The 56,257-nt window shown below is 56.8% G+C and carries 56 protein-coding genes and 3 pseudogenes (1 of these 59 cut by a window edge); 22 read left to right on the plus strand and 37 right to left on the minus strand.

Annotated elements, in window-relative coordinates; all coding sequences use genetic code 11:
* Positions 1-544 precede the first annotated feature (544 nt).
* Positions 545-1,435: a LysR substrate-binding domain-containing protein gene (locus tag MOV76_RS06800; protein WP_183620750.1), complete on the plus strand. Its 891-nt coding sequence runs from the start codon at positions 545-547 to the stop codon at positions 1,433-1,435.
* A 73-nt stretch (positions 1,436-1,508) separates the two neighbouring features.
* On the opposite strand, the gene MOV76_RS06805 is transcribed toward MOV76_RS06800, so the two are convergent.
* From MOV76_RS06805 to MOV76_RS06815, 3 genes are all read right to left on the minus strand, one after another.
* A complete protein-coding gene (locus tag MOV76_RS06805) occupies positions 1,509-1,892 on the minus strand; it encodes a putative quinol monooxygenase (RefSeq protein WP_183620752.1) in 384 nt (127 codons plus the stop codon).
* 205 nt (positions 1,893-2,097) lie between these two features.
* Positions 2,098-3,063, minus strand: coding sequence for an AraC family transcriptional regulator (locus MOV76_RS06810; protein ID WP_183620754.1), 966 nt, complete (start codon positions 3,061-3,063; stop codon positions 2,098-2,100).
* A gap of 169 nt (positions 3,064-3,232) precedes the next feature.
* A complete protein-coding gene (locus tag MOV76_RS06815; protein WP_168279245.1) occupies positions 3,233-4,333 on the minus strand; it encodes a heparin lyase I family protein in 1,101 nt (366 codons plus the stop codon).
* A gap of 390 nt (positions 4,334-4,723) precedes the next feature.
* On the opposite strand from MOV76_RS06815, the gene MOV76_RS06820 reads away from it, so the two are divergent.
* The gene (locus MOV76_RS06820; RefSeq protein WP_247264138.1) at positions 4,724-5,458 is read left to right on the plus strand and encodes a GGDEF domain-containing protein; all 735 of its coding nucleotides are present in this window, start codon (positions 4,724-4,726) and stop codon (positions 5,456-5,458) included.
* Between the two features lie 249 nt (positions 5,459-5,707).
* Here the strand turns inward: MOV76_RS06820 and MOV76_RS06825 are convergent, their stop codons facing one another.
* The 3 genes from MOV76_RS06825 to MOV76_RS40285 form a co-directional block, all read right to left on the minus strand.
* Positions 5,708-6,415 carry a PDZ domain-containing protein gene (locus MOV76_RS06825; protein WP_247264139.1) on the minus strand — a complete coding sequence of 236 codons (708 nt, stop codon included), beginning with the start codon at positions 6,413-6,415 and terminating at the stop codon, positions 5,708-5,710.
* Positions 6,416-6,826: 411 nt separating this feature from the next.
* Positions 6,827-7,123, minus strand: a complete 297-nt coding sequence (locus MOV76_RS06830; RefSeq protein ID WP_183620756.1) for a hypothetical protein — start codon at positions 7,121-7,123, stop codon at positions 6,827-6,829.
* A gap of 355 nt (positions 7,124-7,478) precedes the next feature.
* Positions 7,479-8,129, minus strand: a complete 651-nt coding sequence (locus tag MOV76_RS40285; protein ID WP_376775579.1) for a transposase — start codon at positions 8,127-8,129, stop codon at positions 7,479-7,481.
* A 215-nt stretch (positions 8,130-8,344) separates the two neighbouring features.
* Between MOV76_RS40285 and MOV76_RS06840 the strand changes: the two genes are divergently transcribed.
* Positions 8,345-10,510 carry an adenylate/guanylate cyclase domain-containing protein gene (locus MOV76_RS06840; protein ID WP_222285950.1) on the plus strand — a complete coding sequence of 722 codons (2,166 nt, stop codon included), beginning with the start codon at positions 8,345-8,347 and terminating at the stop codon, positions 10,508-10,510.
* 13 nt (positions 10,511-10,523) lie between these two features.
* On the opposite strand, the gene MOV76_RS06845 is transcribed toward MOV76_RS06840, so the two are convergent.
* The 7 genes and pseudogenes from MOV76_RS06845 to MOV76_RS06870 all read right to left on the minus strand — a co-directional run bounded on the left by MOV76_RS06845 (position 10,524) and on the right by MOV76_RS06870 (position 18,226).
* Positions 10,524-11,027: a YHS domain-containing (seleno)protein gene (locus MOV76_RS06845; protein WP_281410965.1), complete on the minus strand. Its 504-nt coding sequence runs from the start codon at positions 11,025-11,027 to the stop codon at positions 10,524-10,526.
* Between the two features lie 13 nt (positions 11,028-11,040).
* A complete protein-coding gene (locus MOV76_RS06850; protein ID WP_168279237.1) occupies positions 11,041-11,637 on the minus strand; it encodes an ankyrin repeat domain-containing protein in 597 nt (198 codons plus the stop codon).
* A gap of 834 nt (positions 11,638-12,471) precedes the next feature.
* Positions 12,472-13,302 (minus strand): hypothetical protein, encoded by an 831-nt coding sequence (locus MOV76_RS06855; protein ID WP_247264140.1) that lies wholly within the window; start codon positions 13,300-13,302, stop codon positions 12,472-12,474.
* Positions 13,303-13,485: 183 nt separating this feature from the next.
* Positions 13,486-13,887, minus strand: a pseudogene (locus MOV76_RS40290) (TniQ family protein); the annotation flags it as partial.
* Positions 13,884-14,966 (minus strand): ATP-binding protein, encoded by a 1,083-nt coding sequence (locus tag MOV76_RS06860; protein WP_247264141.1) that lies wholly within the window; start codon positions 14,964-14,966, stop codon positions 13,884-13,886. The pseudogene MOV76_RS40290 and the gene MOV76_RS06860, both read right to left, overlap by 4 nt.
* 10 nt (positions 14,967-14,976) lie before the next feature.
* Positions 14,977-17,271: a Mu transposase C-terminal domain-containing protein gene (locus MOV76_RS06865; RefSeq protein WP_247264142.1), complete on the minus strand. Its 2,295-nt coding sequence runs from the start codon at positions 17,269-17,271 to the stop codon at positions 14,977-14,979.
* Positions 17,272-17,383: 112 nt separating this feature from the next.
* Positions 17,384-18,226: a hypothetical protein gene (locus tag MOV76_RS06870; protein WP_247264143.1), complete on the minus strand. Its 843-nt coding sequence runs from the start codon at positions 18,224-18,226 to the stop codon at positions 17,384-17,386.
* A gap of 1,197 nt (positions 18,227-19,423) precedes the next feature.
* Here MOV76_RS06870 and MOV76_RS06875 point away from each other — a divergent pair.
* The 5 genes from MOV76_RS06875 (at position 19,424) to MOV76_RS06895 (ending at position 23,818) form a co-directional block, all read left to right on the plus strand.
* Positions 19,424-20,071 (plus strand): hypothetical protein, encoded by a 648-nt coding sequence (locus MOV76_RS06875; RefSeq protein ID WP_247264144.1) that lies wholly within the window; start codon positions 19,424-19,426, stop codon positions 20,069-20,071.
* Between the two features lie 188 nt (positions 20,072-20,259).
* Complete coding sequence (locus MOV76_RS06880; RefSeq protein ID WP_247264145.1) at positions 20,260-21,450, plus strand: hypothetical protein; 1,191 nt, start codon at positions 20,260-20,262, stop codon at positions 21,448-21,450.
* Positions 21,451-21,557: 107 nt separating this feature from the next.
* A complete protein-coding gene (locus tag MOV76_RS06885) occupies positions 21,558-22,325 on the plus strand; it encodes a metallophosphoesterase (protein ID WP_247264146.1) in 768 nt (255 codons plus the stop codon).
* A 123-nt stretch (positions 22,326-22,448) separates the two neighbouring features.
* A complete protein-coding gene (locus tag MOV76_RS06890) occupies positions 22,449-23,345 on the plus strand; it encodes an endonuclease/exonuclease/phosphatase family protein (protein WP_247264147.1) in 897 nt (298 codons plus the stop codon).
* On the plus strand, positions 23,342-23,818 hold the full coding sequence (locus MOV76_RS06895; protein WP_247264148.1) for a hypothetical protein: 477 nt from the start codon (positions 23,342-23,344) through the stop codon (positions 23,816-23,818). Before MOV76_RS06890 ends, MOV76_RS06895 begins: the two co-directional genes overlap by 4 nt.
* A 485-nt stretch (positions 23,819-24,303) precedes the next feature.
* Here MOV76_RS06895 and MOV76_RS06900 read toward each other — a convergent pair whose 3' ends face one another.
* From MOV76_RS06900 to MOV76_RS06910, 3 genes are all read right to left on the minus strand, one after another.
* On the minus strand, positions 24,304-26,244 hold the full coding sequence (locus MOV76_RS06900; RefSeq protein WP_247264149.1) for an AAA family ATPase: 1,941 nt from the start codon (positions 26,242-26,244) through the stop codon (positions 24,304-24,306).
* A 27-nt stretch (positions 26,245-26,271) separates the two neighbouring features.
* The gene (locus tag MOV76_RS06905) at positions 26,272-26,889 is read right to left on the minus strand and encodes a hypothetical protein (protein ID WP_247264150.1); all 618 of its coding nucleotides are present in this window, start codon (positions 26,887-26,889) and stop codon (positions 26,272-26,274) included.
* Between the two features lie 231 nt (positions 26,890-27,120).
* Positions 27,121-27,675 (minus strand): PIN domain-containing protein, encoded by a 555-nt coding sequence (locus MOV76_RS06910; RefSeq protein ID WP_247264151.1) that lies wholly within the window; start codon positions 27,673-27,675, stop codon positions 27,121-27,123.
* Positions 27,676-27,899: 224 nt separating this feature from the next.
* Between MOV76_RS06910 and MOV76_RS06915 the strand changes: the two genes are divergently transcribed.
* From MOV76_RS06915 to MOV76_RS40300, 5 genes and pseudogenes are all read left to right on the plus strand, one after another.
* The gene (locus MOV76_RS06915) at positions 27,900-28,094 is read left to right on the plus strand and encodes a hypothetical protein (protein ID WP_247264152.1); all 195 of its coding nucleotides are present in this window, start codon (positions 27,900-27,902) and stop codon (positions 28,092-28,094) included.
* A gap of 363 nt (positions 28,095-28,457) precedes the next feature.
* Positions 28,458-29,180 (plus strand): hypothetical protein, encoded by a 723-nt coding sequence (locus MOV76_RS06920; RefSeq protein WP_247264153.1) that lies wholly within the window; start codon positions 28,458-28,460, stop codon positions 29,178-29,180.
* A gap of 395 nt (positions 29,181-29,575) precedes the next feature.
* Entirely contained in the window at positions 29,576-29,908 is a 333-nt protein-coding gene (locus MOV76_RS06925) for a hypothetical protein (RefSeq protein WP_130729720.1), read from the plus strand.
* Between the two features lie 379 nt (positions 29,909-30,287).
* Positions 30,288-30,528, plus strand: a pseudogene (locus tag MOV76_RS40295) (PLP-dependent transferase); the annotation flags it as partial.
* Between the two features lie 63 nt (positions 30,529-30,591).
* Positions 30,592-30,789: a PLP-dependent transferase gene (locus MOV76_RS40300; RefSeq protein WP_408987986.1), complete on the plus strand. Its 198-nt coding sequence runs from the start codon at positions 30,592-30,594 to the stop codon at positions 30,787-30,789.
* Positions 30,790-30,815: 26 nt separating this feature from the next.
* On the opposite strand, the gene MOV76_RS06935 is transcribed toward MOV76_RS40300, so the two are convergent.
* The 5 genes from MOV76_RS06935 to MOV76_RS06950 form a co-directional block, all read right to left on the minus strand.
* A complete protein-coding gene (locus tag MOV76_RS06935; RefSeq protein ID WP_247264155.1) occupies positions 30,816-31,421 on the minus strand; it encodes a Tim44/TimA family putative adaptor protein in 606 nt (201 codons plus the stop codon).
* Positions 31,422-31,556: 135 nt separating this feature from the next.
* Entirely contained in the window at positions 31,557-31,862 is a 306-nt protein-coding gene (locus tag MOV76_RS06940) for a hypothetical protein (RefSeq protein WP_130729723.1), read from the minus strand.
* Positions 31,863-32,284: 422 nt separating this feature from the next.
* Positions 32,285-32,425, minus strand: coding sequence for a hypothetical protein (locus MOV76_RS06945; protein ID WP_165403395.1), 141 nt, complete (start codon positions 32,423-32,425; stop codon positions 32,285-32,287).
* 473 nt (positions 32,426-32,898) lie between these two features.
* On the minus strand, positions 32,899-33,033 hold the full coding sequence (locus MOV76_RS39835) for a hypothetical protein (RefSeq protein ID WP_258719730.1): 135 nt from the start codon (positions 33,031-33,033) through the stop codon (positions 32,899-32,901).
* A gap of 108 nt (positions 33,034-33,141) precedes the next feature.
* Positions 33,142-33,510: a DUF488 domain-containing protein gene (locus MOV76_RS06950; protein WP_247264156.1), complete on the minus strand. Its 369-nt coding sequence runs from the start codon at positions 33,508-33,510 to the stop codon at positions 33,142-33,144.
* Positions 33,511-33,650: 140 nt separating this feature from the next.
* Between MOV76_RS06950 and fsa the strand changes: the two genes are divergently transcribed.
* Complete coding sequence (gene fsa / locus MOV76_RS06955) at positions 33,651-34,307, plus strand: fructose-6-phosphate aldolase (protein WP_247264157.1); 657 nt, start codon at positions 33,651-33,653, stop codon at positions 34,305-34,307.
* Positions 34,308-34,648: 341 nt separating this feature from the next.
* The gene (locus MOV76_RS06960; RefSeq protein WP_247264158.1) at positions 34,649-35,470 is read left to right on the plus strand and encodes a universal stress protein; all 822 of its coding nucleotides are present in this window, start codon (positions 34,649-34,651) and stop codon (positions 35,468-35,470) included.
* Positions 35,471-35,675: 205 nt separating this feature from the next.
* Here MOV76_RS06960 and MOV76_RS06965 read toward each other — a convergent pair whose 3' ends face one another.
* Positions 35,676-36,296 carry a uracil-DNA glycosylase family protein gene (locus MOV76_RS06965; protein WP_408987987.1) on the minus strand — a complete coding sequence of 207 codons (621 nt, stop codon included), beginning with the start codon at positions 36,294-36,296 and terminating at the stop codon, positions 35,676-35,678.
* A gap of 531 nt (positions 36,297-36,827) precedes the next feature.
* On the opposite strand from MOV76_RS06965, the gene MOV76_RS06970 reads away from it, so the two are divergent.
* From MOV76_RS06970 to MOV76_RS06980, 3 genes are all read left to right on the plus strand, one after another.
* Positions 36,828-39,329 (plus strand): NAD-dependent epimerase/dehydratase family protein, encoded by a 2,502-nt coding sequence (locus tag MOV76_RS06970; protein WP_247264159.1) that lies wholly within the window; start codon positions 36,828-36,830, stop codon positions 39,327-39,329.
* Between the two features lie 251 nt (positions 39,330-39,580).
* On the plus strand, positions 39,581-40,006 hold the full coding sequence (locus tag MOV76_RS06975; protein ID WP_247264160.1) for a hypothetical protein: 426 nt from the start codon (positions 39,581-39,583) through the stop codon (positions 40,004-40,006).
* A gap of 290 nt (positions 40,007-40,296) precedes the next feature.
* The gene (locus MOV76_RS06980; protein ID WP_247264161.1) at positions 40,297-40,686 is read left to right on the plus strand and encodes a hypothetical protein; all 390 of its coding nucleotides are present in this window, start codon (positions 40,297-40,299) and stop codon (positions 40,684-40,686) included.
* Positions 40,687-40,881: 195 nt separating this feature from the next.
* On the opposite strand, the gene MOV76_RS06985 is transcribed toward MOV76_RS06980, so the two are convergent.
* The 11 genes and pseudogenes from MOV76_RS06985 to ctaD all read right to left on the minus strand — a co-directional run.
* A complete protein-coding gene (locus MOV76_RS06985; RefSeq protein WP_247264162.1) occupies positions 40,882-41,103 on the minus strand; it encodes a hypothetical protein in 222 nt (73 codons plus the stop codon).
* 11 nt (positions 41,104-41,114) lie between these two features.
* Positions 41,115-41,426 carry a hypothetical protein gene (locus tag MOV76_RS06990; protein WP_247264163.1) on the minus strand — a complete coding sequence of 104 codons (312 nt, stop codon included), beginning with the start codon at positions 41,424-41,426 and terminating at the stop codon, positions 41,115-41,117.
* A gap of 70 nt (positions 41,427-41,496) precedes the next feature.
* Positions 41,497-42,102, minus strand: coding sequence for a hypothetical protein (locus MOV76_RS06995; RefSeq protein WP_247264164.1), 606 nt, complete (start codon positions 42,100-42,102; stop codon positions 41,497-41,499).
* 70 nt (positions 42,103-42,172) lie between these two features.
* Positions 42,173-43,090, minus strand: a complete 918-nt coding sequence (locus MOV76_RS07000) for a DUF4238 domain-containing protein (protein ID WP_247264165.1) — start codon at positions 43,088-43,090, stop codon at positions 42,173-42,175.
* 532 nt (positions 43,091-43,622) lie between these two features.
* Positions 43,623-43,844: a hypothetical protein gene (locus MOV76_RS07005; protein WP_247264166.1), complete on the minus strand. Its 222-nt coding sequence runs from the start codon at positions 43,842-43,844 to the stop codon at positions 43,623-43,625.
* Positions 43,845-43,865: 21 nt separating this feature from the next.
* Positions 43,866-44,072 carry a hypothetical protein gene (locus tag MOV76_RS07010; protein WP_247264167.1) on the minus strand — a complete coding sequence of 69 codons (207 nt, stop codon included), beginning with the start codon at positions 44,070-44,072 and terminating at the stop codon, positions 43,866-43,868.
* Positions 44,072-44,926 (minus strand): hypothetical protein, encoded by an 855-nt coding sequence (locus MOV76_RS07015; protein WP_247264168.1) that lies wholly within the window; start codon positions 44,924-44,926, stop codon positions 44,072-44,074. The genes MOV76_RS07010 and MOV76_RS07015 overlap by 1 nt, the downstream gene beginning before the upstream one ends.
* Positions 44,927-45,035: 109 nt before the next feature.
* Complete coding sequence (locus tag MOV76_RS07020; protein ID WP_247264169.1) at positions 45,036-46,295, minus strand: MBL fold metallo-hydrolase; 1,260 nt, start codon at positions 46,293-46,295, stop codon at positions 45,036-45,038.
* Positions 46,292-46,696 carry a hypothetical protein gene (locus tag MOV76_RS07025; protein ID WP_247264170.1) on the minus strand — a complete coding sequence of 135 codons (405 nt, stop codon included), beginning with the start codon at positions 46,694-46,696 and terminating at the stop codon, positions 46,292-46,294. The genes MOV76_RS07020 and MOV76_RS07025 overlap by 4 nt, the downstream gene beginning before the upstream one ends.
* Before the next feature lie 527 nt (positions 46,697-47,223).
* On the minus strand, positions 47,224-47,793 hold the full coding sequence (locus MOV76_RS07030; RefSeq protein ID WP_247264171.1) for a hypothetical protein: 570 nt from the start codon (positions 47,791-47,793) through the stop codon (positions 47,224-47,226).
* A pseudogene (gene ctaD, locus MOV76_RS07035) lies at positions 47,733-49,298 on the minus strand (cytochrome c oxidase subunit I); the annotation flags it as partial. The pseudogene ctaD and the gene MOV76_RS07030, both read right to left, overlap by 61 nt.
* Before the next feature lie 541 nt (positions 49,299-49,839).
* On the opposite strand from ctaD, the gene MOV76_RS07040 reads away from it, so the two are divergent.
* The gene (locus MOV76_RS07040; RefSeq protein ID WP_247264173.1) at positions 49,840-50,487 is read left to right on the plus strand and encodes a BON domain-containing protein; all 648 of its coding nucleotides are present in this window, start codon (positions 49,840-49,842) and stop codon (positions 50,485-50,487) included.
* A gap of 318 nt (positions 50,488-50,805) precedes the next feature.
* On the opposite strand, the gene MOV76_RS07045 is transcribed toward MOV76_RS07040, so the two are convergent.
* The 3 genes from MOV76_RS07045 to MOV76_RS07055 form a co-directional block, all read right to left on the minus strand.
* Positions 50,806-52,350: an FAD-dependent oxidoreductase gene (locus MOV76_RS07045; protein ID WP_247264174.1), complete on the minus strand. Its 1,545-nt coding sequence runs from the start codon at positions 52,348-52,350 to the stop codon at positions 50,806-50,808.
* A gap of 488 nt (positions 52,351-52,838) precedes the next feature.
* The gene (locus tag MOV76_RS07050; protein ID WP_247264175.1) at positions 52,839-53,138 is read right to left on the minus strand and encodes an XRE family transcriptional regulator; all 300 of its coding nucleotides are present in this window, start codon (positions 53,136-53,138) and stop codon (positions 52,839-52,841) included.
* 427 nt (positions 53,139-53,565) lie between these two features.
* Positions 53,566-54,066, minus strand: a complete 501-nt coding sequence (locus MOV76_RS07055) for a PTS sugar transporter subunit IIA (protein WP_247264176.1) — start codon at positions 54,064-54,066, stop codon at positions 53,566-53,568.
* A gap of 496 nt (positions 54,067-54,562) precedes the next feature.
* Here MOV76_RS07055 and MOV76_RS07060 point away from each other — a divergent pair, with 496 nt between their 5' ends.
* The 3 genes from MOV76_RS07060 (at position 54,563) to MOV76_RS07070 (ending at position 56,243) form a co-directional block, all read left to right on the plus strand.
* Entirely contained in the window at positions 54,563-54,976 is a 414-nt protein-coding gene (locus tag MOV76_RS07060; RefSeq protein WP_247264177.1) for a DUF5602 domain-containing protein, read from the plus strand.
* The gene (locus tag MOV76_RS07065; protein WP_247264178.1) at positions 54,973-55,344 is read left to right on the plus strand and encodes a hypothetical protein; all 372 of its coding nucleotides are present in this window, start codon (positions 54,973-54,975) and stop codon (positions 55,342-55,344) included. The genes MOV76_RS07060 and MOV76_RS07065 overlap by 4 nt, the downstream gene beginning before the upstream one ends.
* Positions 55,345-55,454: 110 nt before the next feature.
* A complete protein-coding gene (locus MOV76_RS07070) occupies positions 55,455-56,243 on the plus strand; it encodes a nitrogen regulation protein NR(II) (RefSeq protein WP_247264179.1) in 789 nt (262 codons plus the stop codon).
* Between the two features lie 8 nt (positions 56,244-56,251).
* Here the strand turns inward: MOV76_RS07070 and MOV76_RS07075 are convergent, their stop codons facing one another.
* Positions 56,252-56,257: the 3' portion of a LysR family transcriptional regulator gene (locus MOV76_RS07075; RefSeq protein WP_247264180.1), read on the minus strand. 846 nt of this gene lie beyond the right edge of the window; the window shows 6 of its 852 coding nt (coding positions 847-852); the start codon falls outside the window, past its right edge; its stop codon occupies positions 56,252-56,254.

The following is a 56,257-nucleotide window of genomic DNA, read 5'->3' on the forward strand; positions in this document are numbered from 1 at the left end:
ACCGTGTGCCACCAGCGCAGCGCAGCGCCTTCGAGGCGATGCAGGACAGGTTGAAGGTCCTGCAGCGGACGGTGCGCATGGAAAGCAGCGAACAGATCATCTCGGAACGGCGCCAGCGGGCTGTCAGCCGTGGGCGTGGCGTCGAACTCTGAGACCAACCGAGGAGGGCTCCATAAGCTTAGTCTTGCTTCTTTTGCCTGTTCTTCTGAGGGCGCGACGGCAGTCAGATTGCGTCGCGCCCTCAGAAGGGCATTCGCTCCTGAACTACAAGCGGAGATTGTCCGATTGATGAGTAAATCTGGACGCGCGGCGGTAAACAGCTTGATCTGCTACCTCGGTTGTCGATTTCGCAGAAAATCACGGAGAAGGACGGGTCGTCAATCGTCGGCACTCGGCGGCTGAAACGTCACCAGCCGGATAACCGCCAATATGATCTCGAATATCCGCTTACGCATCGATATCCCTCCTTTGCGATCATATGCCGCCTCTTGCCTGGCGCCTTCAAACGAGCTTATCGTCGATCTCGAATGACTTGAGGTTATGGATGAAACGCGGACGCCTGCCACTGACGGCTTTGCGCACATTCGAGGTCGCCGGCCGTCTCGAAAACTTCACGCTGGCGGCGCAGGAGCTGTTCATCTCGCAGGCGGCGGTCAGCCGGCAGATCCGCGAGCTGGAGACGTTGCTGGGCGAGGCGCTCTTCGAGCGTCGCCATCGCGGCGTCCATCTGACCGCTTCCGGCAACAAGCTGCTGGCGATCTTGACGTTATCCTTCGACCGGATCGACGAATGCCTGGAAGAAATCCGCAGCCGACCGGCGACGGCGGCGGTGACGATCAGCGCGGAACCTTCCTTCGCGGCGTGCTGGCTCGTTTCCCGCCTGCCGGAGTTTCGGGAACTGCATCCCGAGATCGACGTGACGATCGACTCCGATCCGCGCCTCGTCGAGTTTCGCAGCGGCCGGGCCGAGATCGCCATCCGCCACAGCGCCAGCGTGACCAACTGGCCGAGGACGGAGAGCGAACATCTCGCCGATGTCAGCATGATAGCGGTGGCAGCGTCCGCCTTGCTCGAGGCCGGGCCGGCAATCAAGCGGCCGGACGACATTCTGCGCCATACGCTGCTGCATGAGGAAAATCGGGACGTGTGGTCGCGCTGGTTCGAAGCGGCTGGCATGGCCATGCCGGAAACGGCGCGAGGACCGGTCTATGCCGATGGCGGACTGGTGATGCAGGCGGTCCTGCGCGGGCAGGGCATAGCGCTGATGGACGAGATCTTCGCCGAGGATGAGATCAAAGCGGGTCGGCTGCTTCGCCTCTTCGATCTCGCCATTCCTCTCGGCGCCTACTGGCTCGTCGCGCGCCGGTTCGACCGGCTGACCCCGCCCGCCTCGCTCTTCGTTCGCTGGATCAGGTCTCGGATCGAAGTGTCTTGAAGGCGGCCGCTAAAGCGCGTCGCGTCAACCGGATTCAGGCGACGCGCTTTACGTCTTTGATTTATGCATGTCGTTATTGGGCGACATGCATTATCGGCGAAGATCGGCTATCCCTGTGGTGCGACCGGGAAGTCCAACAGTTCATTTCCCGGCCGCCGTCGCATGACGGCGCTAGGCCTCCTGAAAATAGCGACTCACCGGCGGGCGCGAGGTGGGACATAACATGATCCCATCCGCCGGTCGCCACGATGGCCTCGACATGTGCTTGGTGTTCGACCCTCGATCCCCACGTCTCTATGAGCGAGATGGACGTTGGCTCGTCAACATTCCGAAGGATGCGAATATCCTCGCAGCCGGCGGTTCCCGGAAGCTCTGACTTCACTGCTGCAAGAAGCTCCAAAAATGCCGTCAGCCTATCGGGCTTTGCCTCGAATGCGATGGTCAGTAGTATGCTCATGTCGTTTCTCCAGTGGGTTTGTCTTCTGGATCGGTTCTCTCAAACCAACGACGATGAAGCCATGCCGAGAACGACGAAAGAGCTGCTCAATCCTGCGGAATATCTAAAGCGCGTCGCGATCTTTCAGATTCCCTCCTCGTGCTTTAAGTCTTTGTTTTTACGCATGTCGTTATCGCAAAACCGCCGCACACTTTTGGGGCATGCTCTAGCGCTCTTCATGAGGTACTGCGACGTGCTCTTTGAATGACTGCACGTAGGATGTTGGGCTGAGGCCGAATTGTCGCCGGAAATCACGTGAGAAATGGGACGTGCTGGCATAGCCTGTCTCTTCCGCGGCAATGCTCACCGGCAGGTCGCCTTCAAGCAGGAGCAGCCGAGCTTTTTCCAGGCGAATTCTCTTCAAATACTGAATGGGCGAGACACCGGTAATCTCACGAAAACGATGCGCGAAATGTGATCCGCTCATCGCAACCGACTCGGCCATCGCCTGGACTGTTGTTCCGGCATCGACGTTTTCTTCGATGAAGCGGATGGCTCGCAAGACACGTGTATGTTCACGCGTGATGGAAGCCCGCAAGAGGCTGGCAGCATCCGAACGCAGCAGCCGGAATGCAATTTCCCGCAGGTATAAGGGCACGAGCATGCGTCGCTCCAGCGGATTGTCGAGACATGTGAGTAACCTGCAGAGCGGCTCGGCGAAAGTTTCTTCAACCGGACCCATGAACACCGGTGGCGGTGGTTCAAGGGTGCCGTCTCGAAGTCCTCCCAGATCGGCAAGTTCGAGCAGGGTGGGACCAAGAATACCGGGGGAAAGTTGCAGTTTCAGTGCGATGTAAGGGGTATCCGGGCTGGCTTCAACGCTTGCCTGATAATGCGTGCTTCCATGCATCAAAAGGTAGTTTTTCGGATCGTTGACTTTGATATGATTGCCTATCCGAACGGTCTTTCGCCCGGACACCGCGACTGCGATATTCATCATCGAGGAATAGCTGCGGACATAGGAGATGGGCGAGTCCGTCCGGAAAACCCATATATCGGGTGATGGGGTAACGGTCTGTCCTGCGCATGTGGCGAGCGTACGCACTTGCTCCACGAGTTTGCCGACAGAGCCGGTCTTGATTTGCACAGGCTCCGGATTGGCAAATGATGACAAGAGAATTGTCTGCTCCATTCGTTCGCTGCGAAGTTATGATCTAAATAGATTCCCAAGATCGACAAGCATTTAAAAATGTCGGGCAGAGCCGAGACTTCTTCGCCCGGCCTCCGCCTGTTGTGCATTCATCTTGACGCATGAGGGGCTGAGCGATCGCGAACTCAGGATTGAAGAAGAGCGTATCACGTCAGCGGGCCGCGCAGATTTGACCCAGACCCGCTCGCGTCGAAGCCTGGGAGAATTCGTCGAATTGGAAATGGAACGTGCCGGGTATACGCAGCCTGTAGGTTCCAAACTTGAAATATGGACCGACCAGCGGCCGGGGATCGTTCTTCCTTAGCGTGGCGCCGATATTGCCTCTGACGGACACGATTTTCTGGCCATTCGCCCAGATATCGATCTCGCCGGGACGCCGCGGTCCGTACTCGTTGTCGGTGCGTCCTGGCTTGATGCGGTAGACCATGTCGACCCAGTCCTTGCGTGGATCCGGAAGCGAGCGGTTGTCTTCCGTTTCTATGTCGATATCAGCCCTGCCGATGTATTTTCCAGGTTCCGCCACAAAGGAAAGAGCGCTGAATTGCCCTACCAGGGCGGGGTCGCCTAGTCCGAGCGCCTGCGACAACTGCTGGGAGTCGGATGGCTGCGCCTCGGGTCCCAGACTGTCCATCAGGTTCTGCTTGAAGAACTGCTGCGAAAGGTCGGGCTGCGTTTTGGTGAAGAGGTCAAGAGACTGCAGTGAATTGATCGCGTTGACCGTCCGCTCGTCGCGGTGGAGATTTCCGAGCAAGGCTTGGGCCGAAAGCGAGGCATCCGGATCGCCTTCCGCCCTTGCGACCACGCGCCGGACGTTGTTGTCCTGCACGGTAATGTGGAAGACTCCGTTGTCAAACCGCTGAGCAATCATCGGGCTGCCGTCCCCCGGCCCCTTCCACTGACCAATCACTGAACGGGCGCTCCCTGTCGATGGTACGTCGCCCGTTATCTTGAAGCTGAAACCGTACCAGACCTCGTCACCGAAAACCGGCCAGGTTTTCTTAGTGGTTCTCAACTCGGCACGCTGGCAGTCGTCTTCGCATTCGAGACCGTTGTCGCCGTCCGTCGTAACGATGTCGATGGCAGCGCTTCCGCAGCGTCCGGGTTTCTGGAACTGGTATTGACGCGACAGAATCTGTTGCGTCGTCCAATTTGCCGTATTCAGCCTGTCTGAATCGAAGCTATCCTTGAGCCCTGCTGCGCAGGCGGCACCGCCAGAAAGAGCAATGACGAATGTCAGAAATGCACCTCGCATGCTGATCCCCGGTCAACGAGCCACGGCAAATTATTATCACATGCTCGAACCGATTGAAGTTCGGACAAGAAGGCTTTTTCAGGTCGCCCCAAAGGGCGTTCGGGACTGCGGTCGCATATTGTCGTGATTGGCGGCCGTGGTCAGGGAGGTGCCCGTTGTCCTTTTGGTGATAAACGGATGGCCGACGAAGAAATACTTCCACCAGATGTTCTGACTGCGATATTGATGCGAATGTTCGAGTTTGCGCCGATAGCGATGGCGATCTCGACTAGCGACGCCGAGACGCCAAGTTCTGCGCCTGACGGGCCTAAAGTGGGATGATATTCGCGGCAGGACGCTGACGTCCAAGGGGCTACCATCAGCAGCCCGGCACGTGATCGCAGACATCGCATGCTCGCGGAGGATGGAGGCTATGTGTTGGAGGAGGTCGATATCAGGCACGCCGACGGCACGATCATTCCGACACTGATTTCCGCACAGCGCACGATTGTGGATGATGTTTCTTTCGACGTCGAAGTCCTTCTCGATGTCTCCGCGCGTGTTCGACACCAGCACGAAATCGAACTTGCGTTGCGTGCGTCTGCACGAACGGATGCCCTCTCGGGACTTCCAAACCGAGCCTGTTTCGATGAAGTGATTGCCGGGCATGTGGAGCGGATGCACGAGAGCGAAAAGCTCCTGGTGCTGGCATTCATCGATTTCAATGGGTTCAAAGCCATCAACGACACGATGGGACATGCAGCCGGCGATGAAGTGTTGAGAACAATTGCCAGTCGTCTAAGGGAGAGCTTCCGAACCAACGACTTCATCGCACGCATTGGCGGTGACGAGTTTGTTGTCCTGCTTGAGGTCGATCCAGCCCATCTGAATGATGTCGAGCCGACACTCATCGAAGCGATGGATCGCATTTTCAAACCAATTGCGATTGAAGGTGCTGTGGTCGAACTCGGTGCCGCAGTCGGGGTGACGATGCTGCAGCCGGACGACGACGTCACTTCATTCGTGAAGCGCGCCGACGGCTACATGTATCTCGCCAAGCAGACAGGCGAGCGGCTCGCACTGGTCTGGCTTGGACATCCCGGCCTTGCTCATGTTGGCGGCCGGATGGTGCGGAGTCGCCGTTAGAGCTTGACTGCGTGCAGCCATCCCTTGCGTAGCCTGGGGGCGAAGCAATTCGGTATTGAGATAACCTCCCGCCACCAATGAAGATCCTTTGGCAACCTTTCCGTGGAAGCTCGAAAGTAAGGACGTGAGTGAGGCTGCGGTCCACCGACAGCCGAACGATTTCGCGCCGATCATCGCATCGGCCACAACGTGGTGGCCGATGCGTTGCGGCAGACGGGTCACACGCCGCAGATCTTCGGTACGCTATCGCTATTCTTCGGAATCGCCGTCCGAGTCCTCACCGCCGTCATCGTCACCGTCATTGTCACCGGCACCGTCGTCGCCGTCATCCTCGGAACTGTCGTCGCTCGTCTCCTCGTCGCTGGAAGATTCTTCCTGCGTCATCGCTTCCTCGACGGTCGTCTCTTCGCTTTCATAGGAGGACTCGATTGTCTGCGTTTCCTCGGACGCATATTCGGAATAGGAGAAAGAGGTCTCCGAGGTGTCGCTCTCCCAGCTCGAAACTTCCGTGACCGAGATGGCCTCGTTGTACTCCTCAAGTGTGATGACGGCGGCGACAGCCACCGGCGCACCATCCCGAAGCACTGCAAAGGCGATATCCGATTTGCCCGCTTTCAGGTCGCGGCTGACGGCAATGTCGACGTCGACAGGTTTGTGAACCTTGTGCCCGTGAACTTCTGACAGCACATCGCCCGGCTTGATTCCCTGCTTGTCGGCGACGCCGCCCTTCTTGACCGAGAGCACCAATACGCCGTGTTCGCCCTTGGCAAGCTTGAACTTCTTTATGACCGCCTTGTTGACGGGCAACAGCAGTGCATCGAGGGCCTTGGAAATTTGAGGCGAAGGAAGCCCATGCGTCGGCGCCGCCGCAGCATAGGCGGCGGAATATCCGGTCAATGGCGATGCAATGTTGGCAATAATAAGCAATGCGCGTAGTGCATTATATGAGGTCTTCAACGCTTTTTCTCCACCCGGTGCGTGCTGGCGTGCATAGAGCGCGAGGAATAGCAGTCTACTTTTAATATATCTCTAATTTATTGGTCGAGCGTAACGTGATCCTCTCGCGCATGCGTGTTCGATAAACTGCACCGCGATTTATGATCACATAAGCATTCGAAGACGCGATTCAGTTATTGATCAACAGTCCCCGACTCCGGCCAGAGCGATGCCGATTGGGCATCATCTCACGTCGTATTGTGAGAAGGAACTCTCGCTTGGCCCAAAGTCCCGGGAACCGCCCGGTTTCCAGGTCCGGAAAGTAACCCTGATCGCCTCAAACCGAACCCTGGTGTGTCCGACGCTGCAGGACGAAAAAAGGCCGGGAAATTCCCGGCCCGCAGATGATGACGAAAGAATGATTTAGAGCTGCTATAGTTGGTAGAAATTCACGCCGACTTCGTATTCGGTGATGACCGGAACATCGCCTTTATGCTGGGGACGGATACTATGCTGGCTCGCGAATTTTTCGGCCTGCACTTTGCTCATTAGAATCCTTCGGGCACGAAGGACGTGGATCGCGGACAGATACCCGTCCCAAACCAGAGCTGAAATGACGGGGAGAGGAACATCGAGCTTTTCGGATAGCTCCACCGCGTCCATGACAGCCAATTCATCGTGGTAGGGGAGCGCGCGGCCCTTGCCGACAAATCTTTGACCGCCCGCCATAGAGTTAGACTGTTGATGCCCACCGCGTAAAAAATTATTGATTTCCCTTATTGGCTGGAAGGCAAGTCCCTATATCCTGGTTAAGTTGAAGCGGCTTGTTCGTCCGGCAACTGGTGAAGTTAATGTTCCGTCGCACCTGGAGCGTCTTACAAATTATTTGGACCACAGGTATCGTGGATCTCGCCGTAATTGTTGGCGCTGTTCACGGATGGGAAAATTACGGCCTGATCGGAGCTATAGCTCTCGGGTTCTGTGGGTTGATTATAGGTGGTTTTCTAAGCTCGCCGAGAATTTTGCTCCAAATTTTGAGTTGATTTGGATGGCAGCAATAGGGCCATCGTAGCTTTTGCCCCGGCTACGGCAAAGAGCGCATTCTTGCGATGGTTCTCTCGATGCTGTTGTTGTCGATCTCGATGCGCCCGTCAGCCAGAAATAGCTTCAGAGCCTCCCAGTATTTGGCGACGTAGACGATCCTAGCCTTGACTCGATCAACCTCACGTCGACCCCGCCGCGCAGCTACGATCTGTTCTGAAACATATCCTCGAAGGTTGTTGCCCGCTCCAACAGCTGCCGCGCCAGTCATAGAGGCAATACGATCTGCGAACTGTCCGAACTTGAATATGTCGCTGATGTCCTCGATTCTTGAGAAGTCCGCTGCGGAAACGACCATCGGACCGATCGAGGCGGCGTTGAATAGAAGGTCCGCCGTGGTCGCAGCGCCAACGGCTGATATCTCCGAGACGTCACCTCGGCTTGCTGATAACGCGCCCTCGAAGTATCTGGCGAAACCGTCGGCACTCTGTTGGCCAGGAAAACCTCGAGGCGCATCCGGGAGACGGCCGCCAATTGCTTTTGACACCGAAACCATCTTCGTCTGAAACGCGTGGCGATCGGCGATGGGCAAATCGGCTAGGTCGTCAGTGGGTGCCACTCGAAACTGATCAAGGACGGACGCGAGGCCATCCGCCCCTACAGATACCTCGGAGGCCGAGGTGAACGACGACATTGGCCGCGAGTCGACTGGCGCTCTAGTGTCTTCGATAACTCTGAACCGTTCGACGTTGAACGGTATCGAAACGACTTTCGCCTACCCACAATGAGCAAAGGTCCACGAGCAGACCATCCCCAAGTTAAGCCGCAAAAGACCGAGGCTGCGGTGCCTGCGCGCCCTCGGCCGTGGTAAGATGCCCAGCTCCCTGTATCGAAAGGGTGGACAGAGCAATGGAGAGACGTCTCGCCGCGATACTTTCCGCTGACGTGGTCGGCTATAGCCGCCTCATGGGCGCGGACGAGGCCGGAACGTTGGAACGGCTGAAAGCCTGCCGCCGGGAGCTGATCGATTCCACCATCGAGGAATACCATGGCCGGATCATCAAGCTCATGGGCGATGGCGCACTCGTCGAATTCGCCAGCGTCGTGGATGCAGTCCAATGCGCGGCCATAATCCAGCGGAGGATGTCCAGCAGAGACCAGGGGGTCTCGGACGAACAACGCATTCGGTTTCGCATCGGTGTCAATCTTGGTGACATCATCGTTGAAGGCGACGACATCTATGGCGACGGCGTCAACATAGCCGCCCGCCTACAGGGGATTGCAAAGCCTGGCGGAATTTTCATATCCGGCACCGCGTTCGACCAGGTTGCGCATAAGGTCGATGTTGGCTTCGTGGCTCTCGGCGAGCAGCGGCTGAAGAACATAGCCGACCCGGTTCGCGTCTATCGCGTTCTGATTGACCCAGCCAAGACTGGCAAGGTCGTCTTTGCCCCTCGTGCATGGTGGCGAGGTATGACGCTATTAGCGCTCACAGCGCTATTGATCGCGATCACAGCGGCGGTCATCGTATGGCAATGGCCTTATACGCACCGCCCATCGATCGCGGTGCTACCCTTCGCCAACTTGAGTGAAGATCAATCCCAGGATTATTTCGCCGATGGCATTACCGACGACCTAATTACCGATCTCGCCAGGCTTTCGAACCTTGACGTCATCTCCCAGAATTCCGTGTTTACGTACAAAGGCAAGCCCCACGTCCTGGAGGAAATACGACGTGACCTCGGCGTGCGCTTCGTCGTTGAGGGCAGCGTGCAGCGGAGCGGCGATCTGATCCGCGTCAACGCGCAACTGATCGATACCTCGAGCGGCGACCATCTGTGGGCCAATCGATTTGACCGCAGCGCGGCGGAGGTGTTTGCCGTGCAGGACGCGATGGGCAGACAGATTGCCGATGCGCTTGGTCTGAAACTGACTCGAAGCGAGACCGAGCGCATCGCCCGTCCTCCGACCACTAATCTCGAGGCATATGATTATTATCTGCGTGCCGAGCAGGCGGCCCGTACAGGACGCCGTTCCCGGATGCTCGAGGCATTGGCGCTGTTTGACAAGGCGGAGGCACTGGACGGCGGCTTTGCCGAAGCATTCGCGGCCGATGCGCATGCGACGTCCTTTGTCTGGCGCAGCACATATGACGACGTCCTCCAGAGTGCGCTGGCGCGAAAAAGAGCCTACGAGAAGGCAAGTCGCGCCCTTGCCCTCGACCCCGCACTTCCGTCACCCTACGCGGTCCTCGCCATCATGCAGGCTGTAGACCGACGTTATGAGCAGGCAATCGCCTCGGCACAAAAGGCCGTGTCGCTTGGTGCCGCCAATGCCGAAGCCCATATGGCGGTCGCATATGTTCAATTGGTCTGGGGCAATCACGCCGACGCCGCCGCGGCTGTCGAGACGGCGCTCAGGTACGACCCGAACCCCTCTGCCATCGACCGATACACAGCTGGCATGGTTTTCTATCTGCAGCACGACTACGGCAGGGCGATAGACAGTTTCAAGCGCGCTGGCTACGGCTCTCAAGGCAACGGCGAGTTTGTTACCGCACTCGCCATGGCCTATGTCCGTGTCGGTCGCATCGATGAGGCTCGTGCCACCGTGGCCGAGGCAGGACGCCTTCTCGGGGGGCGCGATTGCCTGGCGGCGTGGCGGCTCCTCAATGGCGATTTCCGGGAAGAGGATTTGGCATTTATTCTAGACGCGCTGCGCGAGGCCGGCCTGCCAGAGTGGCCATTCGGCTTCCACGGGGACGAGCAATATCGCCTGAAGGGTGCCGAGATCGCGGCCATCGTCATGGGCAAACTTCTGCGGGGAAAAACCGAGCCCACCGAAAGCCTTGCGATCATGCAGGTCCAAATGGACGGCAAGGCTGCCTTCCGCTCGGCAACCCAGATGATGACCGAGACGGTTTCTGTCAAAGGCGACCTCCTTTGCGAGCAGAGCGAAAACGCATTTGGCCAGCCCGATTGCGGTCCGGTCTACAGACATGCAACGCCGACCGACGAAACCGGCTACACTTACGTGAACTCGTCCAAGGTCTTCTATTTTTCGGCTGCCGAATAGAAGCCGTTCGCGGTCAGTGATACTGATCCAGTTCGAGATCGGCGGCGACCTTCGGCCATTTGGCATCGGCCTTGGCCACGGTGTCCGCCGGATGGGCGGCAAACCCCTCCGCGTCCGCCTTGTCATACATCAGATAAAGCTTGCCCTCGACGATCTTGAAGGCTTCAGGATCGATGTTGACAGTGACAGACCCGCCGCTCACCTCGCCCGCACAATAGCCGCCGTACTGAGGCGCGTATTTAAGCGGTTCGCTCATAAACATCTCGCGGTGTTTGTTATTGGCGAAATGCCAGGGTGTCCCCATCCATTCGTAGGAGATTTTATCCGAACCTTTCGTCGCTTTGCCTTCGGTAAAATAGGCGACCGTGTCGTACCCCATGATAGCGACACCGCCAAAGTACCCCGTATTTACTGAGTCGTTGGCCACTGCCTGCGATCCACCGACAGCCGATGCGACAGCGAGACCGATCATCACCAAATAGCGACCAGTGCAATGTGTTCTGCTTCCAGAGTGCATCTTCGCCTCCTGTTCATTCGTGAATTTCCATGCACTTCGCGTAAAATTCCTCCTCGCCGAGGACGCTGAGCGGAGGACACGTCACGCCATGCTGCTTGAACAGCCGGACGATATCGAAATTGCCCTTCCAGATGGCCCTCGCGATTGGCGCGTAGCCGTGAACCTCTACGTGGCCCACATCAGCTCCCTTAGCCAACAAGAAATCAGCAAGAGCGACGTGGTTCTCTTCACCCGCAACCATGAGCGGGGTAACACCCGCTTTATTGGACGCATCGTCGAGAATTGCTCCGTGGTCGAGGAGCAGTTTGCTGATGGGTACGCTTCCCGAATACGCAGCTGCATGAAGCGCAGTGAAGCCGCCAGAGTTCCGAGCCATGACGTCGGCATGCTTGCCGATCAGCAGCTCAACGATGGCGATCTGATTTGCGAGGGCTGCATTGATAAGTGGCGTTGACTGGTCGCGAGTGCGGCTGTCGACATCGGCACCCGCGGTAAGGGACTGCTCGACGGCGAGGGCGTCTCCCGCTGAAACGGCATCGAACAAGGGATCACCCGCGGTCGCCACTGTCGCCGATAAAAACAACGCTACCGATGCAAACAGCCGGCGCATAGCCTCACCTCGGAATTTCGATCCACAATAGCACAGCACCCTGACCTGGGGTAGTCAGTACTCAGTCGCTTCGCCGCGCGGACGCTCGCCAACTACTTCCAACGGCCATGGGATTGGACGGTTACGAAACGTCCGACATCGAGTACAGGTTACAGGATCATTTTACAGACCCGCCTACCTTGCTGAGATCGAGCGCAGGTATCTCGGCGGGGCATCTATTGCCAACGCGGAACCCCCTTTAGCTTTTCAGACGCCGAATACGTCCGCACTGTTCTTACGTCCGCCGGGTTCAAAGACATCGTCATCGCGCCTCACGACGAAGCGGTTACGAGCGGTGACGTTGATGCGATGACGCGAGTGCTGTTGAGCATCGGCCCGCTTGGCAAAATCGCTCGCGAGACCCCCTCGATCAAGGCGGCAGTCTAGCCCAAATTGCGAGAAGCACTCGCGGGTCTTGGTGATCCGTCCAGGGTTGAATTGGTCGCCTCGGTATGGATCGTAGCGGCGTGGGCATGAACCCCCCGTTGGGAAGTTCAGACCAACGCCTCGCGCGTGGCGACGACTGTCTTGGCCGGACTAGCGCCACTGAAGCGAACATAATGTCCCGACTACGGCCATCCCAACGACTTGGCCTGGCTGGCGAGCAAAACCAGCACGACGAGCAGCTGTGAGAAGGAACCTTCGCTTGACCCAAAATCCCGGGAAAAGCCCTGTTTCCGGGGCCGGAAAGTAACCCTGGTTGCCTCAAAAGGAACCCCGGCGTGTCCAACGCGGCGAGGACGCCAAAAAGGCCGGGCATAAACCCGGCCTTGCACCTGATGGCGATAGAATGAATTAGAACTGCTGCAGAAGGTAGAAGTTCGCGCCGACTTCGTGCTCGGTAATAGCCGCAGCATCGCCCTCATGCTGGCGATGGATACTATAACGGCTTGCGAAATTTTCCGCTTCCACCTTGCTCACGAGAATCTTGCGGCCAGGAAGGAGTAACGCGGGCAGGTATCCGTCCGAGATGAGGGCTGAGATGACCGGAAGAGAAACTTCAAGCTTCTCGGCTAGTTCCACTGCGCCCACGGCAGCAGAGTCATCGTAGTGCGGGAACGGAAAACGATTCCAACCCGAGATGCGCCCTTCGCAGTCGAACTGATTAACGGAGAGCAGGGCCAACGCAGCTCGGTCCCTATCGATAGGCAGACTCCCGGCGTACCAACGTTCGGTTCCTTCAGGAATCAAACCGTTTTCTTCCATCGCCTTCCGCACAACCGAGAATGGCATCTGATAGCTCCTGCTCAGAGAGACCACAGTCGTCTCACTGAGCGTAGGGAAAACCCTTGGAAATAGTTGCAAGCCCGTTGCCTCAATGGCGGCCTTCCATACCATTTCGATAATGTTCTCGAATCCAGCGTGGTCGAACAGATCAGCGTGATAGATGTTGAAATTTCCGAGACGGGTCCACGATCCGAAAACGTGAGACGTGGCGGCTTTTTTTGTCACCATCATCCTGAGAAACTCGTTGCATTCGTCTTCATTGTCGACGATCCGATCGAAACCCACATCGTAGACACGAAGCTTGCCCTCAATATTGGCGAAGGAATGGAGATCGCCAGTGACGGCCAGACCGATTCCATATGCGAGCAACGACGCCTCTTGAAGGGAAAGGCGGTTCATCCAAGTGTCCCTTGGAAGACGACTGTGCAACCTCGCCATTCCGTACTGCTGAAAACTCGAGGTGCCGACGACGTCGGATGCCTGACGAAGGGCGTCGATGCCACCGGGAAACGATCTTAACCGTGCAATGAAGTCACCCCGTCGCGGGGACCGCTCGCTGGGCAACTCAACCAGGGCCGTCCCATGTTCAGGGCAGCTCAGGACGAAATCGGGCAGCCAATGAAGTCGCGAGAATGCCCGGCAACCGCGCCGTCCCGATCCGTTAGCTTCATCCTGGGCGAGGCAATGGGGGCAAACCTTTCCCCATGCAAGCGAACGCGCCACCAACGGCTCCCCAAGGAGACGACGCGACTTTCGGCCACTCCAGGACAGGCGTCGTTGCTCGAAATTCTGGTCGTCAATGTTTGCGAGGTAGGCGAAGTAGGTGAGGTCATCCCCTTTCTCATCGCATACCCGTGCGAAATTGAAGCCGAGCATTCTTCCGAACTCCGACGCTGAGTAACCATGCATGGCAGCGATGCGGGAGCAATAGCTAGGGAGAGTCTCCCCCTCATTGAGAGGGGGGACGAGAGACAAACGTGTCATGGGCGCTGTCCAAACTTCAACTTCTTCTCCTTCTTTTTCGTCTTCCCTACCTCCTTGGTCTCGCGCCAGGCGAAGTCTTCCTCGCGCATCAGTGCTTCCTCGGGCTTGAGGTCGGCCCAATCTGCACTCGTGAAGACGTTCTCGTGCGTCCGGCATCCTGACCACTCACCGTAGAAGGCCGCGAAGTCTGCATAGGTGACGACGCCACGACGATCGAAGATGACCCGTTCACAGGCTCCGCGTACCAACTGAACAAGGGACCCCAGCTGACCGCTAGCGGCGTGCAGGGCACGTTCGTGGAAGTCGCCCGGAACGTCATTGTCCACGGCAAGCTTCGCATGTTCCTCGACCACCTTCCGGACAACCTCGCTGACAGTCTCGAGTCCCGCAGGACCGACAAGGCCTTCAAACGGGACTGACGTCCGACGGTTGGCCAACTGGGAATTGCTGAGGAAGTAAGCCAAGGGGGGAACGCCCGACAGGATCAGCCGTACTGGCCAATCCGGCATCTGGACCAACTGTTTTAGTGCATCCGCGATCTTAGCGCGTTCGATAGCGTTAGCAGTCTCAATCGTGTGCTGGGCCTCATCGATGTGCACGTAGTGCACCCGGTGGCTCTTGAGCGCCATCCGAAAATCGGCCCATGCTTCGTTTTCCTTTCGACTGGGTTTGACCGGCACCCCAAGCGTGCGAAGGCCTTCAAGAGCGAGGCTTCGAGGAGTGCAAGGCGAGGGAGCATCGAAGACGAGCAGCGGCCGAGCACCCACCTTATCTCCGTCCACATATGCGTCGAACGACATCCGGCGCATATGCTCCTCGAGGGCGCGTGACTTTCCAGCACCGGACAGACCGGTGACGGCGACGATACGGCGCTTGTCGGGCACGGTGCTTCCGTAGTGGAAGTGCGAAGCAATACTGGCCTTCATCGCCGTCAGGGCGTTTACCAGCTCTTCATCGCGCGCTAGCCCGATGTAGCGGGCCCGGAATTTGGCGACCCGGTCGTGCAGCACCAGTTCGTCGGGGTCCATCGACGCGCGCGCGCGTGCGATCGAAGCTTCGAGAAATTCGTGGTCGTTCATTCGCTTTCTCCTAATTGTCGAACTTAGTCGCGGTTTTGGTGCCGCGAGCGTGGGAAATCGGCGCGACCATGGATGCAGGGCGCGTGGTGTCTTCCGGATTCTTGGAGGGAGCACGGGGCTCTTCCGCTCTTTTGTTGGAGTAGCGGGGATCTTCCAGGTAGTTCGCGGCCTCAGTCGAAGCCGTGAAGCCCATGTCGAGGAAGAACTGCATTGGCAGGTCCAGATTCTTTGCGAAATCCTCTGAAACCGCCTCTCCGGGGCCGTGCGTGCCCAAGCGGAAGTCGATCTTCTTCTCCCACTTGAGGAAGTCCTCCTCGTTTAAGCAGGGGCTTCCAAGACCGACTTCCAGACGCGCCAGCGCGGCATTCTCCATGAGGTATGCCTTGGTCTGGCGAACAACCTCGCGGCTCAAGCGCTTTTTCTCCTTGGCTTCGCTACGCAGGGCGTTGCATGTTGCCGACCAGGCGTAGAGGCTCATCCCGGAGAATTCCTCGTGGAATACTGCAGGTACGGAAACCCAGCCGCGCTTGAGCCAGATCGAAATCTTGCCGAGATCATGACGAGAAACTCGGATCAAAACCTCAGGCTTGCGCTTGCCACGGCGAAACTGTTGGAGCGTCGGCGATTGGTAGGTGACACCCATGAACGTCACGCCGGTTTTGTGAACCTTGCGATGAACGTTGATGCCGAAGATATGGCGACGCTCGTCACCGAAGACCGGCGGGCCTACTCGGTACATTCGGGCAAGACGGTCCCAAGCCTCCCGTGGGCTTTCATCACCGAGGCCGTCGTGAGGCTCGTTGTGGTAGACGTCGACGAAGAACCGGTAGAGGATCTTCGTCGTCTCGTCGTAAGTGACGCTTGCATTAGCCTGAGCATCTGTGCCGCCCAACTCGTCGGGCGAACCCCAGGTGCGGCCAGAGAAATATCGAAAGGCTTTCGTGCTGGCGGTCTTAAAGAAACGCTCGATGGTGCCACGCGCCGACGCAGCGCCAGTGGGCGGGAAGAAAACGCCCGTTCCCAGGTCGGATAGGGTTACTCGGAAGGCCTGAGCGGTAAACCAGGTAGCCGAGTCGAAAACCAGCTGCTCGATGTGACCGTGCATGTACCAGGGGGTGATGCAGCCGAAAGCCTTCGCGAACTCCGTCTTGTCGAACGTCGTCAGTTCGAGGGTAGCGATTGCCGTCGAAACGGAGGGTGCTTCTCGATGGACACGGAAGGCAATCAGGCAACGGGTCGCCACGTCGATTGCCGCGGTCAGCACCATACGCATGCGTGGGATCCCTCGAAGCTGCTTCTGAGTCCATCCTTTCGTGACGCCGCTCAAGACGAGCAGCGTCTGCAAATCGACTTTCCACTCGTCGAACTCAACGCGCTCAAGCGGGCGGAGGGCCTCGACCCCTTCGTGGACAGGGCGGTAGAGGGCCGTCGCAGCGTCTTGGCCAAGGCGTGCGCGATCCTTGAGTGCCTGGGGCAGCTGACCAATGCGCTTCTGAAGGGTTTTGAGCGACGGAAGCCGGAGCTTACAGGCAATACCTAAGGCCTCGCGCTCCTTATTCGCGGCTTCGATCTCTTTGACCATTGCGTCCCAACAATCGATCATGTTGGGCTTGTCTTCGGAAGCATAGCTCATGACATGCTTCATGAGGATGGCTTCTTCTTCAACCGAGTAGTAGGTCCCGACCCGGCAACGGCCATTCTTGCTGACAAAGGCCATGCGATCTTGCGTGACCTCGTACTTCGCAAGCCAGCGGCGGAGAGAGCGGGGGCTCGGGATGAAGACGATGGATTCCGCTGCCTCCTGCAGGTCCTCCTTTTTCTGCTTTCGATAGTCCTTCTTTTTCGTCCTTTCGCCTTCAGCAGGGGACGGCTTGACCTTCTTCGCGTCCTCCTTGATGTCCTCAACAATGTCCGCGATCGTCTTTTCCATTTTGGCGTCTGAGCGGGAGACGTTTCGGTCTTCTTTCTCCTTCTTGAGGAAGCGCTTGCAAAAGTCCTCCTTGAACAGGGTCGTTTCTTGCTCTTCATCGCTAAGCTGCTCAGCGAATTTGCGCACGCCTTCAGCGACGACGGCATCGTCGCCGCCGTAACGGTTACGCTTGAAGATCAGCGGCAAGTTGCGGTCTTCAAGCATCTCCGAGATCTGGCGATGCGTGAAAAACTCGACGAGGTTATTATCCGTGCGCTCGAGGCGATGGCCGGCAGAGTCCGAGGAGTGCCAGCGGTACTGAATGCTGAGGCGCTCGAAGCCGTCGTTGCGGCTGAAGTGGTATTTGGAAGGCTCGTATCCGTGGACATAGTCCATCGTTATCTCTCCGTGAGATTTGAAAATTGACGGTGATGTGTGGAAACGCCGAAGGCGGGGCGACTATGCGCCCAGCGCCATCAGGACGTGTCCGTCGTGGGCGACCGTGAGATTAGACAAGCCATTTGCGGTCCTCTCCTCCTGCGGCCAGTTTGACGTAGGGTTCGTCGAACAGCTTTTTCGCGGGGTTGAGTTGCTCCAGGACGCCCTCGTAGAGCAGGTGCCAGATGGCATTCATGGCCTCGCCGAAGTCGTCGAAGCGCATAGCGACGTCGAATGCGCTCACCGCTCCGGTCAGCGTCTTAACGAACGCACGCATTTCCTCGCACCTCGCAGCGTTGTGGAAACGACGCGCGCGAAGGATGCTTTTGGCATTCCACGCGCGGGCAGGGGTCAGCTCGCGATCCGTGATGATGATGGCGTCGCTCGCAAACTCGCCGAGTACCGGCCGAATACGCTTGATCTGATCACGTAGCCCGGTCGTCCCGACTTGCTGCAACGGCTTCACAGCGAATGCCAGGTAGTTGCCCGAACGAAAGCGCGCGCGGAAGTCAAACGTGTGCTGGTGAGGCTTTCCGTCGTCATCATAGTAAGTGACGGCAGGCGGCTGGTCCTCGACGTCCACGACGAAGCGGTTCGCCATCAACATGAGGGCACAGTGCAGCTCGAGCGTGCTCGAGAAGCCAACCGAGCGACGAGTTCCGGGATCGGGAAGATAACCTCGGCTGTGTGCCTTGGTGCGCGGCGTGGGTTGCCGCGTCCCGGTCGAGTGTGCGATCGGAACGTAGAGCTTATCCTCTACGACCTCGCCATCATCCGAAACGACGGTGATCGACTCAAACGTGCCACGGCAGTTTTCATCGGGATCGAGAACTTGGACAGTTCCCCAATCGCGATCTCGAAAGAGCCCGAAGCGCTGCTCTTTCATATAGCGCAATACGGCCTTCTGGTTCATGCACTTACCTTTCCCGCGCGCATGCGCGATCCAACGTGGACCGGGGCCCGACGACGTTTACCCAAACGGACCACCTGCGAGGCAGGCGAAACCGCTACGCCGAGCGGCGTATTCGGGGCGGGAAGGTTGTGTATGCGCGCGACGTCGACGCGACGGGGTCGTCGTCGACCAACGAAGTCACGAGCTTCGCCGAGAAAGGCAACGACACGGTTCCGCTGTCATTGGTCGACGAGAGATAACGGTGTACGAAAGTCACTGTGCCCTCCAAGGCAAAACGCGTTATCGCTGACCGGTCAGACCGATCTGCGTGCTTGGCTTTCGAAGACGATCGGCTGCTAGGCAGCGGAAAGTCGCGCCAGCATGGACAACGTCCCCACAGCGCATGCGCGGGCATTGACCAAGGCACGGACGTGCACATGGAGGAGTGGAGTGAAGGCGGGGTCGCCCTTAGGGATAAGATGGTTCATTTCGTACCTTCTCCTTACACAGCATTCCGCCTCAGGCCTTGATGGCCGTTGACGCCGCATTTTTCGGGCCTCGAGTGGCTCGAAACGTCACGTGCGGTCGTGACGTATCCCTGCGTTAGCGGGGAAGGGACGGGGTACGAAAATGCTCTCCATGTCCTCGCGCACGGTGATAAGCCGCAGCAGCGGGCCGGACATGGCCTTGGGACCGAGCACAAGACTCGGGTTTTGGTGGCGAACCACCGACGTCGGTACTTTAGTGGGAGGGGTTGCAGGATTGCGATACATGAACTTGCCCTTTCAGATCTAAAAACTGGTTTCTAGTCTCAAGGGTCTTTCCCGAGGTCACAAAGCCCCGGACTGCCGGCGCTTATACTGTGAACTCGGAAAAGTCCCGTATTCGTATAAAGCCGTAGTTCATCTACGCGGTCCTCTTTTGGGACACCGTGTCCCACGACGGACCAATTACTATTTCCAGCCCGGGGCGATCAATCGCTAAATGCAGTTGCATGCCGGAAACAAATCAACATGGTTAATTTTTCGTAAAGATTTCAGCGGCAATTCGAGCGATCTTCCCGACAACTCCGCCGTGGCTAAGGGCGCGCCAATAATAGCACCCCTGACCAGCGCCTATGCTTGAAGGATGCTTGAGGAGGTCTGAGCCTCTTTCCGCCGGCGGGTTTCCAGACCATCCTCAATCTATGGATCGAGCCACGGTGCCGACGTGTATAAGATGGACTTCCCCGACTTCGTTGCCGCCTATGACAAGGCCCGCATTCAAGATATCCCCGGGCGACGAGTTCGATATCGCGGCAGCCTGCTTCTTCCCGGCTGCGATGTTGCCATATGTCTCAAGCAGCGGGGTATCGAACTTCGCCTGGACGGTACGCCGCTTGCTGAAGAACACCCGGTTACGAAAGTTCTCGCGGACCGTATGGGCAATATTCAAAAGGCTCTCTCGCGAAAACTGCGACGTAATGTTCTGGAAGCCGCGATACTCGGGCGTTGGCATCCAGACGGCGATGAGGATTGCGCCTTCGAACCTTACTTCGTTCGCTTTAGGAATGCTGATGGAGTGGTTACGACGGAGCCATATCGCTTCAAAATCTTCCTGCTTGATGGATTGAATTCTGCGTCCCGGTGCCTGGTGGACTTTGCTTCCGATGATCCGGGACCGCGTGTGAAAGCGGTGTTAGAAACTGTCACCGAGTCGCACATTCACTTTGATGAGCTGCCAAAAAGCGTCATGGGCTTCATGCCGTGTGGTATTGTCTGGTATCCGCCGCGCGGTTCCGGCTATCCTGCTCTCGTCGAGAATGCCATCGGCAAAATGGAGCGCTCGAGGCGTCGAGATTGTGCCGCCGCATCCCCGGTGCATTGAGCCCGCGGCCTTCTAAAATTGCGTGAACGGGGGGCTTGCGCAGTCCGAAAATCCGGACAACCATTATTCATCGGCTAAGATCTAGCGCCTGCAGGTCTTAGCGAAATCCTTCTCGCCACCGGCAATCCGGTCACTCGTTGAGCGCCAGTTTAACGATCGAGCCCGTTTGCTCAGAAATTGGAGTGCCCATGTTCGAAGCATCAGAGGTCTATACGCTCAAGAGTGGCTGCTTTCCCACGGACTTCGAGGTAGACGTCAAGAAGAATGGGGGCGTTGCGTATCACGGACAGCTGATGTTTTTTGGGCCTGATGCCTCTATCGAGGTCAATGGCAGAACAATTCGGGCGTTCATGAATGGGATGCAGACAGAGAATTCGCACTTTGCTGCGTTGATCAACAACTATAAGCGATCGATTTTGAAGGAGGCAGCGAAGCTGCGGAAATCTCGGTCCGACACAGTAGTCTTCACTGGCGTCTGGTACCATGTGGATTTCAACGAGCGACCCCGCTTCGAACCCTACGTCATTCACGTTGTCTCAGCGACTGGTGACGTCACCTCGTCGCGTTACGCTCTCGAGATGTTTGACTCAGACAGCCCAGGCGAGGGGTTTTATGAGTATCCTCTTTTCAAGACGCTTACAGTCGACGAAACGCTTGGCGAACTCCGCTACCACGCGGAAGCGTTGACGAAGCTGGATGATCGTTCACCCCAATCGAGTGGCTTCAAAGCACTTCAAGGCGTTATCTGGTATCCGGCTGGAGATGAGACTCAATGCGCTCCGATTGTCGTTATAAGGGCCACGGGATCGAAAGCCTATCTTGCCGAGCTGTCGGGTCGGCCAAGCGTGCCGCCCGGATCGCCCGAGGCATTCGTGCGGGTTGCCAAAGCTTGCTTCCAGGCCGCACTTGCGGACGCGGCGGCACAGGGGGCTGTGACCGAAGGACTGCAATTCTCGTATGATCATCTTCGATATCTGTCGGAGCAGGGATTTTTAGGCGCTGGGGATGCTGATGGTCGTTGGACGCTTGCGCAACTCGCATCGACTTCCTTGGGTGTGCACCAGCACAAGATCGTCGAACGAGGCCCACCAACCATGCCGATCACCTTGATGGAGATGGCAAACAGCACGGACGTCGATGGTTTCTGGATGCAGGTGCGCGGGAGTGATGGTGTTCCTTTGGAGCCACTATACTCGCGCTTCGCCGATATGCACCGAGTCGGGCAACACCGCGATCCGGACGCGCTCCTCCACCCGATTGAGGACGTCTCGGATGCCGCCCATAACTGCCGCTATTCAACGGGATGGCTACCGGTCGGCCAAGGCGGTTTGGCGATGCGCTACATGGCATTGGGCGACGTGCCGAAGCTTAGCTGGTAGCCGGGGTTGAGCATCGCCACTTATCAGTGCGTTCCATGCTGTTGCCATTGACCTCAAACAATTCGCCGGCTTCGATAGCGTCATTGGACCGCTGCAAGGACGCCAAAATGCGCATATGGATCGCTTCAGACCTGCACCTGGAATTCGAAGGCGCAAAAACCACCCTCGATCCCCCTGACGCCGACGTATTCGTTTGCGCCGGCGACGTGCTGGATAGAGGTATCGTTCCAAGCCTCGAATGGCTGGCTGAAACTGTTGCTCCGTCGATGCCCGTGGTTTTCGTCGCCGGAAACCATGAATTCTATCGGACATCATTGGTGGAGAGCATCCGAGCCGCCAAGGAAGCCGCTTTCAGGTACCCTAACGTCCATTTTCTGGAGAACGATGCTGTCGTAATCGACGGCGTTCGCTTTCTCGGTACCACGCTCTGGACCGACTTCCGGCTTCTAAGCGAGGACACAACGCTTGTGATGGACGCGGCACAGCGCGGGCTCAGGGACTACGAGAAGATTAAGTTCTCCAAGACACCTTACAAGGCGTTTAGGCCACTCCACGCTTACCGGAAGCATCAGGAGGCAAGACTTTTCCTCTCGAAGGCGCTGGCTGAACAGCATGATGGCAAGACCGTCGTGGTAAGCCATCACGCTCCATCTGTCCTGTCGATATCGGACGATGAGAAAGGAGGCGACCTCTCTGCCGCCTACGCGTCCGACCTTGCCGGTTTGATCCTTGAGCATGCGCCGACATTGTGGGTTCACGGCCATGTCCATCATAGTTGCGATTACAACGTAGGCAGCTCCAGAGTGCTGTGTAATCCCGCTGGATATCCGGGGGAATATGACGGCTTCCAGCCGCAACTGGTCGTGGAGGCATAAGTAAGCACGCAGAGAGATTCCGCGTACCAAATTAGGGACCGGCACACGTTCTGGCCTGCACTTGGATACTAGAATTTAGGAAATACACCGTATCGGACTGACCCGGTCACGGGAAAGATTTATATGAACGATGCGGCAGCATCTTATTGCATTGGTTGGTGGAACGTTCGTGCGTCTGAAGCTCTCGCCACGACGGAGGCACACGTCTCATATGTGGCGGCTGCGATCCACGAAATGAAAGAGCGTCATGCGTTGGATGTTCTATTCCTGGGCGAAGTAACGGATACCTTTATCAATGAGTTGCGGCCTCTGGTGAAGCGTGATGGCTTTCGGATGGTGCGGTCAGGCGGCAAGGTCGATTTTGGCTTGGCAGCTGCCTACAATGCCGAAACGCTAAGTCTCAACTCCTCGAGTCTCAAGAGCGTGATACACAAATACGGAAAAGACACCCGTAAGATAGCTCAGCGAGTCGACATCAAGTTGCAGGGCGGAGATTCAATCCGCTTCTATTTTCTCCACTGGCCAAGCAGGGTATACAATCCCGCAGATACCGGCCTTCGATCAGAAATGGCTGGTTATCTGCAGAATGCCATCGCGCGATACCGTGCCGCAACCACCGACAAGCTTGTAGTAGTGCTTGGCGACTTCAACGACGAACCTAATGACATGCCGATGAGAAAGTTGCTGACGACAAGGCATGTCCATATGGCCCAAAAGGAAGATTTCCTGTTTTACAATCCTTTTTGGAGGTTTCTGACAGACCCCGTCCCATACACTAGAGAAGGTCGGGATGCTCGACCACCGGGCACCTATTACTATACCGGGGGAAAAACTCATTACTGGCATATTTTGGATCAAATGCTCTTTTCATCTACATTTTTTGGAGGTTCCAGTTGGCACCTTGCTGAGGAGCGCACTATGATCTTTGAATTACCGGGGATATGCGAGATCGGTCCGAAAACCAGAACGTCGATCGACCACCTCCCGATCTTGGCCGCGATCGAAAGGGCCGGCGAATGACCTATGATTTCAAATCTTCGCTTGCAGAAGGGCTCGAATCCGGTGCCCTCGCGACTAGAAATAACGACGCCATCAACGACGTCATCGATGAGTTTGCACGACAAATTTTTGAGGGAACTGACGAGCAAGTTATCATCTGCAGAGCATTGCTCTATGACATCGGGGGTTACATCACCCATGATCCTGATGAGCCGGGAAACAACGTGCCGTCCTTCGAGGCGATTGTGGCTAGACCACCGGGCTGGGAAGAGGGTCAAGAGGATAGTGAATTCATTCTCGCCGAGCTGGCACGAGGGGAACGTGGCTTCCCGTGCACCGTGATATGCGATGGTTACGAATTTCAATGCGACGATCCGGAAGCACTGCAGGAGGCATTGGGAGAGCTGATTTCCTTGGCTTCGACTGGAGAGATCTTGAACCACTTGCGAAATCCGGGAGAGTCTGCCGTTGAGCCGAGCCGCCGACCACTTTAAGGTGGACCAAGAGGCTGTCACCGCTGACGAGAAGGAGACCGATATCCGGCTGCGTTCCACCGGGTCAGAGCACGGGGCCGTCATCGAACTGAAGATTCGGCGAGAAGGACCGGTCAGCATCGGACCTACGAGCAATTCGCGCTCAAATACATGGCAGGCGAAAACAGCCGTTCAAGTTGTCTGCTTATCACCGTCAGCTCTCCCAGGGATTGGCTGCATCCGGATGCTGGGGTCGTCCTAAGCTTCGTCGATCTTATTGCGTTCTTTGACGAGGAGGCTCTCCGGATCGAAAGGGAGTCGGCTGGCAATCTCTGGCTCACTGTCCGCGGATTTGATCTTCGGCCGTGCTTACCGACCGAGCGAGCAAAAAAGCGCGCACGATCGAATTGGGGCCTTAATGGCGGACACGGGCTAAGCGCGCCGATGTCGCGCGTCTGCTAGCCAGGGCTTGTAATGACTGTGCACAGACGAGCGCTGAGACGCACCTACCGACCGTGGCTGACACATTGAGCGGCACCGCTTGAACCGAGAACCGCTCTCACCTCATCGCCCAACAACTGCTTACGTTCCATAAGCGCCGCGGCCAAAGCTCTGACCTCATGCTCCCTCTGCCTGATCACCTCGACGGCAACCTCCACCTGTTGCGCAAGCAACGCCTCAACACGGTGCTCGAGAAGGGGATTGCGGTACCTGGCTTCAACGAGGCCTCTTGGAGTCGTGTCACCGTCCGATAGCCACGACGCTCCCATCGCCAACGGCCCTTCAACCATGGTTGCATGATGCGTTGCCAGTTGGAGGTCCGAGTGGATTGACGAGCCCGCGCCGTCGGCAAAGTCACCGAACACAACAAGCTCCGCGGCAATGCCTCCCAACAACGTAGCGATGTGCCCCAGGTAATACGATCTCGTCTGCCTGCGGGCGGGCTCGATTTCAAACAAAGCGCCTCCCAGCGCCTGGACATTGGTTTCAGGCGAGATGCTGTCTTCGATGGCCAAGGAGGTGAGGGTATCGCTCCCCAAGATCAAGCCAACGATCGCATGGCCGGCTTCGTGAACTGCGATGGCCCATTGATACTCCTTCGAGATCGGCGTTCTCCTTGGCAGGCTCGCGTCGATGTCCTCGCCGGTAATTGCCCGGTCGGCACGGCGGGCTCGGCGGCGCGCTTCCTTTGCGACCTTCTCGATCTGGGCACCTGTCATGCCCTCGGACCTCCTCGCGAAGAGCCGCACATCAAAGTCCATTGCCGTTCCGAGATGGAATTGCATGATCTGCAGGCGGGCGTACGCGTCCGGAAGCGTGATCTGGAAGTGCCGGTCCAGACGCCCGGGCCTCAAGATTGCCGGGTCGATGCGGCTGGCATTGTTGCAAGCTCCGACCACAACCACGCCCTGACCGCGATCGGCCCCATCCATGCATTCGAGCAGCGCGTTGACAACTTGGATCCAGTACGTGCTCCCGCTATCGTCCTTGTCTCGATTCCCAAAGCTATCCATCTCATCGATGAACAGGATCGAGGGTGCGGCTTTCGCTGCATCGCCAAAGCACTTCCGCATTTGCTTGAGCATGTCGCCCAGGTGGGTTCCCGCCTGCCAACGGGCTCCCGAACCCAGGATGAGGGGTACGCCGCAGGTCTTCGCCAGCGCCCTCGCAAAAATAGTCTTCCCTGTACCGGGTGGCCCGGAGAGCAAGGCTCCGCAGTCCAAGTCCCGCCAATCGATCATGCCCGCGCGGAAATCGGCAAAGTCTCTTGCCAGCTCAAAGCCCCATTCCTTGGCTGCACCGTATCCGTGAAGATCATACAGGCTTGGACCGTCCGAAGCGGGTAGCGAGGAAGGAGGGCTCTGCGGTCCCGCGTCTGACGCTCGCACTGGCTCGATTGGCAAGCGTCGAAGGATACTCAGACTGCGGCCAAGTCCGCGTCCTGGACGAAATGCGTCTCGGAGACACTCCCAGCGCTGAGAGAGAATGAATTTCGCTTCCATATCGCTCGGGGCCTCGCCGGTGAACCTGCGGACTGCGCCCTTGACGTGCCCAACGGTCGGTGCGGGGAGATGGGCCACCACGTCTGAAGCAATCTGGACACGTTCGTTGACGAATTTATCCGATGCCAACAGGAGGATCACTCTCGGGTGCCGATAGAGCTCGTCCAGTCGATCATCGAGCTTCGAACAATCGGTTTCGTGCTCGACGAGGATGATATCGGTCCCATGGCCGGGGGAGGCCCAGGGTTCTCCATCTCCGCGACATAGCGCGTTGATGGTGACAGCGTAGACGCTGAAATCTTCTGGCCGTGGGACGATCAATGCGGCAACAAAGGAGACCCCTTCGACGTCCAGGATATGTCTAAGGGCATTTCGGATTGCGCAGAAAGCAATAACGTTGGGCAAAGACCGTCGTGCGACGGCCGCGGGAATTCTGTTTCTCATGGCGCTGGTCCTGAATAGAAAGAACTGTTAGCGGCGCAGACGGCGCACGGTGGTCTCCGGGCCAATGGGGCCCTCATCCAGTTCAATTTCTATGTATCCGTGGAGCGCCAAAGCGGCGAGGCCAGCCATTGGGGAGGTCTCCTTGAACACCGTCAGACATTCTGAAACGGTTAAGGACCCATACTCCTCGAGCGCTGCCAGTAGCCTGACGCGATCACCGAGTGGCGCGCGGTGATTGCCGTAGCGAAGCAGGTCTTTGGCGTTCGCCAACCGGTGTCCGTGCTTTAGCTCGGCCACGTCGAAAATGCGAAACGTGCGATCATCTCGACGAGCAGCTTCCGCAATCGCAGTCGGGGATACTCCAGGTCTACGGTCGGGGGCGTCAATCAACACAGTGGACCCGCTGGCCGTGGTGGCGGTAAAATCGGGCACGTGGGCTTCGATGCCCACCGAAAGGGTCGTAGCCATGCACGACCAGGAGGCGATTTCGGGATCAACGTCGAGGAGGCAGGCCACATCGCGAGCGACCTGCGATCGGAAGGCCAAGCGACCAACGCATTTGACGGCTGCCTTGGGAAGGTAGACTTTGTCGACGGTCGGCTGGCTTGCTCGCCCCGTCTCGGGTTTAGACTGCGAGATACTCATCACGAACTCTCATCACAAACAGGTTGCGCATGCGCCAAAGGGCGCGCCGGCGATCAACCTATTCGTATCGAGAGATGGACGAGCGAGCTTTGCATGACCGGAAGATCTCAGAACAAAACATGAATGTCAATGGATTGCTGTATTAGATGTGCCTAACAAAGCTTAACGCTTCCTTTCCTCGGCCATTCCCAGCCTCCGGGGCCTCAGGCGCTACAGGCCCCGAAGCAGACATCACGACGCTCGAACCCGAACATTGCCCAAGTGCGAATTGGTTACGCTGTCGAGCGAGGGCCGATGCTGGGCGGCCGGCTTTATGATCCAGGCGTTGGAGACAGGATTGTAAACGCCCGGGAGGGGAAAGAACGTAGAGATCTTCTCAAAATCCCATATGTCGATAGTGGCGATGGGCAGATTGTGTGCGATCGCGATCGCGGCGATCGTCAGGTCGTTGCCGGGTCGTTTATCGCTTTCGGGGCCGACAAACCAAAGTTGTTTGAGTGCACGGCAGCTGTACATCGCGGCTTGTAGCCTCGCTACTTGGCTGTTCATGACGGGGTAAAGGAATTCGGTCTCGAGGAGACCATCCAGCCACGATCTGAGGAGCTGCGCCCGGGCCGGGTTTCTCGGGCGCAAACTGTGTATGCCTTGCTCGATTTCAACGATGACAGGATAGGGAATCGCGATCTGATCTTGCTGAGTAAGCCAGTGAGCGAGCCGAGGGTTTGGTCGCCTTTTCTGGGTGTCGCTGAGGATGTTCGTATCTACCAAGAAGGTATGGCATGACATGTCGCATGATCCTTCCGCTGCACCGCGCAGCTCGAAACAGATTCTTCTGTTTTAGTTAAAGCGTATTTAACGAGATGGCTAACTACGGGATGAGTCCGAACCGCTATGAAAATCTTGCGACCTAGGCCGGTTTAAATGATACCTACGAACGTGCTAAGATACGGCAGCAGTCTCGGGAGGCTCTTTGCCGAGTGCTGCATTAAGCGTGCGCAAAGGATTGTGGCGTGGGCGAACACCAGAATAAGTGGACCCGGGCTGAAGCCGAGAAAGGCATCAGCCAGGTTCTCGACGCGGCTAAGGAACTCGGAGTGCAACAGGTCAGCGATGGTGACGGCACATTCGAGGTCCGGTTTGTGTCGTCCGAGCGAAAGATAAGAGCCCAGGATTACCTTGCCAGAGGCGGACCTATCGACGAATGACGTTCGTCGAACGTCCGAATAACATCCAACTGTTACAAAATTAAAGAACTCGGTGCCGGTATTGCGTTCCCTGAGTACGCTCACAATTAATTCCGTTTTTTCCTGACCTGCAGCGCTGAACATTCATCCAGCGGCGTCTTCGCCGTCTCCAAAGTAAATTGTACTCGGAGAAACCCCAAAGGTACGTCCTTGGCCTTCGGTCCGCCTAGGGTCTGGAGCACGCGGTCGGAAGCCGCGCAACAACAACTGCTGATGCTTTCCTGCGCGATTTTTTGGTTGTCGGGCCATCGTTTCCGGACAATCATAGTTAAATCGACAGCGCAAAACGCGCGGAATTTCCATTCACGAAGAAGTAAAAGCGGAATGAAAACCAGAAAAACTCTCGTCCTCAGTGCAGGCCATCTGTCGGTGCGTACATCGCGCTTTCTGTCGCGCACCAAGGCCGTCGACTGGCCCGTACCCGGAGGGCAATACAGCGACATGGGATTCTTTTTTCATGTTGTTGACGAGAATGGCGTTGGACCCGACTTCGTTCCGAGGGACCTCTTTGATGTTCTGGAATATGCCAGAAATGGCGGTTTCACCTACGTCCTCATGGAGGCCGGGGCCGGCGTCTGTCCAGAATTGACTTTCTACGGGCGGCACGGCATCGCGAGCGAGCTTGAAGCCAATCATCTTTATAAGCGAAGCACCCAACGGGAGCTGGATGCCAAGAAGGCGCAGGAGGCGTTCGAAGCTCTAGGCGCATCGGCCGAGTTTAGCGCCTCCGACGGAGATCTCAGCTCGCGGATAAACGCTGTTGTTGCCGGCCTTCTCGAGCACGTCTCGAGCAACATGGACAACTCAATGTCGCTGCTACAGGAAGACGTGCAACATCTTGCTGACTTGGCGGCCTTATCCACCGCAATTCCTAATCGGGCACCGGAGGACTATCCCGAAAGCCGATCAGCATTACAGCTCGCACAACAGCGGGTTTCCGAGTTGACAGGCGCATTGGAGCTTTCCGACGAAGGCGAAGAGGCACGAGTATACGAAGCTTTAGGCGAGGCGAATTACCGATTGGATTTGGCACTTGCTGAGATGTGAGGGGCGGGATCGCGTTGAGTGGCTCCTGAGTCAACTGAAGCTCGTTAGGTCTGCCCCTGGCCGGGCCGGCACTCGCCCCTAATCATCTATTCTCTGCCGTCGTCTGCGGGCCACTATCCAAAACCACCGGCAAGGCCGACGAGATCGATGCCCTCGTCAACACCAATAGAATTGGAGACAATGGACAAGCAAATTCGTTTGCTTACCAGGCATGACGGCATCAAACTGCGTGGTGACATCAAGAGGCGCACGACTAAAAAGCATTCGCATTCGTGCCGCAGACTTGGACGCGATGTCGCGTTGGCTTTTGAACTCATCAGCACGACCGGCGGATCTGGCCCAGCGACGAGGACTAGCCGGCGACCATAACACAGCGAAGCAAAAGGAGATGAGCCATGTCAACGTTGTCCTCGCACGATTTCGATACTGCCGTGCTTTCTCCATCTGTTCCTGCTAAGCACTACTCAAGGTTAATAAAGTTCAACGACGAGATTGCCGAGCACGAGCCACACCAGGCCTCGACCACGGTGGATATCTATTCGGATGATAACAACGAGTGGTACTGCCAAGTTTGCCGCGGGGGACAAAAGACCCAGGCGATGGGCCCTTACACCAAGCGACAGGCAGAGCGCGTTCAAGACGCTCGCAGGACTAGGATAGCAACAAAGGGCACCGCTTGGCTGGTGTTTGAGAAAACCGAAGAGGGCGAAAGTGTCGAGAGCGGCTGAGTGGCAGTGTCAGTCAAGGCCTCGCCTATTGGGCCGCTGGGGAATTACCCGAGTACTCGGGTAAACGATACCTTGCCGTCCACTGAGAACTCTAATAACGCGTCGGCTCCCGGATAGCGGCATTTTGCAGACCTCATGCTTTCCGACGCGTTCCTTGCCCAAGCGCCTACAGGTTACGCTTCGTCTCAAAAAGTAGGCCTGCTTCGAAAAAATCTTGTATTCTTGCTGTCGAAAGTTATGGCCATTGGAAGAGCGGGCATCCGAAGAGCGTGGAAAGATCGCCCTCGGACATGCCTCGCAACGAAGCGTTTGGCATTCAAATACGGGTGGTCTTTCGAACTGCCGGCGACAACAAAATTCAAACGTATGGGAACGAGAGATGGCAAGAGCGAAGTCAGATCGGACAATCGCGGTTGCCAATGGCATTGCGGCAGACAAAGCGTTTGGCGCGGTCGCGCCCCCTCTTTACCTATCCAGCAATTTCGCCTTTTCGAAATTTGAGCAGTCGCAGGATTATGAATATTCTCGAACCTCCAATCCGACGCGCGATGTTCTAGCTGATACCCTTGCTAAGCTGGAGGGCGGTTCAGGCGCTGTGGTCACACCCACGGGGATGTCGGCGATCCATCTTCCTCTTAGTCGCGTGCCGGCCGGTGGCCTCGTGGTCGCACCACATGATTGTTATGGCGGAACTTGCCAAATCGTTGGGAGGCGTCGAAAGCCTCGTTGCGCATCCGTCAACAATGACACATGCGGGGATGAGCGTCGAAACACGGAGACTGGCAGGCATCACGGATGGATTGTTGAGAATGTCCATTGGGCTGGAGGCTAAAGACGACCTGATTGACGACCTTACGCAGAGCCTGTCACTGATTGCCTAGAGGCTAGACCTCAACGTCGCGTGGTTTCAGGCAGTCGACAGCACCTGCCACGGCTGGTCAGGATTGGAAAGTTGCCTCGAGAATGTCCAGGTGTGATGAACCTGAACGACCTTCTTCGGGTCCCCGTCAATGATCGTATTCTCGCTCGATCGGGTAAAATGGACCACTTCGGGGGAGAACAGCACTGTCACGTGGACCCTCTCCTGTTCAACGGCGACACCCAAGATTGTCGGTGAAGGATCGCTGATCAGGATGAATTCCGAGAACTCGCGTCGTGATTGGCGCGATTCAATCTCCTGCTCGAAAGTTACAAGTACAGTGGCGTCCAGCAACGGACGCAATGTCTGAAGATTGCCTGCGATGAAAGCTTTAGTCACTATTTCATAGGTGTTCGCTGCATAGCTCAGGAAGTCTTCGGCAGTGAAGTCCGGATCCATATCGTGCAATACGGTTAGTGCCGACCGGGTCAGAGGTGTGCTTTCTGCATCCCGCAGTGCCAACTGTTGCTTTTTGGTTTCGCTCAGATCGCTAGACGTTTTGTAGTTCTGTGAAGCCAAGTTCACGAGCATCCAGTAGAACAGGAACAAGGAAACGAGGTAGATAGTATTATTGAGGTTGATGGACTCGGTCACGGGATTGCCTCCAACGGAATTTCTGCATGCCTCCTCTCACTTAAAGATCGGCAGCGAAGAAAACTGGTGGCGTGGTGGTGGAGAGGAGGGATACCATTCCAGTGTCGTCGAACCGCTGAGACACTTGCTGCACTCCTACAGGAGATCTTTGCCGCCGGGTCCCACAAACTCGATACGAAAACCCTGGGCCCGTGCGCTTTTGATAAATCGATCTGCGCTCAAGACATCAACGGTGATCCTTCCGCCCAGACAGTGACCGAACGGTTGACCTAGTTCCGTGCGAACCCAGGCATCCGCTCGTTCCGAGCGGATGGAAATCTCCCACTGATCAACCGTTTTGCGATCGAGCGCGAGATCGCAGTTACCGTGTTGCGGCGCTGGGCATTCCGTTCCTGAATGCAACGCTTCGCTTTTCCGTGAACGATTGAAATCGGTGGGCATTGGTACGCTCCTGCCTGTTCCTACATGAGAGCCATCATGATCGTCTTGGCGGGACTGAGATCATTAAGTGTTGTGATGACGTCTTTGGCTGCAAGGACATCATTCTCCGGTTTCGGAGCACAGCGATCGTTCGCCTGCTCTTGTGCGCTAGTTCTCTGAACATTTCTCCGTCGAAGTATCGGATGCGCACAGCAGCTCATAGCCGTGCTACGGCATGCTGTGGCGCAGCCCAACCGTCGATAGCGACCACTCTGTGTTGTTTCTCAATGATATGCAAACGGAACTAATTGCTGGTTAACCACAAAAATATTGCATTAAAAAGGGAGCGCGTTGGCCAGGCGCACGCTTCATGTGACGAATGCAGGAATACACGCTGAATATTTGGTGGCGATTGTCTTGCCGGTTCAGTTCGATCGCGATGGCTAAACGAACACCATTACGACGATCGCGCCGATGACGATCATCACAAGCCCCCCTATCAACATGGGCAACAGACTGTTGTCCTCATCGACCTCCGAGTTTATTTGCTTTGTTACCGGCTCATCGTCAGTTGGTTTATTCATTGCTTGCCTCCATTCGAGAATAGCTGCGCTCCGTAGGAGGTGGTTCGCCAGCAAAAGTGGGAACGGTGTCTCTCTCCTACAGCCGATGCAGGGCGGGTCCTAAACAGACGCCTATATCCGCCGTCCGCGTGCTACGCCGGAACCGGGGAACGATAGCTTTCCATCGAAGAATCCCTGGGACGTCAGCGCCACGTCAGCAAAGCGTGTAGCGGTCAAAGATGATCTGGAAGAGGGGCATCGCTTCGCGAAACATTCTCGCCATCGTCGCCAGGTGTAGTCCACGTTGCACTGGTCTTAAAAGACTCTGACCGACACCTAAGAACTGTTGCCCGACATCGAAGGACCGTAAGGTTGCACCCCGACGGTTCACATTTCCAGATCTAGTTCGCACCCAGGGTCCCAGATAAATGAACATTGTCAATACATGTTTCCGGCGGCTCCGATCCTGCGACATTCGCGCGCGCGAACCGGTTTTAAATCATGAAAACTGCAGTAAACTGCTGCTTTAATTCATTTGTCTGTTGCTGGGCAGATGATAGGCTTGCAGTCAATTGGCTGGGCTGACGGTTACGTATACCGGCCGGAGAGACAAAATCTTCGATCTTCATCAGCTAGTTTTCACTGCACGTGAGGATCAGTCAGCTTGGCAATCCTTAGCAAAATCCGCGGCGTCTTTGATGCTGCGGACGACACGGAAACAATCGGAAATGATCACTCTATCGATGTTTCAGCAGCAGCTCCTCGAGGACGACGGCGTCATTATGCGTCTCGTCATGAGCCGAGTAGACGAGCGTGACCGTGCCCTCCGACATCAGCGCCCGCAATCGGTCGAGTTCGTCACGATGCTCTTCAATTTCCGCCATATACCGCCGGCGGAATTCGACCCAGCGGGCTGGGTCATGTCCGAACCATTTCCGAAGTTCGGTGCTTGGCGCGAGTTCCTTCAACCAGTGATCGATCGCCGCTTCGGACTTCTTGATCCCGCGCGGCCACAGCCGATCAACCAACACGCGGATGCCGTCGTCGGCGGTCGGGGTCTCGTATGCCCGTTTCAATTTCACTCTGTCGGGGATTTGTTTAGTCATCGACTTCGATCCTCGCTGTCCGTTGTTCTAAAGTATATAGGACGTGTGATCGCGACTGCGAGAGTAATATCAGCCCCAGAACCAAGATAAATAACTCCATTGATCAATTGATGGAGGTATTCACGTTGAGGAGAAGGACAATGAAGTTTTTCATCGATACAGCCGATACTGCTGAAATCAGCGAACTCGCCGCGGCGGGCTTTGTCGACGGAGTGACCACAAATCCTTCGCTGATCGCAAAGACCGGCCGACCGTTCAAGGATGTGATCAAGGAAATCTGCCAAATAATCGACGGCCCGGTTTCAGCGGAAGTTACGGCGAAAGACGTCGAAGGCATGATCGCCGAGGGAGAGCTCTTGGCGACCATTGCTGCCAACGTGGCCGTCAAGGTGCCATCTACGTGGGATGGATTCAGGGCTTGCCGGGCGCTCAGCACGCGCGGGCTGACGGTCAACGTTACCCTCTGCTTTTCAGCCAACCAAGCGCTGCTTGCAGCCAAAGCGGGCGCGACCTTCATTTCCCCATTCGTGGGAAGGCTCGATGATCTAGGGTTGAATGGCATGGAGGTCGTCCGAGAAATCCGTACAATTTACGACAACGACAAATCCTTGAAAACGGAAATTCTGGCGTCTTCAATTCGCACGGCTCTGCATGTGAAGGAGGCCGCGATGGCTGGCGCAGACATTGCGACCGTGCCGCCGGCGGTGCTTAGGAACCTCGCCAAACACCCGCTGACAGAAAAGGGTTTAGCATCCTTCCTCGCCGACTGGGATAGGACAGGGCAGGCGATCCTGTGATCGCTCAACATGGCATCGTTGACAAATTCAGCAACCATCGCAGCTGACGCAATCCCCGCGCGGAAGCTCGTCGGGTGTATTGATGAGGCAATCGCTGGAACGTCCACCATTGTGCTGTGGGGCTGCGAGGCAGCCGATCATGCCTGCTTTGGTCCCACGCTGCTCGATCTTCCAAAACGATATTTTCCGTCAATTGCGGCACCGTTTGCTACACAAAAATTGCACTAAACCGCTGATTAAAATCGTTTGCGCGGTGCCGAGTAAAGGGGAAAACTAGCGCATATCCCGCTTTGGAATCGCACTCTCCCCGCAACGCTTGCTCGTTCATGGACGGAAGTCAAATGACCTACAAGTCAATCGTACTCAATCTCAACATTGACGGTATGGTTGCCCCTGTCATTAGGCTCGGTGTCGAGCTGGCCCGGCGGTTCGATGCGGTCTTGATTGGATTTTCGGCTGCCGATGTTCCGCCGCCCATCGTGATGGAAGGAGGGACGACCTTCGAAGATGAAAGCATGACGCGCCAGCTACAGAATATCGAACGACGGATTGAGGACATTCGCGCGGAATTCAGAGGTCTTGCTGGCACAGCGGTTGAGACGGAATGGCGTGGTGCGGTAGGCAATCCGACCCGTTTGCTGATCAACGTGGCGTGTGCGGCCGATCTCATCGTCACCGCGTCGCCCGAGAGTGTCTTTTCTGGCAACGTTCATCGCTCCCCTGATCTAGGCAATCTCATCATTCAGTCAGGACGACCTGTATTCGTCGCCGCGGCCGATCAGAAAATTATCCGGCTCAACAAAGTCATTGTTGGGTGGAAGAATACGCGTGAAGCCAGGCGTGCTGTTGTCGACGCCATGCCATTTCTGCGACTAGCTCAGGAGGTTCGCATCATTACGATCAACGAAAAGGCCACTGATGCAATTTGGAACAGCCTGAACGATGTTGTCGCCTTCCTTTCCCGCCACGGCGTACAGGCGAAGGTGGAGATATTTCCGGAAAAATCTGATGGTGGAACGATCGTCGATGTGGCCGATGCAATGGATGCGGACCTGATCATATCCGGCGGCTACGGCCACAGCAGATTGAGGGAGTGGATTTTCGGTGGGGCCACCCGCTCGCTGCTCGAAAATGACCGGTTGAATCGGGTCATGTCGCATTGATCACTTGTGCCGCGGGCGCTCGACCGCGGGGGTCACGACTGAAAAGGATCTGAGTTCAGAGAGTTTCGGGGCTGCAAAATCGTTTTCCTCTGCCCGACAATCCGGGTGAGTACATTCCGCGCAGAGCGATGACGAAGCGGTTAGAGGTCGGGAATGGGGTGAGTTGGAGCACCAGGACTACCCACCGAGTTGATCGATAGAGTCATCATGACGCCGGGTGGTGAGGCGTAGCAGCGCCGCCCAATATGGCAGCAATCCGGTTGCGTAGATGAGGAGCCAGCTCCTCCTCGAACCAAGGGTTGCGGCGCAGCCAGACTGTACTGCGCCACGAGGGATGAGGCAGCGGGATCACTGCGGGACTATGAACGCGCCATGCGCGGACGGTCGCGGTCATCGAACGCCCCGAAGCGTGTTGCAACGCCCACCGTTGAGCGTAACCGCCGACCAGAAGCGTCAGTTCCACTTTCGGAAGACACGCCAGGAGTGACCGTCGCCAGAGCGCGGCGCAACGCGGCGGCGGCGGGTAGTCGCCGCCTTTCGGATTGGTCCCCGGGAAGCAAAAAGCCATAGGGGCCACGCAAATTCGCGGGTCTGTATAGAACGCATCGCGATCCAACCCAAGCCACTGGCGCAAGCGATCGCCCGAGGGATCATCGAATGGAAGACCGCTCTCATGCACCCGCCGTCCCGGTGCCTGGCCGCAGATCAAGAGACGCGTTTCAGTGGTTGCCTGAACCACCGGGCGTGGTTCGTGGCCGAATTCCGAAGCACACGCCCGACACGCACGGATTCTCGAAAGCAACGTGTCAAGTTGCGCCTCTTCCAACCCTGCGCGTGCTTCGCGGCTCCGCAGTTCGAATTTAGTTGCAGCAGTCTCCACCGTCGCTCCGGTCCTCTTGCGGCTCTACCCACTAATCGGTGCAGGTTGGCCAATGAAGAATTTAGGAACTCGGGCTGGAGTCGACCAGCTGCCACCAGCGCCGCGCGACCATTCGCCACGCCCGGGTTGCGTGCTTTAGCTTGGCGAAGCGACAAAAACCCCCGGTTAGTGGGGAGTCTTAGCGGCAAGATTAGTGTACTCAAATGCAAATTAATATCGTTTTTGTTGAGGGGTCGGATGCCATAAGCTCGGTCTAAGTACTTGAGCGAATGACGTCTTGTGCCGAAGCGCAGCCCACCGGATTCGCCCCCGTCCTGCTCGTCAAACTGTAGGCGCTTCCCGTCTGACTAAGTCGCACCGCACGATGGGGCTGGTTCGTGTGGCAGACCACTGACTGGCAGGCAGATTCCAGATCATGCTGAAGGCGGTTGTCAGGCCGACTTAGCTTTGCCTGGAGGGAAATCAAGGTTTAACAAGATGTCAGCGGCTTCCACATTTGCAAGACCGGTCTCGGATCCACGGCCCGTTGTTCTCATTACTGGCGGAACCGGGAACCTCGGTCGTTCGATCGCTCGAGCACTTCGTCCGGATTACCGCGTCGTTGCATTCGATCGGATGGCACATGATGCAGACATCCCCGTATTTGAATTCGACATTAGATCTGACGCTTCCGTCGAGCTCGCCCTTGATAGATTCCGCGATATGTTCGGCGGGCGCATCGCCAGCGTCATCCATCTCATCGCTTTCTTTGACTTTTCGGGCGAAGACGACCCGCGTTACCAATCCGTCAACGTGGAAGGCACTCGTCGCCTTCTGAGCTCGTTGCAACGCTTCGATGTTGGGCAGTTCGTTTATGCAAGCACCATGCTCGTGCACGCTCCGCGCAGCCCCGGAGAGCGCATTGACGAGCGCCAGCCGATTGATCCGCGCTGGGCATACCCGAAATCAAAAGCCGCGGCCGAAGAAGTGGTCCGCGCCGAGCACGGAAAAATCCCCTACGTCATTCTGCGGCTGGCAGGTGTTTACGATGAACGCACTATGGTGCCGACGATGGCCAACCAAATTGCACGAATTTACGAGCGGGAATTCCAGAGCTATTTCTATTCCGGCAGCACCCTTGTTGGCCAATCAATGCTCCATCGCGAAGATATGGTCGACGCCTTCCGGCGCGCCGTCGAGCGCCGCGCAGAGTTGCCGCTGGAAACTGCGGTCCTGATCGGGGAGCCAGATGCGATTGGCTACGATGCTCTCCAGGACAAACTTGGTTATCACCTTCATGGCAAAGACGATTGGCCAACACTGCGCCTGCCAAAGTTCTTAGCCGCCGCGGGCGCGTGGATGCAGGGTAGGCTGGAGCCACTGATACCGGATGTCATCGATCAGGGTGAGGAACCATTCATCAAGCCGTTCATGGTTGGCATGGCCGATGACCACTACGCGCTCGACATTAGGCGCGCGCGCGACCTGCTTGGATGGGAGCCGCGACATCGGTTGACTGACGAACTGCCCCGGCTCATCGCCACGCTCAAGGCTGACCCAGCCGACTGGTATGACGCCAATCGCGTTGCACCTCCGGCGTGGTTCGGCGAGGCCGCGGGTGCCGGAAAAAACGCTGAACTTTTGAGGGTTCAGCGCAAAGCACAGATCAAAGCCGAACATGGCGCAAGCCGCTGGGCGCATTTCGTCAATATCGGCCTCGGCACCTGGCTTCTCACGCAGCCGCCGCTGATAGACGTGTCCGAGCCGCTTCTGCGCAGAAGCGAAATGGCACTCGGCGTCGCGCTCATCGTCTGCGCCGTGCTGGCGTTGTCTTGGCGCGCGCTGTGGGCGCGCTGGCTCTGCGCCGGCATCGGCGCTGTGGTCATGGCTGTACCGTTCCTGTTCTCGACGACGAACGCCACAGCGTATCTATCCGACACGCTCGTTGGGGCGCTGATCTTCGGCTTTGCGGTCTGCACCAAACCCGAGCCCGGTCCTTCGGCGGTGGCCGCGCTGACCGGTCCGGCCGTCCCCTCCGGGTGGAGCTACAACCCGTCCGCCTGGACCCAGCGCGTGCCCATCATCGTGCTGGCCCTGATTGGCCTCTATGTTTCGCGATATCTCGCCGGTTACCAGCTTGGTTATATCCCGGAGGTATGGGACCCATTTTTTGCTGGCTCGCCCTCTGATCCGCAAAACGGCACCGAGAAGATTATCACTTCCTCAGTTTCGAAAGCCTGGCCGGTCTCCGACGCAGCCGTCGGCGGTTACGCCTATCTGCTTGAGATTCTCACCGGCATCGTCGGCTCGCGCATGCGCTGGCGTACGATGCCGTGGCTGGTCGTGCTGTTCGGCCTGATGATCGCACCGCTCGGTATCACTTCGATCGTGTTCGTTATCATTCAGCCGGTCGTCATCGGCACGTGGAGCACCATCGCTCTGATCGGGGCGGCGGCAGTCCTTGTGCAGATTCCCTATTCGCTCGACGAACTGCTGGCGACGCTGCAATTCATGCGTCGCCGGATCAAAGCAGGCCGGAACTGGCTGCGCGTGCTCCTTTTTGGCGACACCGACGAGGTGCCGGAGAGCGGGGCGGATCAACCCTTCCAAGACGAGTTCGACCGCTCGCCGGGTGCCGTGTTGAAGAGTATGATTGGGGGCGGTGTCAGTCTCCCGTGGGGTCTGGCTCTTTCTGCGTTGATCGGCCTATTCTTGCTTTTCACACGCCTCACGCTCGGTGCCGAAGGGAACATGGCGAATGCGGACCATGTGATCGGCGCGCTTGTTCTGACCGTAATTTCAATCGCCGCCGCGGAAGTGGCGCGGCCGGCTCGGTACCTGAACGTGCTTCTAGGGTGCGCACTATTCGTCACGCCGTTCGTCTTTGAAGCGAGCCTTGTTGGGACACTCGCGAGCATCGCGGCCGGGTCCGCCTTGATCTTGCTCAGTGTGCGTCGAACTCCAATAAGGGAGCGTTACGGGAATTGGAATCCCTATTGAGTGGGGCCATGCTTAGGAGTCGCCGCGTAATTCTCTGGATTGCCAATTAAGATGCCACTCAGTCGGCGCTACGCGGAGCGAGTTGTTGTCACCGTTGTTCTGCCTCACGTTGTCCGGCCCTGCATTGGAGGTTCTCACGACCAGGAAGCCTCCCCTGAGGCGCACCAGCACTGACCGGACGAGGTTAATGCGCAGATCGTTTTGGAAAGTCTCAGAGTCGGTGCGTTGGTGAATGAGGTCGCGGAGCAAAATTGCAGTTGCGGCAGGCGGTGACTGTCCAGCCAGGACAGAATGTCATCGAGGTGGTGGCCTATGACAAGCTGAACCACGTTTTCTCCGAACCTGCGACGCTGCACGTCAACTCGACCACGCAACCGAGTTCGCAGTCTCCGCGTTTGTTCGTCCTAAGCATCGGCATCAACAACTACTGGGACAGCCGGCTGCGGCTCAACTTCGCGGCAACGGACGCATCGGACGTGGCTAATGGCTTCCAGGCCGGAGCGAAGGATTTGTTTGATAAGACCGAGATTGATGTGCTGCTCGATGAAAAAGCGACCAAGGCGGGCCTGGATGGCGTTCGCCAAGATCGCAAGCGCAATCGGCGACACCGACGTATTCGTGTAGTACGTCGCCGGCCATGGAAAGACCGTCGAGGGCCGCTACTATTTCATTCCTAACGACATAAAATACACCGGGCCGTCATCGATCGTGGAGTAGGGGGTCAACAGGACGACTGGCCGCAGTGGCTGGCCCGCCTCCCGGTTCGAAAGACGCTACTGCTTTTCGATACCTGTGAAAGGTGTACACTGGCGGTGGATCAGATAACGCGTGGCTTGGCCAGGCTGGCTGCCGTCGATCGCTTGGCCAAGGCCACTGGGCGATCCGTCCTCGCCGCTCCAAGCGACGACCAGCCACCCTGGAGGGATTTTCGGGTCATGGCATATTCACCTACAGCCTCCTGGAGGCAATGTCCTCTGCCGATCCCAGCCATTGCGGGCTAATCCAGGTGGCCGCGCTAGCGTCGTATGTCGTTAATCGCGTGCCCGACCTTGCCTTCGGAAAATTCGGCATGCGCCAAACCCCAGAAATGAACCTCGTCGGGCAAGACTTTGCCGTCGCGAAGCCGGTCTCGGTTCTCACCAGTTCCGACAAGGACTTCGTGCCGATCCAGCCAACCCATGTGCTGTTAAAAACAACGGCAATCCTCGACGACAAGGGAGCGGCGAAAGGCGATACACCCCTTCTTTCCGGGACGACCCTCCGGGTTCTCTCGGAAAAGGACGACTTCGTTGAGGTGGCGAGAGCGGGCCGGAGGCTAGGGTTCCTGCACAAGGACGACCTTGCACCTCTTCAGTAGTTTGACCGATCATCATTAAATATCGGAACACGGCACCGTCACCTATCCCCGTTGAAGCCGCCGGCTATGTTAGCCGCCACGATGCACTTGTCTATCGGGTGCCTTATCGAAGCCAACCGCCCTTTACTTCCAATCACTCATATGCGGCTTTCAAAGCTTGAATGCCGATAACAATCATTATCGGTAGTCAGAAAATCACCGTTCCAGATCGGCAATTAGAGCCTCGATTTTCGGCCGAAGATCGTGATCCACAGAATTGTGCAGCATCGCATTTGTCAGGTAGTTCAGCACGTCTTGCCGACGCTCAGCAGGAATGTCCGACATGGACTTGTCCGCTAGATCGCGGTTGAGGTTCGCGGCGTCGTCGGAGGTAAACTGCCCGCCGTCACCAAGAGCGAGGAAATCCAGCATCTTCATATGAGCGTCCCTTAATTTTCGTAGCCGTTTGTATAGCTATCCAGCACTTTGCCGTCATGGATCAGATCGAGTTTCACTCGTGTTCGATCCGGGCCGGGTGAGTAGGATTTCGATGTGTCGCGCATTGTGTGCTTTACTCGCACTTCCAGTGGGCCGAATGGCGCAACATAGTCCTCATCAATAGACATACCGCTATGTTTGCCGCCGTCCTCCAAGACGAGGCCCGCCGCGCTTACCGCAGCTTGCCACGCGCTATCGCTCTTGTCCGTCGCCGATGCGTCGATAGCGTTCTTGATCGATGTGATGGCCTCAAGCAATTTCATGTCGCCTCCCGCGAGTTTCCAGTTTCCGCACAGGTAAGTAGAGGGCGGCACTTTGCCTAGTCAGGGGCCGTTAAAACTTCACCTCGCCCGCAAAGACGGATCGGCGGATGTCGGCCGCCCGCGATTTGACGAGATCGATCGCCTCGTCAATCGATAGTCGCTTTCCGCTCAGTTCGGACTCGAGGGGCAAGTTGGCGTCTCCACCAGGAGCGCGGAACTCGCAGAACTTGATGCCCAACTTCTGCATACGGCGAAGGTTGTGCAGCTGGTTGGCCTTTGACCACTCTGTGTGCAGAGCCAACTCCAAAGCCTCGACAGCCTCATCAACCTTGCCGACTGTTATCGCCTCGAAGAAGCGCGTCCCAATTTTCCGTCGGGCGTTTAAGCCTTGCGCCTTGAGAGCGTCGGGGGTCATCAATGCCCCGGCTCGTGTGATCTCTTGGACTGGACCTTTGAAATTCATACCGTCGTTCATTCGAGCAAAGGCTATGTCGGTAATCCATTCGATGTCGCTGGGCTTGAACCGTTCTGTTCTCGCGATGGCTTTGTTTAACGCGTCCCGCGTAGGATAAAGGTCGGCGAATTCCGGCCCGCTGGTATCGATCGACAATGAGGCCGCGATTGCCTTGATGTCATCACCTTGTGGAAGCTTGAAAATCTTCGAAAACCAGCTCATCCATCCTCCCGACTGCCACCGAGCATTCCGATATCATTTTCACGACAAGGATCGCGTCGCTAGCCCTCCTTTAACGAGCCGAGCGCCGACGATCTATGATCTGCTCGATCAAGCGCGGTTGTGGCGACCGTCCGAACCGATTTTCGATAAACCGGGTCTGGATCTCGTCGACCGCGTATACGAACCGCACCGCGCCCTCCACGACCTGCCGATTGCATTCCTTTACGAGGCCCGTCTGATTGGCGCGCAGCAGGCCGTTTAGAAAGCGGGTGTCGTTCGAGGCTATGAATAGCAGGCGCGGCCCGATAGGCAGCGCTATGTGGCCTTGCTCGCCCTTGAGGCTATTCGAGCGGATGACGGGTCGATCCGATGTTAACAGCGGTGGGGCGGACACGGGCGTCTCAAGAACCCGCCAATGCATGTTGTTGATGTTCGTCCCAACGCTGTCATGTTCAAGAAGCGAATTGAGAATCTCGATCATGTATTTCTCTTTGACAGCGAGGGGCTGGCTATCGAGAAAGTCCGAGAACGTCGGAGGATCACCAGGCGTCCGCTTTGCTTGATATCGCGCTTCGGCGTCCGCATCAGTGCGGGCGAAGTCGTCATGCCACCACTCCCGGAATGCGTCGATGTCCTCAGGGCAACGCAGAAGCAGAGACATCATGAACCGTGTCCATGCCGTGCGGCTCTTGGCGGTCCACGCAGCATTGTGGCCGTGGCGATACAGCATTTCGAGCGCGTCGGCCGCCATCGTGTCGATGGGCTTGAAATAATTCTCTTCGAACTGCTGCGCTAACTCAGGCTCGACACCTTGCATTTCATACAGCCGCTCCCTGTAACCCGTGCGTTCGGGCATTTTCGGCTTGGCGACGATCTTGCCGCCGTGAACCTTCGCGAACTCGGTTACCTTGCCCAACGTGCCTGCCCAACGGCTCAGGTAGAAGGCCGGGATGTAGTGATGTTTGGTCGGCGGGTTGTCTGATTTCATATGGCCGATATATCAGATCGCTCGCGGCTAGAACCAGTCGGGACCGTCATCCGCGAGTACTACCAGCCCCGTCTCGTGCGCCGCATCGATGAAGGCCCGAGCTTCTTCGGCTGTATCGTCCTCACTGCCACGTAGGATGGCCTCTCAGACCCAGGGCGGTCATGTAGGTCTCGCCGTCGGTAGGGGCCGGCCATTGTGTCATCAGGCAGTTCGCGAGATCGAGAACCGAGGACAGCTCGTCGAAGCTGCCCCATTGGATTTGGACGGGGATGATCTCCACGCCTACGCAGTGCCTGTTATGGCTTCAAACCCGATGGAGTAGGGCAGGCGGCCGATTTATGCTCACATGCGCTGAGATAGGATGCTGCGCATCAAACCAAACGCAATCGGCCCTCTGGCTTTCCCACTGATCGTGGAGCTGCACTCAATCCAGATAGTGGATTTCGGTTTGATCCGGCTCTTCCGCTTTCAGGCCATCCAGCCCGCATGCTTTTCTCGCAGGAGGGTCTATTCCCGGAATAGCGCCCCGCGCTCACTTCCTTAGGTTTTCCTCATTCTTCCAACCCAACCAGATTTTCCCGTCCTTGTCGCCATTCCATGGATCACCGAACGCTTTCGAAGCGGGAATGTCGTCTTCCCGCTTCAGTGCTTTCTTGATGGCATGGCGTTCCTGATGGTGAGCCAGTTTCTTGCTTGGCTTATCGCTATCTGCGCAGACCCCTATGTAGGGCAACTTTTTCCTCGATCTCGCCATACTGCCTCTTTCTCGTTGTTCTCAAAACGCGTGTTTCTCGAACAGATTCCGGCCATTTTCGTCGTAGGTATAAATATTGTTGCCGCGCCTTATGCTGACAGTCGACCCTGTAAAACCAACCAGGCCATCCTTCGGTCCGGTCCCAGCCGGGATTTGGCAGACATTCCGGCCGCGCTCATCATAAACATGGACGTAGTCACGTTTCTGAAAAGCGGATGCGATCGCCATCAACGACCCCTCGTTTTCTTGAAACCACGCAAGAAGCCTGTCCTAGAGTCTCCGATATCTCTCAAGTTCAGGGTTCCAAGCTCTGCAATTATTTCTTCGCGTCGCTTTTTCCAGCGCCCCTCTTTCTGATCGTCATCAAAGCCAAAAACAAAAAGGGCGGGGTCCGTTATAAGGCTCAGCGCCGTCTTGCCCTCACCAAGGCCACGAAAGGTTTCTTCGACCTCGGCCGAAACATTCGCCGCCCCCAATTCCCTTTTGAGGCGTAAAAGATCGGAATTGAACCGACAGACATTACGATAGGGTTCAATCAGGCTACCCTCTCTGGCTTGAAGTTGTCTTCGGTAACCTTTCAGCTGGCTCAGTATGTTGACGCTGAAGAGTTCCGAATTGCTGAAGTGCTTTGCCTCCCAGAATTCGAGTGCGAAACCGTCCCCGCTAGGCAGCAGCCTCACAACGTCGATGCGATCCTGCTTCCTGCTGTCGATTTCCGTCTCCGCATGTTCTGGAGCAACGTCGCTTGGAAGGCTATGGAATGCCACTTCTACGTCTATCACCCAAGGGTCTCCGTAGATTGCGTTGTAGACCCCCCGTCCTTCATCGCCGATATAAGCCTGTGCTGCAGATTTCATCTGCTTCAGCGAGGCCTGCTTTGCGTAGTCAGCTTGGAGATGGGTCTTGTTGTATTGAAAAGCGCCCTCCCGCAGCTTGATATAGTCAGCGTTTACGATCAGGTACTTAACGTGTGTCTTCGGGAGCACTTTCCCGTTTGCAAAGCCAATGCGGTAAAGAGCGCGGCCAAAGTAATATACGTCGATGGCTTCGTCCCGGAGAGCAAAGATCATCTCCTTGTCCATGAGCGCGTCCCAAAGCCAAGCCCCTCCTGGGCTTCGTGCCGTACCCTCAAAAAGTCTCATGTTTTCTGGGCTGATATAACGCCTAAATTGTGCTGTCTGCACTGAAAGCTCATACATAAAACCATTCTCCATCGACGACACGGGCCACGTTCCCAAAAAGCCCCTCAAATTGATCCGGTTGAAAGGTGTGGATTGGCACCAGCTTTTTGGCCTGCATCGCCTCGGCGAACCGTTGAAGGTCGTGTGGGTCAGCATGGCCTGAAGTGTGAATTATCTCGAAGCCAACCGAAGCGGCTCTGCAGGCGTCCTGAAATTTGATCCCGGCTTCCTCCTTGAGATAGCCGTCCCATTGAGACCAGATTGCCGAGGCACCCATTAGCGCTCCGGCTTGGGCTAAGTCCCGTAGCATCCATGGTCTCATCAGCATTGCGCTTTTGGCAGCCTCTTCAGGCAGCGCTTCCGGGAAGACCCGGCGGCCTTTGTACGCATCCACCAGAGCAGCGATATTCCTCTCCTTTAGGAATCGCCGCTGGGCCTGCGGAATGTAGACCTTCACGTCCGGCCACTCGTCCGTCGGCTTGGGAATTGATTTCGTGTCGGTGGCCTTTAGAACTTCCGCAGCGTAGGCATCGACCAACAACCGGCGTCCCGATCGCTTAGCGGCTCGGTAGACGCTAACGACGCGGTCGATATTTTGGGCGGAGCAAGCAACGAGAACGATCCCGGCAGTCCGCCTCATCGTTTCGAGCAATCGATTCTCGATCTCGTTTTCGGTCTCGAAGCGTTGAGACGTGGACAGGCGGCCAAGGCTCGAGCCTTCCATCAACAGGAGGTCTACGTCCGCTGGTGGTGAGGCAAGGAACCGCTCGAACAGGGCTGCCTTCCGACCATGACCGCGGATGTCGCCCGAGTAATATATGCGCCTGCCGCCCGCCTCGATTAGGAACCCATAGGCATCGAATCCCGAGTGGTCCATAAGATGCGGCGTTATCCAGAATGGCCCAAGCTCGAAGGCCTTCTGGTCCTCGTAGACCATGGCAGAGTCCGGCGCATAGCCGCCTGGCATGAAGGGAGCAGCCGCTGTCATGATGGACAACGTCTTGCGTCCCAGATGAACATTGATCCCCCCGGGCAATTTGGGCAGCAACCCCCAGTGATCACGATGCCCGTGGCTCAACAAAACCCCAAGCAGCGAGCCATCGGCGGAATGGATGGCCGGAATGTGGGGAAGCTCAGTTGCTTCCAACTCCGCATTCAACGGCAACCCGAGATCGACGACGATCCGCTTTCCGTCGTACTCTAGTTCAACGCAGCTACCGCCGATCTCCCGGGTCCCTCGATGAATGCAGATTTGCAACTGTCCGGTCATGCATTTCCTTTTCGGAAGACAGTGGGTAGGCGATTGGTTTTGTGGTGTGGGTCTTTCAACAACATCACGTTGTCGCCGAGGTGCCAACGATCGATGATGACGGCTTGGAGGTTGAGGGCGAAAATGTGGGCATCGGCCAAAAGAAGGAACGCATTATCTTCCTCCCGCCAGTTCACCCGCCCTCTAGGAAAATACTCATAGTCGAAACGCGCGATGCTGCGGTCGGCAGCAGCGACCTTCGACCACGCGTCCACATGACCTTCCTCAATCGTCTTGAAGCCGCCGATCGACGCTACTTTACCTACATCATGAGCGAGGCTCACTAGCCGAAGGTTTCCCCTGCTTTCAACGAACCAGAAGATGCCTAATCGAGGTGCCTGCGAGGTGGTGGCGTTTTTCATGGCAATAAATACGTGGAAGGGGTGCGATCTTGTTACACCTAAATCCAAATTAGTAGCTGTGTAACATATTTGCCACTGGTCAACATGTTTGCAAATGTCAATTTTTCGTTTTGGTTCAATGACTTATTGCTTCCCTCATCAGGGCACGAGCCTCTTAATTATTCTTTTGAGGCGATAGGGTGCGATTGCCGCTCGAAAGGATTCTCCTCGTCGTGGTCATAAGAGAGGTAATTGGATGTTTAAGGCTTGGGTCGGTACTCGGTATGCACACGGGACTAATGTCATCGGTGGCGCGCGATTACTTATTCTTGGGGAGGCACATTACGAAGCCACGGCGGAGATTGGGGCGGAAAGGCCCGAGTTAACGCGGGAGATTGTCGAGGCTTACGTCGACGGACGACTTCGGTCGAACGCGACATTCTTTCGACGGGTAGAGCGGCTCGTTGCGGGTAGGCTCGAACGCGGTCTCACCGCCAAGGAGTCGAAGCAGTTCTGGCACTCCGTCGTATTCTACAACTACATCCCGGTTACATGAAGGCGGGAATACGGGTGGCGAACTTGATGAGCTTTTCCTGCACGAGCTTGCGCTTGGATTTGTATTCCTTCTCCTCGTCGCTTAGCTCTTTCTTCTCTTTCGCGGTCAGCTCGTCTTCCCGGGCTTTCTGCTTGAGTTCTTTTACCTTATCGCTCTTGTTGATGATGGTTTCGATGATGTTGTCGCCGATTGCCCGCCACCCCTCAATACGCTCGACGGCGGCCATCGCATCGGGATCGTTGAAAACGCGGGCGAGCGTGGCGTTGTCCACGTTGACGAGCAGCGCCGATTCCCATTTTCGGGCGAGCAACGTCGCCGAGGTTCCTGCCATCGCAATATCCAGGATACCGCCTACGTCGATCTGCGTCATGTTCGCGCCGTCGTAGGCGAGCACGGGCAGGAACGAAACAAGGTCTCGCACAAGAGGGCGATCACTGCGCGTTTCATCGCGACCGGCCGAATAACGTGTGAAAAAGAGCGGCCCACATTGGATAGACACCGTTAGAGAATGCGCGGCAGCTGGTCCCATTGATGGAAAGGCGGCGGCGACGGCAAATGCCACTCGAGCGTCGTTGCCCCTTCGCCCCATGGATTCGCCCCTGCCTGACGTTTTCGACTGAAAGCCTCCGCGACCGTGATAAAGAAGATAATAAGCCCGACCGTCGAAATATACGACCCGATCGAAGACACGAAATTCCAACCCTCGAACGCGTCGGGATAGTCGGCATAGCGTCGCGGCATGCCAGCCAAACCGAGAAAATGCTGAGGGAAGAAGGCGAGGTTGACGCCTATCAATGTCAGCCAAAAATGCAGCTTGCTGAGCGTTTCGCTATACATGTAACCCGTCATCTTCGGGAACCAGTAATAAAAGCCGGCGAAAATGGCGAAGACGGCACCCAGCGACAGCACATAGTGAAAGTGAGCGACCACGAAGTAAGTGTCGTGAAACATGCGATCGATGCCGGGGCTGGCAACCATGATCCCGGTGACGCCTCCGATCGTAAAGAGCAGAACAAAGCCGAGAGCCCAGAGCATGGGTGTCTTGAAATCGATCGATCCGCCCCACATGGTTGCGAGCCATGAAAACACCTTAACGCCAGTCGGAACAGCGATGACCATCGAGGCGAAGGCGAAATAGCGCTGGGTGTCCACAGATAGACCAGACGTATACATATGATGGGCCCAGACGATAAAGCCGATCGCGCCAATCGCCACCATTGCATAGGCCATGCCGAGATACCCGAAGATCGGCTTCCTGGCGAACGTCGAGATGACATGGCTGATGATCCCGAAACCAGGCAGTATCATGATGTAAACCTCGGGATGACCGAAGAACCAGAACAGATGTTGGTAGAGGATCGGATCTCCGCCGCCGGACGGCGAGAAGAAGGTCGTCCCGAAATTGCGGTCGGTCAGAAGCATTGTGATCGCACCTGCCAGCACCGGCAGGGATATAAGAAGCATGAAGGCCGTCACCAGCATCGACCAGGCGAACAACGGCATCTTGTGCAGCGTCATGCCAGGCGCACGCATATTGAGGATGGTCGTGATGAAGTTAATCGCGCCGAGAATCGAGGAGGCTCCTGAAAGGTGGATCGACAGGATGACGAGATCGACCGCAGGCCCGGGCTGGCCGTCCGTCGAATAGGGTGGATAAAGCGTCCAGCCGCCGCCATGGCCGAACGTGCCGGGCGCTCCTGGAACGAATATTGAGGTGATGAAAAGGATAAGCGACGCCACTAGCAGCCAAAACGAGACATTGTTCAAGCGTGGAAAAGCCATGTCTGGCGCGCCGATCATGATTGGCACCATCCAATTGCCGAAACCACCGATAAGCGCCGGCATCAGGACGAAAAAGATCATGACCAGCCCGTGGGCGCTGACGACAACGTTGTAGACACCCGGATCGTCAAATATCTGCAGGCCCGGTTTCTGAAGCTCCATGCGGATCAACACCGAAAGTGCGGTACCGAGAACGCCGGCCATGATCGAAAATAAGAGGTAGAGCGTCCCGATATCCTTGTGGTTGGTCGAGAAAAACCACCTAACGAGAAACCGGGGCTTGTGACGATCCAAGACTGGCGCTGGGTTAGACATAATTTGCTTCCTGCTTTTCGTGACGGCACGCCCGCCGACGCCACGATCGAGGACGTTTCCAGTCCGCAATGTGCGTCTTTGGATAGATGTTCTACCGCGGGCGGAGCAGACTCGGACGTTTACCGTTGTTAGACAAATCAACGTCTTCCTGATCGGACACAACTCGCTCTCGAGCACAGTTGATATCGGACACTTGAGCTTGGCAGCTCAAAAACTAGAAAGCAAACGCGATTAAATGCAGAATAAATACAGTATTATTGCATTGAAATGGAGCGCACCAGTCGGTCTTCGCTGCGGTACTTCTACCTTGTCATACCGTTGTAAACTTCAGAAATATTGCATTGAACCAATAATCAAATTCATTTGTCACATACATCCAGGTCGCCATATAGTCGGTGCCACCAGAGCGGCTGTGCATCTCGATCCTGCACACATGTTTAAAAACCTAATAGCAGCCGCCTCGATCGGCACCAGCGGGATCCGATGCATCGGACGAAGAAAGGCGACTATCATGAACGACAGCAAATTGAGACAGGACATCATCGACGAGCTCGACTTCGAACCGAGCGTTGATGCGGCGAACATCGGCGTAGCCGTGGAGAACGGCATCGTCATACTGACCGGGCATGTTGCCACATACCTTCAGAAAACCAGGGTTGAAGACGTCGTACGTCGCGTGAAGGGCGTTACGGGTATTGCCCAGGAGGTTGAAGTTCGACCGTTCGGCACCAATAAAACCGCGGACGACGAAATCGTGAAACGAGCGCTGGACCTGATTAAATGGAACACCGCCATTCCCGTGGATGTTGTCCAGGTTAAGGTCCAGAACGGCCGGGTCACTCTCACCGGTGACGTGGAGTGGCAATATCAGAAGAACGCGGCGTCTGACGCCATCAAGGGCCTGGCGGGGATATCCGGTGTCGCGAACAATATTACCGTCAAGCCGCATGCCTCGGCCTTCGATGTCAAGAAGCGCATTGAAAATGCCCTAAAGCGCAATGCCGAAGTTGAGGCAGCCGCGATCAAGGTAAATGTGCTGGACGGCAAGGTCACGCTTGAGGGTCGTGTCAACCTCTGGTCGGAACGCAATGCAGCCGAACATGCGGCATGGTCAGCACCGGGTGTGAATCTAGTGGTAGATCGGATCACAGTAGCCTGAGCCAAACTGGATGCAAAAGGGGAGCGGATCCGTCCGCTTCTCTTTCCTCTTCCGTCCTGGGTCGGATTTTGATTGGAGGCGCATACTTTGGCTTCTTCTGTATCACCGACGTAGCATCCTCATCGGACGGATATCTGCTATAGCGTCACGCCATCCATCCCCCAGGTTGCCGGTCGCGCCAGAGATGATGATGAGCCGCGTGCCGCAGGTCAAACTAGAGGGCAGCACAATGCTGCTATAAGCCTCTGTCTCCAGCGAAGACGACAACGTTTGATGTCGCGTGCCGCAGCATTTTTTAGCTCCTATCTCTGTCATCCTCTACGTGGGTAACGTCCGATCGGCCATCGCCCGCTCAAACTCAAGTTCGGCGCGAACTCCAGCCAAATCCCGATGAATAAAGGCGGCCGCCACCTTCTCGCCGCCGCGTCGATACGTGACCGTGCAGTCATTTTCTGCCAGGTTCCCGTCGATCTCCGTCTCGTCCCATCCTTCAGCATGACCGACGTAGGCTAGACTGAGATCGTACTGTTCTGTCCAAAAGAACGGTACGCAATCAAATCGCTCGCGTTTACCGAGCATGTTGCGGGCAGCGGTCTGACCCTGGCGCTCGGCAACCACCCAATGTTCGACTCGAAAGTTCTCGCCAGTAAGTCGGTCGGGCCATCGGGCGATGTCGCCGGCGGCGAAAATCCTCGGTATACTGGTCTCCAGGTAGGTATCGACCGTTACTCCGCGATCGAGCTTCAACCCGGCCTGCCGAGCCAATGTCAGGCTCGGGCGCACTCCAATTCCTGCGACGACAAAGTCGGCTTGGAGAACCTCGCCATTCTTCAGCATGACGCCATTCGCGCCGATCGCGGCTGCCGTAGTGCCGAGGTGGAAGGTTACGCCACGGCTTTCATGAAGCGCTTGGATGTGCCGGCCGAGGTCGTCCCCGAGAACCCGTTGCATGGGGATTGCTCCGGGCCCGACGACATGCACTTCGACACCCCGAGCGCGGAGGGAAGCGGTGACTTCGAGACCAATAAAGCCAGCGCCGAGCACCACGGCCCGACGGGACTCCACTGCCTCCGCGGACAGTGCGTGGGCGTCCGCAAGCGTTCGTAAATGGTGGACAGGAGGGCGGCCGTCACCGGCGTTTAGCCGCACCGGATCTGCCCCTGTGGCCAGCAGGAGGGCGTCGTAGGCATGTCGCGTCCCGTCTTTGAGTTCGACGTGCCGCGCCTTTGTGTCTATTACGCTCACTTGCGCCCGCAGCTTGAGATCGATGTCCTGAGCCTGGTAGAATTCAGGTGAGCGCAACGGGTTCGAACTTTCGGTCGCAGTCCCCGAGAGATAGCCCTTCGATAGATTTGGTCGGTCATAAGGACCTGCCTCATCGGCGCTCAGCATTGTCACACGCCCGTCGTAGCCCTCATTCCGCAGGGTTTCGGCGGCCGCCTGGCCGGCAGCGCCGCCGCCGACGATCACGATTGACCGTGGCAGACCGTCACGGGTTGGAAGCGATCGGCGCGCTACCGGCCCGCGTCGCGCCCGAACCATTATGTGGCCATCGGTCTGCTCGACGTCATAACACGGGATTGATGAAAAAGCTGGTGCGCGGAGCGCCTCCCCGGTGCGAAGACTGAAGCAGGCATGATGCCAAGGGCAACGAACTGTATCCTCCACCATGAGTCCGCCATCCAACGGCGCGCCGTAGTGAGTGCACACCGATCCCACGGCGAATATTTCCTCGCCCCGGCGCGCAAGCAACACATGCTCGTCGCCGACACGGCCGGCGAGCATGCTGCCGTCGGCAAGTTGGCTCATCGGGATGCCAATGCCGAAGTCAAGCTTTTGGGAATCAGTTGTGTTGGAGCTCATAACAGGCCTCTCACTGGGCATAGCTACACCGGCTGCAGTGCGCGATAAATCGCGGCGTCGAGTTGATGCGCTCGTCCTTTCGAATTCGCAGCCCCTTCCTAAGAGAGAAACCGCCAGTGGTGACGCCTTTCTCTCGTCATAGCTCCCGGCACCCGAGGCATGCAGAGAGTGCGGGAGCGCGCCGCGATGTCCCATTGGCTGAGGCAGCTAATTTCTCGAAGCGTAATGCAACCGAATCTATGTGACAAATGAAATGTATTGACCTTTGAGTGCAATTATTCTGCTCTAAAACTATCGAACTCGATGTACCTCTTCGGTAAGATTCGCGACTGAAGCTTCGAGAAACCAATTTGTCCCTGACCCGCAGCGAGCATGTCCTTCGATCCGGTCCGCTCGCACTAGAAAAGCTCCCCTGGATTGGCTAACCGGGCTTCAACGTTCCCGAATAAACTGGCGCTCGCATGTCTTGTTCTGCACTGATCGAGCACTCATGGCACTCGGTCAGGTGCAACTATCCCGCCTTCATTCTCCAATATGGCGATACGTTTAGCATCAGATCTCGTAAATTTCAGACGCACACCGATGCCGCGGCCGTTGTCAGAAATGAAGACCGCGCCGGCCTGTTCCAACGCCGCTTGCAAGGCAGACACTTCGTCAACCGTGGGTTCCGTGAGTTTACTCTCAAAACGCAAGATGTTCTCGATGCTAACACCTGCCGATATTGCGAGGCGTTCGCGCGAGAAGTCGATTAATGCGCGCGCCGCCCGACATTGCGAACCGTTGATCATAATTCACCTTCCTCTGCAAAGCATGGGCGCAACTTTCGCCCGCGCTGATGTTTAGCGCGAGCTCGTGACCACATGGTTGCTTCAACTTCCAATCGTCGGTTTGTGCTGCCGACCACATCGTGTTTTCCGGCAAATCGCCGGCCGACCGCCAGCCCGAGAAGGGCCGTGCGAATTGGTGCGGCGAATGGACACTTTTCCTCTGGAAATATCGTCGTCCTTCGGAAAAGCAAGTTCTACTGTCGATCCAATGCCCCACGTTTTTCCGGTGCCAAGACGTCGGCCATCCCTGCGCGTTTGGAGCAACAGACCGCGCAAGTCGCGGGCAATCTACGACGGCAGGTCACCCCTGATCGGTCATGCCGACGGCGATTAGTCGCATTCGTGGGGTGTGACGTGTTTCTTTATTTCATCACGCATCCTTTCTCGTTCACCTTAGGGACACCGATATGCCGGCTCGCTCTGGGACTGGCCAGTCGAACGCTCGAGGATCGCCATCTAGGATGGTTATCACTTCGTCAGCGGATTGTGCCAATCGCAGCCCCTCGCGGATCCGAGGTGCCCTAAGCATCCGGCACAGTTGTGCGAGCGCCGGCAGGAAGGTGGCAGCGGCAGAGCGCGGCCAAAGCAGGGTGAAAACAAGGTCGACGGGATCGCCGTCGGCGCTGCCGAAATCAATAGGAACGGCTAATCGGGTGAACGACGCAGCAGGCTTTGAAATCGAACCGAGCAGAGAATGCGGGACAGCGATACCACGGCCAATACCCGTCGCTCCGCTACCTTCGCGCTCCCAAAGGCCACGGAGAACAGCCTGATCATCAGCCTCGATCCTCTGCGCAATCTTAAACGCGATTTTGGATAGAGCCGAATGCTTCCCCTTCGTGACAACGTCAAGGAAGATGTCTTTCTCTGACAGGTTTTTGAATATCATCGTGGTTGCCTCTAAGCCGAGCCGCGCACATGCGAACGAAGCGCGTTTGGCACTCCGTCTGCAGCGGGGTCACATTGGATTGGGATGCTGGCGGACCCGGACGCGATGCCAGTGAATTCGCGCCCGGGCTAGAGGCCTGCTTTAAGGTGTCGTGGTTCTCGAAGGTCCAAGAAGATATTCATAGCTCTAAAGATGGGGGCGGTTTTTCTGAAATCAAGATAACCGAAGAAACACTGAATCTCAGTTGAGTTTGCAATCGAACGAACTGTCTACTTCCGATTGGGGGCGGCCAATTGGTGAAATCATTATATGTGAGGCGATTATTCCGCACGTGGTGGCGGCCACTACTCGGTGCAGAAAAACTGCATTCAAATTCCATCTAATTTCATTGGACTAATATTGACGGTAGCTTTTCAATGGCTGTGCGCGACAGATCGGAGCGGCCCATGGCTGCCGACCTTTTGGCAATCGCGAGTTAACGAAAAAGGATCTCCCCATGAAAAAGCTGCTCCTCGTACCTGTTCTTACACTCGCCACCTCGGTTTGTGCCATGGCAGCGGATGACTTCGCAAAATCGCCACCGGCTGCCCCCTATCAGCAGGTTAGCAAGCTGGTGAAGTTACCTGATTTTTTGCCTGGCATGGGCCAACTCTTCGTCGATCCGGCGACACTGCCTGCCGGTCCGTTCCTTGCCTATGATCACGACGGAAAGCTTGTCAGCACGATTTATATGCTGCCAACAAAGGACCTTAACCCGGACAAGACATTCGATAATCTTGCTGCGCCCGGCGGCAATGTCGACCATGTCGATGTCTACTACAATGCCGGCCATCCGGGCGTGGAAGAGCCACATGTCCATGTGGTGCTGTGGCATGTCGCAGCGGACGGCGAAGCGGGTGTCGCCAAATGACGGTCGCGCGGCGTGGCGTGCTGGGCTTGGGTGGCGGGCTCCTCGCTGCCCTTTCACTGTCCCGACAGGATGTTTGGGCCCAAGAAGTGGTGGAGATCAGAATGCAGGGTCGAACGGATGGCTCACACGTCTGGTTCGATCCGATTGGTGTTTTGATCAAGCCCGGTCAGATGATCCGATGGATCAACCAAAACCCCGGCAATTCGCATACGACCACCGCCTATCATCCGGCAAACTTCGGAAAACCGGAAGGACACGGTGGCTGGATGGAGTCGGTTGCTGCAAGCCGTGGCCTCCCGGACGAGGCCCTCAAGGCGTTCCCGATGGTCGAAGAGATAATGGCGAAGCGGATAGTCCGTCGGGTGTAAAGAGCCACGGCAACAGGTCGGACAGTAATCTAGCCGACGGATGAATGAGACGATGCGGAGGGGGAATGAGAGCTTCCTGCGACCGTCGGTGAACAAGGAGATTGGTAACCATGGCAGACACGGCGTTTCCGAAAGAGAATCCGTTGCCAACGCAGGTGGCAAGCGCCAGCCGCGCGCAGGCGGTCCAGCAGCGCGAACGCGCAATAGATCGACTCTTGACCTTGGGCGAGATGACTGGCGGTATCGTCCATGATTTTAGGAACCTTCTGGCGATCATAGAATCCGGCCTAAGGCTCGCCGAAGGCAGAGCCGACCACCCCGAGAACGTGCGCGATTACATTGCGGCGGCGCGGGAAGGGGTCAATCGAGGTGTCGAGCTGACGTCACAGTTGCTCACATTTGCGGACTACACAGAACGCGACGTGCAAGCACGGAGCTTGAATGAGCTCATCAACTCTTTTGAGCCAATCCTTAAATATGGGGCCGGAACAAAGTTCCGTATCCGGCTCGTACTTGGTTCGGACGTGCCGAATTGTCTAGTCGATCCGTCGCTGTTCGACGCAGCCCTACTCAATCTGGTGCTCAATGCCCGAGATTCCATGGCAAGCGGCGGGGAAATCTCGGTCATCACAAAGCGTTTTGTCCAGACGGATATTGCAGTCAGTGAGCCGCCGCCGGGAACCTACGCATTTCTTCGCGTCAAAGACCAAGGCTGCGGGATGGAGCCGGGTCTACTGCAGAAGATACTGGATCCCTTCTTTACGACCAAGGGCGAGAATGGCACCGGGATGGGGTTAGCCCAAGTGCATGCGACTATGCAGTTGGTTGGCGGTTATCTACGCATTGCCAGCGAGCGAGGATCCGGAACCACGGTCGATCTCCTGTTTCCATCGATCTGAGCCGCCGCTTAGGC

The sequence above is a fragment of the Rhizobium sp. PRIMUS64 genome (genome assembly GCF_023006465.1).
In the GTDB taxonomy this organism is placed as follows: domain Bacteria; phylum Pseudomonadota; class Alphaproteobacteria; order Rhizobiales; family Rhizobiaceae; genus Rhizobium; species Rhizobium leguminosarum.

Excerpts from the sequence above, each read along its gene's own strand:
- MOV76_RS06800 (WP_183620750.1), top strand. The coding sequence starts at position 545 with ATGAAACGCGGACGCCTGCCACTGACGGCTTTGCGCACATTCGAGGTC.
- MOV76_RS06805 (WP_183620752.1), bottom strand. The coding sequence starts at position 1,892 with ATGAGCATACTACTGACCATCGCATTCGAGGCAAAGCCCGATAGGCTG.
- MOV76_RS06810 (WP_183620754.1), bottom strand. The coding sequence starts at position 3,063 with ATGGAGCAGACAATTCTCTTGTCATCATTTGCCAATCCGGAGCCTGTG.
- MOV76_RS06815 (WP_168279245.1), bottom strand. The coding sequence starts at position 4,333 with ATGCGAGGTGCATTTCTGACATTCGTCATTGCTCTTTCTGGCGGTGCC.
- MOV76_RS06820 (WP_247264138.1), top strand. The coding sequence starts at position 4,724 with ATGCTCGCGGAGGATGGAGGCTATGTGTTGGAGGAGGTCGATATCAGG.
- MOV76_RS06830 (WP_183620756.1), bottom strand. The coding sequence starts at position 7,123 with ATGGCGGGCGGTCAAAGATTTGTCGGCAAGGGCCGCGCGCTCCCCTAC.
- MOV76_RS40285 (WP_376775579.1), bottom strand. The coding sequence starts at position 8,129 with ATGTCGTCGTTCACCTCGGCCTCCGAGGTATCTGTAGGGGCGGATGGC.
- MOV76_RS06840 (WP_222285950.1), top strand. The coding sequence starts at position 8,345 with ATGGAGAGACGTCTCGCCGCGATACTTTCCGCTGACGTGGTCGGCTAT.
- MOV76_RS06845 (WP_281410965.1), bottom strand. The coding sequence starts at position 11,027 with ATGCACTCTGGAAGCAGAACACATTGCACTGGTCGCTATTTGGTGATG.
- MOV76_RS06850 (WP_168279237.1), bottom strand. The coding sequence starts at position 11,637 with ATGCGCCGGCTGTTTGCATCGGTAGCGTTGTTTTTATCGGCGACAGTG.
- MOV76_RS06855 (WP_247264140.1), bottom strand. The coding sequence starts at position 13,302 with ATGAACCGCCTTTCCCTTCAAGAGGCGTCGTTGCTCGCATATGGAATC.
- MOV76_RS06860 (WP_247264141.1), bottom strand. The coding sequence starts at position 14,966 with ATGAACGACCACGAATTTCTCGAAGCTTCGATCGCACGCGCGCGCGCG.
- MOV76_RS06865 (WP_247264142.1), bottom strand. The coding sequence starts at position 17,271 with ATGGACTATGTCCACGGATACGAGCCTTCCAAATACCACTTCAGCCGC.
- MOV76_RS06870 (WP_247264143.1), bottom strand. The coding sequence starts at position 18,226 with ATGAACCAGAAGGCCGTATTGCGCTATATGAAAGAGCAGCGCTTCGGG.
- MOV76_RS06875 (WP_247264144.1), top strand. The coding sequence starts at position 19,424 with ATGGACTTCCCCGACTTCGTTGCCGCCTATGACAAGGCCCGCATTCAA.
- MOV76_RS06880 (WP_247264145.1), top strand. The coding sequence starts at position 20,260 with ATGTTCGAAGCATCAGAGGTCTATACGCTCAAGAGTGGCTGCTTTCCC.
- MOV76_RS06885 (WP_247264146.1), top strand. The coding sequence starts at position 21,558 with ATGCGCATATGGATCGCTTCAGACCTGCACCTGGAATTCGAAGGCGCA.
- MOV76_RS06890 (WP_247264147.1), top strand. The coding sequence starts at position 22,449 with ATGAACGATGCGGCAGCATCTTATTGCATTGGTTGGTGGAACGTTCGT.
- MOV76_RS06895 (WP_247264148.1), top strand. The coding sequence starts at position 23,342 with ATGACCTATGATTTCAAATCTTCGCTTGCAGAAGGGCTCGAATCCGGT.
- MOV76_RS06900 (WP_247264149.1), bottom strand. The coding sequence starts at position 26,244 with ATGAGAAACAGAATTCCCGCGGCCGTCGCACGACGGTCTTTGCCCAAC.
- MOV76_RS06905 (WP_247264150.1), bottom strand. The coding sequence starts at position 26,889 with ATGAGTATCTCGCAGTCTAAACCCGAGACGGGGCGAGCAAGCCAGCCG.
- MOV76_RS06910 (WP_247264151.1), bottom strand. The coding sequence starts at position 27,675 with ATGTCATGCCATACCTTCTTGGTAGATACGAACATCCTCAGCGACACC.
- MOV76_RS06920 (WP_247264153.1), top strand. The coding sequence starts at position 28,458 with ATGAAAACCAGAAAAACTCTCGTCCTCAGTGCAGGCCATCTGTCGGTG.
- MOV76_RS06925 (WP_130729720.1), top strand. The coding sequence starts at position 29,576 with ATGTCAACGTTGTCCTCGCACGATTTCGATACTGCCGTGCTTTCTCCA.
- MOV76_RS40300 (WP_408987986.1), top strand. The coding sequence starts at position 30,592 with ATGGCGGAACTTGCCAAATCGTTGGGAGGCGTCGAAAGCCTCGTTGCG.
- MOV76_RS06940 (WP_130729723.1), bottom strand. The coding sequence starts at position 31,862 with ATGCCCACCGATTTCAATCGTTCACGGAAAAGCGAAGCGTTGCATTCA.
- MOV76_RS06945 (WP_165403395.1), bottom strand. The coding sequence starts at position 32,425 with ATGAATAAACCAACTGACGATGAGCCGGTAACAAAGCAAATAAACTCG.
- MOV76_RS39835 (WP_258719730.1), bottom strand. The coding sequence starts at position 33,033 with ATGAAGATCGAAGATTTTGTCTCTCCGGCCGGTATACGTAACCGTCAG.
- MOV76_RS06950 (WP_247264156.1), bottom strand. The coding sequence starts at position 33,510 with ATGACTAAACAAATCCCCGACAGAGTGAAATTGAAACGGGCATACGAG.
- fsa (WP_247264157.1), top strand. The coding sequence starts at position 33,651 with ATGAAGTTTTTCATCGATACAGCCGATACTGCTGAAATCAGCGAACTC.
- MOV76_RS06960 (WP_247264158.1), top strand. The coding sequence starts at position 34,649 with ATGACCTACAAGTCAATCGTACTCAATCTCAACATTGACGGTATGGTT.
- MOV76_RS06970 (WP_247264159.1), top strand. The coding sequence starts at position 36,828 with ATGTCAGCGGCTTCCACATTTGCAAGACCGGTCTCGGATCCACGGCCC.
- MOV76_RS06980 (WP_247264161.1), top strand. The coding sequence starts at position 40,297 with ATGTCCTCTGCCGATCCCAGCCATTGCGGGCTAATCCAGGTGGCCGCG.
- MOV76_RS06985 (WP_247264162.1), bottom strand. The coding sequence starts at position 41,103 with ATGAAGATGCTGGATTTCCTCGCTCTTGGTGACGGCGGGCAGTTTACC.
- MOV76_RS06990 (WP_247264163.1), bottom strand. The coding sequence starts at position 41,426 with ATGAAATTGCTTGAGGCCATCACATCGATCAAGAACGCTATCGACGCA.
- MOV76_RS06995 (WP_247264164.1), bottom strand. The coding sequence starts at position 42,102 with ATGAGCTGGTTTTCGAAGATTTTCAAGCTTCCACAAGGTGATGACATC.
- MOV76_RS07000 (WP_247264165.1), bottom strand. The coding sequence starts at position 43,090 with ATGAAATCAGACAACCCGCCGACCAAACATCACTACATCCCGGCCTTC.
- MOV76_RS07005 (WP_247264166.1), bottom strand. The coding sequence starts at position 43,844 with ATGGCGAGATCGAGGAAAAAGTTGCCCTACATAGGGGTCTGCGCAGAT.
- MOV76_RS07010 (WP_247264167.1), bottom strand. The coding sequence starts at position 44,072 with ATGGCGATCGCATCCGCTTTTCAGAAACGTGACTACGTCCATGTTTAT.
- MOV76_RS07015 (WP_247264168.1), bottom strand. The coding sequence starts at position 44,926 with ATGGACAAGGAGATGATCTTTGCTCTCCGGGACGAAGCCATCGACGTA.
- MOV76_RS07020 (WP_247264169.1), bottom strand. The coding sequence starts at position 46,295 with ATGACCGGACAGTTGCAAATCTGCATTCATCGAGGGACCCGGGAGATC.
- MOV76_RS07025 (WP_247264170.1), bottom strand. The coding sequence starts at position 46,696 with ATGAAAAACGCCACCACCTCGCAGGCACCTCGATTAGGCATCTTCTGG.
- MOV76_RS07040 (WP_247264173.1), top strand. The coding sequence starts at position 49,840 with ATGAACGACAGCAAATTGAGACAGGACATCATCGACGAGCTCGACTTC.
- MOV76_RS07045 (WP_247264174.1), bottom strand. The coding sequence starts at position 52,350 with ATGAGCTCCAACACAACTGATTCCCAAAAGCTTGACTTCGGCATTGGC.
- MOV76_RS07050 (WP_247264175.1), bottom strand. The coding sequence starts at position 53,138 with ATGATCAACGGTTCGCAATGTCGGGCGGCGCGCGCATTAATCGACTTC.
- MOV76_RS07055 (WP_247264176.1), bottom strand. The coding sequence starts at position 54,066 with ATGATATTCAAAAACCTGTCAGAGAAAGACATCTTCCTTGACGTTGTC.
- MOV76_RS07060 (WP_247264177.1), top strand. The coding sequence starts at position 54,563 with ATGAAAAAGCTGCTCCTCGTACCTGTTCTTACACTCGCCACCTCGGTT.
- MOV76_RS07065 (WP_247264178.1), top strand. The coding sequence starts at position 54,973 with ATGACGGTCGCGCGGCGTGGCGTGCTGGGCTTGGGTGGCGGGCTCCTC.
- MOV76_RS07070 (WP_247264179.1), top strand. The coding sequence starts at position 55,455 with ATGGCAGACACGGCGTTTCCGAAAGAGAATCCGTTGCCAACGCAGGTG.